Source organism: Senimuribacter intestinalis (assembly GCF_943192965.1).
GTDB lineage: Bacteria > Bacillota > Clostridia > Peptostreptococcales > Anaerovoracaceae > Senimuribacter > Senimuribacter intestinalis.
In genome coordinates, this window is sequence record NZ_CALPCF010000017.1 from 1 (window position 1) to 57,671 (window position 57,671).

Annotated in this window: 46 protein-coding genes (1 of these 46 running past the window's edge); 3 read left to right on the plus strand and 43 right to left on the minus strand. The window is 42.6% G+C overall.

Features of this window, described 5'->3' with window-relative positions:
- The coding region (locus tag NFR88_RS12790; protein WP_251616493.1) for a hypothetical protein at positions 1-186 on the plus strand (186 nt) is incomplete at its 5' end.
- A 106-nt stretch (positions 187-292) separates the two neighbouring features.
- Here the strand turns inward: NFR88_RS12790 and NFR88_RS12795 are convergent.
- The gene (locus NFR88_RS12795; protein WP_160202851.1) at positions 293-1,204 is read right to left on the minus strand and encodes a LysR family transcriptional regulator; all 912 of its coding nucleotides are present in this window, start codon (positions 1,202-1,204) and stop codon (positions 293-295) included.
- Between the two features lie 139 nt (positions 1,205-1,343).
- Between NFR88_RS12795 and NFR88_RS12800 the strand changes: the two genes are divergently transcribed.
- On the plus strand, positions 1,344-2,522 hold the full coding sequence (locus NFR88_RS12800) for a M20 metallopeptidase family protein (RefSeq protein ID WP_161907582.1): 1,179 nt from the start codon (positions 1,344-1,346) through the stop codon (positions 2,520-2,522).
- Positions 2,523-2,556: 34 nt separating this feature from the next.
- Positions 2,557-3,726, plus strand: a complete 1,170-nt coding sequence (locus NFR88_RS12805) for a hypothetical protein (RefSeq protein ID WP_160202853.1) — start codon at positions 2,557-2,559, stop codon at positions 3,724-3,726.
- 124 nt (positions 3,727-3,850) lie between these two features.
- Here the strand turns inward: NFR88_RS12805 and gap are convergent, their stop codons facing one another.
- The 42 genes from gap to frr form a co-directional block, all read right to left on the minus strand.
- Positions 3,851-4,867, minus strand: a complete 1,017-nt coding sequence (gap, locus tag NFR88_RS12810) for a type I glyceraldehyde-3-phosphate dehydrogenase (RefSeq protein ID WP_160202854.1) — start codon at positions 4,865-4,867, stop codon at positions 3,851-3,853.
- A gap of 123 nt (positions 4,868-4,990) precedes the next feature.
- On the minus strand, positions 4,991-6,415 hold the full coding sequence (locus NFR88_RS12815) for an amidohydrolase family protein (protein WP_160202855.1): 1,425 nt from the start codon (positions 6,413-6,415) through the stop codon (positions 4,991-4,993).
- 40 nt (positions 6,416-6,455) lie between these two features.
- Positions 6,456-8,078, minus strand: coding sequence for an ABC transporter substrate-binding protein (locus NFR88_RS12820; RefSeq protein WP_251616496.1), 1,623 nt, complete (start codon positions 8,076-8,078; stop codon positions 6,456-6,458).
- Between the two features lie 66 nt (positions 8,079-8,144).
- A complete protein-coding gene (locus NFR88_RS12825; protein WP_160202857.1) occupies positions 8,145-9,599 on the minus strand; it encodes an amidohydrolase family protein in 1,455 nt (484 codons plus the stop codon).
- A 16-nt stretch (positions 9,600-9,615) separates the two neighbouring features.
- Positions 9,616-11,046: an amidohydrolase family protein gene (locus tag NFR88_RS12830; protein ID WP_160202858.1), complete on the minus strand. Its 1,431-nt coding sequence runs from the start codon at positions 11,044-11,046 to the stop codon at positions 9,616-9,618.
- Between the two features lie 25 nt (positions 11,047-11,071).
- Positions 11,072-12,529 carry an amidohydrolase family protein gene (locus NFR88_RS12835; protein WP_160202859.1) on the minus strand — a complete coding sequence of 486 codons (1,458 nt, stop codon included), beginning with the start codon at positions 12,527-12,529 and terminating at the stop codon, positions 11,072-11,074.
- A 24-nt stretch (positions 12,530-12,553) separates the two neighbouring features.
- On the minus strand, positions 12,554-13,522 hold the full coding sequence (locus NFR88_RS12840) for an ABC transporter ATP-binding protein (protein WP_160202860.1): 969 nt from the start codon (positions 13,520-13,522) through the stop codon (positions 12,554-12,556).
- Positions 13,522-14,514, minus strand: a complete 993-nt coding sequence (locus tag NFR88_RS12845) for an ABC transporter ATP-binding protein (RefSeq protein WP_160202861.1) — start codon at positions 14,512-14,514, stop codon at positions 13,522-13,524. Before NFR88_RS12845 ends, NFR88_RS12840 begins: the two co-directional genes overlap by 1 nt.
- A gap of 19 nt (positions 14,515-14,533) precedes the next feature.
- Positions 14,534-15,373, minus strand: coding sequence for an ABC transporter permease (locus NFR88_RS12850; RefSeq protein ID WP_160202862.1), 840 nt, complete (start codon positions 15,371-15,373; stop codon positions 14,534-14,536).
- Positions 15,374-15,392: 19 nt separating this feature from the next.
- Positions 15,393-16,331, minus strand: coding sequence for an ABC transporter permease (locus NFR88_RS12855; protein ID WP_160202863.1), 939 nt, complete (start codon positions 16,329-16,331; stop codon positions 15,393-15,395).
- A gap of 279 nt (positions 16,332-16,610) precedes the next feature.
- Positions 16,611-17,993 (minus strand): sigma-54 interaction domain-containing protein, encoded by a 1,383-nt coding sequence (locus NFR88_RS12860; RefSeq protein WP_160202864.1) that lies wholly within the window; start codon positions 17,991-17,993, stop codon positions 16,611-16,613.
- 72 nt (positions 17,994-18,065) lie between these two features.
- Positions 18,066-19,469 carry a dihydropyrimidinase gene (gene hydA, locus NFR88_RS12865; protein ID WP_160202865.1) on the minus strand — a complete coding sequence of 468 codons (1,404 nt, stop codon included), beginning with the start codon at positions 19,467-19,469 and terminating at the stop codon, positions 18,066-18,068.
- Between the two features lie 23 nt (positions 19,470-19,492).
- Positions 19,493-20,227 carry an aspartate/glutamate racemase family protein gene (locus NFR88_RS12870; protein WP_243151100.1) on the minus strand — a complete coding sequence of 245 codons (735 nt, stop codon included), beginning with the start codon at positions 20,225-20,227 and terminating at the stop codon, positions 19,493-19,495.
- On the minus strand, positions 20,224-21,417 hold the full coding sequence (locus NFR88_RS12875) for a M20 family metallo-hydrolase (protein ID WP_160202866.1): 1,194 nt from the start codon (positions 21,415-21,417) through the stop codon (positions 20,224-20,226). The genes NFR88_RS12870 and NFR88_RS12875 overlap by 4 nt, the downstream gene beginning before the upstream one ends.
- Complete coding sequence (locus NFR88_RS12880; RefSeq protein WP_160202867.1) at positions 21,414-22,595, minus strand: pyridoxal phosphate-dependent aminotransferase; 1,182 nt, start codon at positions 22,593-22,595, stop codon at positions 21,414-21,416. The genes NFR88_RS12875 and NFR88_RS12880 overlap by 4 nt, the downstream gene beginning before the upstream one ends.
- A gap of 23 nt (positions 22,596-22,618) precedes the next feature.
- Positions 22,619-23,641, minus strand: coding sequence for a sugar kinase (locus NFR88_RS12885; RefSeq protein WP_160202868.1), 1,023 nt, complete (start codon positions 23,639-23,641; stop codon positions 22,619-22,621).
- A 31-nt stretch (positions 23,642-23,672) separates the two neighbouring features.
- A complete protein-coding gene (locus tag NFR88_RS12890; protein ID WP_243151101.1) occupies positions 23,673-24,305 on the minus strand; it encodes a bifunctional 4-hydroxy-2-oxoglutarate aldolase/2-dehydro-3-deoxy-phosphogluconate aldolase in 633 nt (210 codons plus the stop codon).
- A 206-nt stretch (positions 24,306-24,511) separates the two neighbouring features.
- The gene (locus NFR88_RS12895) at positions 24,512-25,294 is read right to left on the minus strand and encodes a helix-turn-helix domain-containing protein (protein WP_160202869.1); all 783 of its coding nucleotides are present in this window, start codon (positions 25,292-25,294) and stop codon (positions 24,512-24,514) included.
- Between the two features lie 193 nt (positions 25,295-25,487).
- Positions 25,488-26,261, minus strand: coding sequence for a class I SAM-dependent methyltransferase (locus tag NFR88_RS12900; RefSeq protein WP_160202870.1), 774 nt, complete (start codon positions 26,259-26,261; stop codon positions 25,488-25,490).
- Between the two features lie 150 nt (positions 26,262-26,411).
- Entirely contained in the window at positions 26,412-27,689 is a 1,278-nt protein-coding gene (locus tag NFR88_RS12905) for an amidohydrolase (protein ID WP_161907585.1), read from the minus strand.
- Complete coding sequence (locus NFR88_RS12910) at positions 27,686-29,167, minus strand: aminotransferase-like domain-containing protein (protein WP_251616499.1); 1,482 nt, start codon at positions 29,165-29,167, stop codon at positions 27,686-27,688. Before NFR88_RS12910 ends, NFR88_RS12905 begins: the two co-directional genes overlap by 4 nt.
- A 135-nt stretch (positions 29,168-29,302) precedes the next feature.
- A complete protein-coding gene (locus tag NFR88_RS12915; RefSeq protein ID WP_251616501.1) occupies positions 29,303-30,559 on the minus strand; it encodes an MFS transporter in 1,257 nt (418 codons plus the stop codon).
- 336 nt (positions 30,560-30,895) lie between these two features.
- Positions 30,896-32,059: a hypothetical protein gene (locus tag NFR88_RS12920; protein ID WP_251616512.1), complete on the minus strand. Its 1,164-nt coding sequence runs from the start codon at positions 32,057-32,059 to the stop codon at positions 30,896-30,898.
- Between the two features lie 200 nt (positions 32,060-32,259).
- Entirely contained in the window at positions 32,260-33,255 is a 996-nt protein-coding gene (locus NFR88_RS12925) for a DUF5050 domain-containing protein (protein ID WP_251616514.1), read from the minus strand.
- Between the two features lie 103 nt (positions 33,256-33,358).
- Positions 33,359-33,799, minus strand: coding sequence for a hypothetical protein (locus tag NFR88_RS12930; protein ID WP_251616516.1), 441 nt, complete (start codon positions 33,797-33,799; stop codon positions 33,359-33,361).
- Between the two features lie 503 nt (positions 33,800-34,302).
- Entirely contained in the window at positions 34,303-34,596 is a 294-nt protein-coding gene (locus NFR88_RS12935) for an RHS repeat-associated core domain-containing protein (protein WP_251616567.1), read from the minus strand.
- The gene (locus NFR88_RS12940; RefSeq protein ID WP_251616569.1) at positions 34,533-34,952 is read right to left on the minus strand and encodes a hypothetical protein; all 420 of its coding nucleotides are present in this window, start codon (positions 34,950-34,952) and stop codon (positions 34,533-34,535) included. Before NFR88_RS12940 ends, NFR88_RS12935 begins: the two co-directional genes overlap by 64 nt.
- Positions 34,953-35,115: 163 nt before the next feature.
- Positions 35,116-35,577 carry a hypothetical protein gene (locus tag NFR88_RS12945; RefSeq protein WP_251616519.1) on the minus strand — a complete coding sequence of 154 codons (462 nt, stop codon included), beginning with the start codon at positions 35,575-35,577 and terminating at the stop codon, positions 35,116-35,118.
- Positions 35,578-35,894: 317 nt separating this feature from the next.
- Positions 35,895-36,311 (minus strand): hypothetical protein, encoded by a 417-nt coding sequence (locus tag NFR88_RS12950; protein ID WP_251616522.1) that lies wholly within the window; start codon positions 36,309-36,311, stop codon positions 35,895-35,897.
- Between the two features lie 316 nt (positions 36,312-36,627).
- Positions 36,628-37,326 (minus strand): hypothetical protein, encoded by a 699-nt coding sequence (locus NFR88_RS12955; RefSeq protein WP_251616524.1) that lies wholly within the window; start codon positions 37,324-37,326, stop codon positions 36,628-36,630.
- Positions 37,327-37,402: 76 nt separating this feature from the next.
- A complete protein-coding gene (locus NFR88_RS12960; RefSeq protein ID WP_251616527.1) occupies positions 37,403-37,963 on the minus strand; it encodes a DUF2500 domain-containing protein in 561 nt (186 codons plus the stop codon).
- Between the two features lie 154 nt (positions 37,964-38,117).
- Positions 38,118-38,348, minus strand: coding sequence for a hypothetical protein (locus tag NFR88_RS12965; protein ID WP_251616530.1), 231 nt, complete (start codon positions 38,346-38,348; stop codon positions 38,118-38,120).
- 176 nt (positions 38,349-38,524) lie between these two features.
- Positions 38,525-39,010: a hypothetical protein gene (locus NFR88_RS12970; protein WP_251616533.1), complete on the minus strand. Its 486-nt coding sequence runs from the start codon at positions 39,008-39,010 to the stop codon at positions 38,525-38,527.
- 122 nt (positions 39,011-39,132) lie between these two features.
- Complete coding sequence (locus NFR88_RS12975) at positions 39,133-40,017, minus strand: hypothetical protein (protein ID WP_251616536.1); 885 nt, start codon at positions 40,015-40,017, stop codon at positions 39,133-39,135.
- A gap of 156 nt (positions 40,018-40,173) precedes the next feature.
- Positions 40,174-48,837, minus strand: a complete 8,664-nt coding sequence (locus NFR88_RS12980; RefSeq protein WP_251616539.1) for a DNRLRE domain-containing protein — start codon at positions 48,835-48,837, stop codon at positions 40,174-40,176.
- A gap of 147 nt (positions 48,838-48,984) precedes the next feature.
- Positions 48,985-52,818 carry a PolC-type DNA polymerase III gene (locus NFR88_RS12985; protein WP_251616543.1) on the minus strand — a complete coding sequence of 1,278 codons (3,834 nt, stop codon included), beginning with the start codon at positions 52,816-52,818 and terminating at the stop codon, positions 48,985-48,987.
- On the minus strand, positions 52,819-53,871 hold the full coding sequence (ispG, locus tag NFR88_RS12990; protein ID WP_161907591.1) for a flavodoxin-dependent (E)-4-hydroxy-3-methylbut-2-enyl-diphosphate synthase: 1,053 nt from the start codon (positions 53,869-53,871) through the stop codon (positions 52,819-52,821).
- Positions 53,868-54,866, minus strand: a complete 999-nt coding sequence (gene rseP / locus NFR88_RS12995; RefSeq protein WP_251616546.1) for an RIP metalloprotease RseP — start codon at positions 54,864-54,866, stop codon at positions 53,868-53,870. The genes ispG and rseP overlap by 4 nt, the downstream gene beginning before the upstream one ends.
- Positions 54,866-55,996, minus strand: a complete 1,131-nt coding sequence (locus NFR88_RS13000) for a 1-deoxy-D-xylulose-5-phosphate reductoisomerase (RefSeq protein ID WP_251616549.1) — start codon at positions 55,994-55,996, stop codon at positions 54,866-54,868. The genes rseP and NFR88_RS13000 overlap by 1 nt, the downstream gene beginning before the upstream one ends.
- A gap of 45 nt (positions 55,997-56,041) precedes the next feature.
- Positions 56,042-56,830, minus strand: coding sequence for a phosphatidate cytidylyltransferase (locus NFR88_RS13005; RefSeq protein ID WP_251616552.1), 789 nt, complete (start codon positions 56,828-56,830; stop codon positions 56,042-56,044).
- 6 nt (positions 56,831-56,836) lie between these two features.
- Positions 56,837-57,565 (minus strand): isoprenyl transferase, encoded by a 729-nt coding sequence (locus NFR88_RS13010; RefSeq protein ID WP_161907595.1) that lies wholly within the window; start codon positions 57,563-57,565, stop codon positions 56,837-56,839.
- Positions 57,566-57,637: 72 nt separating this feature from the next.
- On the minus strand, positions 57,638-57,671 hold the final stretch of the coding sequence (gene frr / locus NFR88_RS13015) for a ribosome recycling factor (protein ID WP_160200791.1). Its footprint extends 512 nt past the window's final position; 34 of the gene's 546 nt are visible here — the last part of the coding sequence; its start codon lies beyond the right edge, outside the window; it ends in the stop codon at positions 57,638-57,640.

The window sequence follows — 57,671 nt, forward strand, 5'->3', positions numbered from 1 at the left end:
CTACAACGATGGTCTGCCGCCAGCAAAAGTTATGTAAATGCCACATTGCTATTACAACTTTGCTTGACCAGAACACTTAAAGCTGAAAGCAGCGTGAAACAGCGCTGCCTGATGGTCAGAAACGGCTTTAAAGCCTTTCGCAGCGCAAGAATCTTTAAAAAACACCTTGAGTTTGGCGTTTTTTAAGGGGCGAACGCAGAAATTTGGAAAAAAATCGGTGATGTTGGCGCGTTGGAACACCAGCACCAGGTCAGCAGCGGAATGTTGGCGCGCTGGTGCTGTGCTCCGCAGCCTACATGCTGCCTGCCTTTTCCTTATTAAACCGCTCTATGACATAATTCTTAAAGGCTGTGTATGCCCCGGAAGGTCTCCAGCTTTTTTTCCATGCCAGAAAGGTCAGTATCTCCTGGGGCGGTTCGATAGGAAGTGCTGCAAGCATCTCATTTTCGTAGCTCTTTGCAACCGTATCGGTGATAAGCAAAATACCGGTTCCCGCCTGCACCATATCCAGCATGATGTCCGTTTCTGCTGTATTCATAAAGGCAACATTAAAGTCAACCCCATATCGCCGGTACATCTCCTTCATCTCATTGAAAAAATGAGAATCACTTTCTCCTGTCAAAAGCGGCACCCTGGAAAGATTTTCAACTTGCATATTCTCCTCCCTGGCCAGAGGATTTGCTCTGCTGATTAAAACATTGAGCCTTTCAGTACGTAGAACCTCATAGCGAATGCCCGGGCGATTTGCGTTTTCAATGCGGGCTTTGATAATCACAAAATCCAGCCGCCCTGCTTCCAGCATTTCGTACGCCTCATAGTTTTCCACCACCTTGATACTGCCGATGACATTTTGTCTCTCAATAAAAAAGTCATTGATAATCGGAACCAGTCCAGCCGCTTTATAAAACGGAAATACACCGATGCGAATGGTGGTTTTATTATCCGCGGTACTCTGCCCGAAAGCTGCCAGAAGCTTATTTACAGAGCCGATTACCTCCTTTGCATAGGCGCAAAATTTCTCCCCTTCCGCACTGAGCACTACGCTGTGTGTATCTCTTTTAAAAAGCTTTACCGAGAGTTCTTCCTCCAGCGCATGAATCTGCTGACTGATGGCCGGCTGGCTGACAAACAGCGCCTCCGCCGCCTTTGAAAAGCTGCGCTGCTTTGCCACTTCCAGCACATAATAAATCTGCCTTATCTCCATAACCTTTTCCTCTTTTCGACTTTTGCCGCACGGTTATAACTGTATCTTATAACCGTATTGTATCTAATTATTTCCCTTTTTGCAATAGCCACAGTAAAATAATTTCAGAAAATTTTTTCAAGGAAAAGAGGTAAACAACATGCATCCAATCTTAGAAGAAGCAATGTCTATGAAGGAGGAAACCATTGCAGTCAGAAGGCAGATTCACGAAAACGCCGAACTGGGCTTCGACCTGCCGAAAACGCGCAAACTGGTAACAGATACCCTTTCTGCCATAGGCTGCACGCCAAAACCTTTGGGCGAAGGAATCACCTGCACCATTGGAAGCGGCGCGCCGGTCATACTCCTGCGGGCAGACATGGATGCCCTGCCGCAGACGGAAGATACAAACCTTCCCTTTGCCAGTCAAAACGGGGCCTGCCATTCCTGCGGTCATGACGCCCATACTGCTATGCTGCTGACTGCCGCGAAGATTTTAAAAGCTCATGAAAGCCAGCTTGCTGGCACGGTCAAACTGATGTTTCAGGCAGGAGAAGAAACCCTGCTGGGTTCTCAGAAAATGATTGACGCAGGGATTTTGGAAAATCCAAAGGTTGACGCGGCTATGGGACTGCACATGAACTTCGGTCCCTGTGGAAACTATGACCTTCACCCGGGCACGCTTGCTTACAGCGCCCATCAGATGATGCCGTCAGCTGACGAATTCAGAATTACAGTCAAAGGCCGCTCTGCTCACGGCAGCAGCGCTTTTCAGGGCATTTCCGCAGTCAGCGCCGCATCCGCAATCATGACGGCTCTGCAGCAGCTCCTTGCACTGGAGCTTCCATCAGACGAACAGGCCATTCTTTCCATCGGCAGTCTGCATAGCGGAAACGCATCTAATGTAATCCCTGATGAAGCTGTGATTATGGGAAATTTCAGAGCCTACAATCCCCAGTACCGGGATTTGCTGAAAACCCGGGTTTCTGAAATCGCAGGCGGCATTGCAAAAGCCTGGCGCGCCGAAGCAGTGACAGAATACATCGCAGGTGTAGCGCCAAACATCAATGACCCGGAAATGGCAGAAGAAATGGCTGGCTATGCAGCCCAGGTCATGGATAAAGTGGAAGTCATCCCGCCGGTTAAAGGCTCGGAAGACTTTGCAAATCTCTGCAGTCACGTACCGACCTTCTTTGCCAATGTGTGCGGAGGAAGTCCGGAAGACGGGTACGCCTACTCCATGCACAATCCAAAAGCCACACTGGACGAAGACGCGCTGCCATACGGCGCAGCAGTCCACGTCATCTGCGCCATGAAATGGCTTGCAAATCACAAGTAAAATTTGTATCATTGAACTTAAGAAAGGAATTATCATGAACGGATTATACGCACTGACAATTGTCATGATTGTCTACGCTCTCGGCGATATGATCGCCACCAAAACAAAAGCAATTATCTCCATGCTGTTCGTCGCTTCCGTGGTCTTTGCCATCGGATTTTGGAACGGCCTTCCCGCAACGATTTTCGCAGACTCCGCCCTACAGGGTTTTGCAAGCGTGACCGTGGGTCTGCTGCTTGTACATATGGGTACTACCATCAAGCTGAAAGATTTGATCAAGGAGTGGAAAACCGTAATTATCGTACTCTGCTCCACTATCGCAATCTGCCTTGGCGTTTACTTGATCGGCGGTATCATCATCGATAAAGCCATGGCTCTAATTGGCGCTCCGATTCTGGGCGGAGGCGTTGTAGCCTTTGTTGTCATGAGTGAAGCACTGAAAAACGCAGGCGAAAACGTTATCGTCTTCGGTTCCCTCGTTCTGGTTGTCCAGGGTGTTGTAGGCTTCCCTCTTGCATCTTTCTTCTGCAAAAAAGAAGCGCTGCGTCTGAAAGGTCAGATTGCATCCGGCGAGCTGATGCTCAACAAACCGCTGGAAGACGGCGCCGCAAAGCCTGCTTTCCGCATTTTCCCGAAAACTCCGGACGATTACAACGGACCGAATTATCTGATTGCAAAGCTTGCCATCGTTGCATGCCTGGCACAGTGGCTGTCCGGCTTAACAGGCGGTAAAGTCAACATGCTGGTTATCTGCCTGGTTTTGGGTGTTATCTTTAAAGAAATCGGCTTCCTGGATGAGGCTTCTCTGACAAAAGCCAACGGCTTTACTTTCGTTATCGGTGCAGTTCTCGTCAACGTATTTGCAAGCCTTGCCAACACTACTCCGGCACTGGTTCTGTCCATGATTAAACCGCTGGCTGTAGTTGTTGTGGTCGGTCTTGCGTGCTGCGCAGTTGTTTCCATCCTCATCGGAAAAATTTTCCATCAGAGTTGGTACATGTCCTGCGCCCTGGGTGTAACTGCCCTCTTCGGCTTCCCGGGAACCCTGATTGTTCCGACTGAAGTCGCAAAAGCAGTAGCTGATAACGATGAAGAGAAAGAAGTGATCTTACAGAATATCCTGCCAAAGATGATCATCGCAGGTATGGTATCCGTATCCATCGTTTCCGTTGTCTTCGCAGGCGTTATGGCAAACTGGGTATAAAAACACCTTAAAATAATGCATAAAAAACTGCGCTTTTGGAAGTTCCTTTCGGATTTTCCGGGGCGCAGCTTTTATCTTTTCTTCATTATATAGAAAATTCACTCCTAAGTCAATCAGCTTACAATCAAAGGAAGCTTCTCAAGTGCTTTAATGTTCTCACCATTTGGGATACATAGCTGGATTCATTATCATACCATGCAGCTATACGAACTTCATAAATCTTAGTGCCGCATCTTCGAGCCAATGTCTGCGTTGCATCAAAGAGAGATCCGTATTTCATACCGATAATATCGCTGGATACCAGTTCTTCCTCAGTATAGCCGAAAAAATCGTTTGCTGCCGCTTTCATCGCCGCATTGATGCCTTCTGCAGAAACAGTTTCCGTATCATCCTTCAAAGTGGCATCCAGAATTGTGAGGGAACCTGAAGGTACCGGAACGCGCTGCGCAGAACCAATCAGTTTTCCGTCCAGTTCAGGAATAACCAAACCAATAGCCTTTGCTGCGCCGGTACTGTTTGGCACGATATTAATTGCGCCTGCTCTTGCACGGCGGAAATCTCCTTTTCTGTGAGGTCCGTCCAGAAGCATCTGATCTCCTGTATAAGCGTGAATCGTAGTCATAAATCCGGTTCGGATTTCACGATAGTCATTGAGCACCTTTGCCATAGGTGCAAGACAGTTAGTCGTACAAGAGGCAGCAGAAATGATATCATCCCCGGCAGTCAGAGTCTGATGATTAATGCCGTATACAATAGTTTTCAAATCATTTCCTGCAGGTGCAGAAATAAGAACCTTCTTTGCTCCTGCCCGCAAATGCGCTTCTGATTTAGCTTTGGAACAAAAAAAACCTGTGCATTCCAAAACAATATCGATACGCATATCCTTCCAGGGCAGATTCTCCGGGTTCTTCTCTGAAAGAATTACGATACGTTTTCCGTCTACCGTAATAGACCTCTCATCGCTGGTTATCATATGTCCACAGCATCCGCCCTGTACACTGTCATATTTCAGCAGATGCGCAAGCATTGCCGGCTCTGTCAAATCGTTAATTGCTGCAACTTCCATCGTTTCATCCTCAAGAATCTGCCTGAATGCCAATCTGCCGATTCTGCCAAATCCATTAATTGCAATTTTTGTCATTTTGGATACCCTCCTCATCTATACTATCTGTTTTCTGTAAATCACATTAATCGTATCTTGTCCGGAATATGGAAATGTCCCCCATTTATACAGGGAGACATTTCCGCATTGAGGTATTATCTATTACAACTTGTCTGTTTCCATAAACTGTGCATTGGTTCCGTGAATCTTAAAAAATTCTTCCGATGCCCTAATTCCTATTTCTTTTGGACACTGTTGTATTTTCTCCAAAGAGGCTTCTTCATCTATGGTTAAAATCCTTTGATCTCTCATAATGATTTTTCCATCGACCACAGATAATGCCACCTCCTGACCTCTTGCACTATACACAAGATTCGGTACAATATTGCGCATAGGATACGTGTACACCGGAAGCATAGACGGAAAGCTAAGATCAATCGCAATAAAATCTGCTCGTTTTCCTGTTTCTAAAGATCCAACAATATCGTCTACACCAATAGCTTTAGCTCCTTCAATTGTAGCCATGCGCAGAGCTTTCCATGCCGGCATTTTTTCCGGATCATGGTATTTCAGCTTATTGAACATGCATATATTTTTCATTTCATGAATAATATTATGACAATTATTTCCGGGTGCCTGGTCTGATCCTAATGCAACATTGCCGCCGGCTTCCTGAAAGACTGTGCTTGGGCATACCAAACCGTCTATAATGCCGATGGAAGCAGGATTAACTACCATAGAAGCGCCGCTTCGTGCTATAATACGAGTTTCCTCATCATTACACTCAGTCAGGTGTACGGCAATTAAAGAACTGTCCAGATATTCCATATCCTGTAAAAACTCCGTCGTTCTTTTTCCATAACGCTTTTCAATCTGATAGGTTTCCCTGTCGCCCTGCTGTACGTGCATATGTATTTTCGTGCCGCGTTCTTTTGCAATCTTTTGTATTTTCATCAGAAGCTCCGGACTGACAAAATCGACGCCCTGAGGGCCGAATAAAATCCTGATTCTGCCGTCGCCTTTACGATGCCATCTGTCAAACAGCTCCAGATTCCGTTTGAGTTCTGCTTCTCCCTGGGCATCATCCATTTCATACAGTTCTCCCGGCTGATATACTCTCCTTTTCGCTGCACGAATAGTCTGCGCAATATTACCTCTTGCACCTATCTTTTCAATGAAACGACATACATTATTCATTTCCGCATCATAATCGCCCAGTGTAGTTGTACCAGCCTTAATTGCCTCTATGATTGCCACTTCACTTCCGGCATCTCGCTCTGTATTGGTTACCGCATTGTCAAATGGCTGTAAGCCATACATCATCCAATTATTGGTATCCTGTGCAAGGCCGCGCATCACATTGCAGGCTGTATGCATGTGCCCGTCAATAAAACCCGGTAAAATGACATGATGGGGCAGATGCAGCACTTCCTCTGCCTGATATATTTCTTCGCAGTTGTTCAAATCCACGAAATCAATAATCTTTCCTCCATCTACAATCATTGCTTTTTCAGCCTGATATCCGACGCCGCCGCCTTTCATTGTGTAAAAGTGCGGCGCTTTTACAATCATATCTACTCTTTTCATGGTGTCCTCTTATCCGCAGCCTGTATCACAGGCATTATCATTATTTTGAAACGTCTAAGAACTTCGGTTCGCCTTCCATAATGGTCGGATGCGCTTTATAGCCTTTCACACGATTATTCAGAACAGACCAGCCGTTTTTGCTGTAAAGCGGTACCCAGATTGCTTCTTCTGCAGCAACTTTCTGTATTTCTTCATAGCATTCCATTCTTCTCGTTTCGTCCGTTGTGCTTCTTGCCTCAGCTAAAAGCTTGTCAACTTCAGGATCACTCCACTTGGAACGATTCGGTGCCGGCATATTTTTACTGTACATGTATTCCTGCAGCATATCCTCTGCGGAATTGATATAGGTACCCATAATCAGCACATCAAAATCATTGTCTCCATCGCCTCCGATTCTATCCCAGAAATCAGCAGTAGAAGTATTTACGATAACGTCAATGCCGATTTTTTTCATCTGTGCCTGGAACAGTTCCGCTGTTTTTGCATCTTCATCAGAAGCGCAATAGGAAATCTCCATGGAAAGCTTTTCGCCATCCTTATACCGATATCCATCGCTTTCCAGCTTATAACCGTTGTCCTCAAGAAGCTTTCCTGCTGCCTCTAAATCATACTTGTAATAGTCTTTTCCTTCTTTCCAATTCCATTTGTATCCCTCAGGAAGGCCTGTATACATTGCCTCACAATGTCCACCCATAACTGTATTGATGATTTCGTCTCTATCAATAGCCATGTTGCATGCCTGTCTTACTGCCTTGTCAGGCACTCTCTCCGTCTGGAACATGAGTAATACTGGATAAGGAGGATTATATTCTTCTAAAGTGTAATCGCCTTTTTCAAGCAGTCCATCAAGTTCATTGGCAAATACGCAGCCGTTGCCCAGTACATCTATATTGCCGGCTTCAAATTCCATCTGTCTGGTTCCCGGTTCCGGAACGAATCTTACTTTTATGCCGGAAATATGTGCAGGACCCTGGTTTTCAAAAATAGAAGAGCCCCAGGTATAATCGTCATTTCTTGTCATCTTCAGGTAATCACTTGCTACATATTCCTCCAGTTTAAACGGACCGGTACCGTCAACAACTTCTACGCCGTAAACCTTGTTGTCAGCCTCAGCCTGCTCTATCGCATCCTTATTCATAATAGAAGCAACAGGAACAGTCATGTTTATCAGGAAATTATTATCCGGCTTGCTCATATTTACTACAACAGTCTTTTCATCCGGTGTTTCAATCGTGTCAACGAAGTCCAGATAATAAGAATAGCACGTACCGGACTCTGTCCGCCAGCGCTCCCAGGTCCACCTTACATCTTCTGAAGTCAGTGCTTTACCGCTGTGGAATTTGATTCCGTCTTTCAGATGGAAAGTATAAGTCATACCATCATCGGAAACCTCCCAGCTTTCTGCCAGTGCATCCTTAATTGTCTCACCGTCAAAATCAGTAGTCACTATCGTATCATACATCTGGTTTACATACTGCCAGTCCCCGTAAGAAGAGGTCATCTGCGGATCCATTATGCAGTTGCTTCCCTCAGAGTAAGTACCGACAACCAGTTCTTCAGATTCTGAGCTGCCGCCGTCATCGCCGCCGCATGAAGCCAGGGCAAATACCATGACAAAGATCAGTAAAGTTGCACTAATTCTTTTCCATTTCTGCTTTAACATCTTTCTTTCCTCATTTCGTTATATTTTGAAAAGTGAGTGAATTACACCACCTTTTCAACAAATCAGCTAGTCCTCATATTTTGGAGATACCAGCGGAGACAACTCATCTACGCTGCGTTTAAAACGGTCGTGCTGCGCAGTTCTGCTCCACGAGCCTTCTGATACCTCCTGCAGTTCCAGGGCAAGTTCTCTTTCATCCACACCATCGATTCTGCCGTCGTTTACAACACATTTTCCGCCTACATAAACCCTGTTAACAGAATGTCTTGTAGCACTGTAAACAATATTTTTTACAACGTCACGAACCGGGCTCATTTCAATGTTATCCAACTTGAATACAACAAAATCCGCCTTCGTTCCTTTTTCCAGCCTGCCCAAATCACTGCGTCCCAGTGCTTTGGCGCCGTTGACTGTCGCTGCATTAAAAATATCCCCGGCACTAACCGCAAAAGTTGTTCTGTCAACAATTTTTCCCATCACGGCTGCCATGCGCATTTCCTGAATAAAATCTGACGGGAACGTATCTGTACCAATTGTCATATTGACACCGTATTTCTGATACTTAGCAAAAGACTGCAGCGTATTTCCGCTTCTTGAAATAGCGATTGGACAATGGGCTACTGTAGTTTTACTGTCACCAAGAAGCTTCAAATCACTGTCGCCTGCCATATTAATCGAACTGTGTCCCGTAATATACAAACAATGCGGCACAATCACATCTTCACCCAGCATGCCGGTATCAGCCATCAGCTTAACAGGAGTCTTGCCGTACATGCGGATACTGGTTTCAAATTCAAGCGGGCTTTCCGCTCCATGGATGGTAATCCGTTTATCCATTTTGTCCGCTCTCTTCCTGACTTCTTTCAGCATATCAGGCGTACAGTACATAGTCTGCGTCGGTGCCCAAATTCCGTGTATTCTGCCGTCATAAGTTCCATCGATATCGCGGATCAGCTGTTCTGCTTCTTCAATACGGTCAAATCCCTCTTTTTCATCAAAATCGCAAACTGCAGAATGGCCGTCAGGCGAATACCATATGCTCCTTTCTTCATATCGGTCTCCTGCCCTTACCGGTGCGCCAACATATGCGCGCATACCCATTTCTCCCGCCAGTTCTGCCTCCGTTCTGGAATATCCTCCTCCATAGATCAGCGAAGTCGTACAGCCGCTTTTCAAAATCTCAGCCAAATTGAGTTTCGCCTGTAAAAACGCTCCTCTTTCTCCCAGCGACATAACCAGTGCATAGTCATAGAGCGTACCTTCATAGAAATACGGATTACCTACATCTTCTCTGTAACTCTTTAAGCTGTATACCTCGCAGGGGTGCGTATGGAGGTTTACAAACCCCGGTGTAATTGCTGCATTTCCCAAATCTTCATACGGTGCTCCCTGAGGAATCTGTGTATAGAATCCCTCAACGGTATCACCGTCTACACCCAGATATCCGTTTTCCAATGTTTTATGACATCCCTTATCCCAAACGATAATATACTTGGCTTTATAGTATTTAATTTCACTCATTTTTTCACCTTTCTTATTACAGTTTCTCAAAACTCATTGGATAAAACTCGTCCATCAATTTACCGTCATGCGTCTTTAATTTTTTCCACGCTTCCTCGCCCAAAGCCTGCAGTTCCTCACAGAGGCTTTTCTCATTAATTCCACAGGCCATACCATCCTGAACCACACACTTTCCCTCAACATAAACACGGGATATGGAATGTCTGGTACCGCTGTAGACAATACTCTTAATAATATCTCTGGACGGCGTCATCTCGATTGTACTCAGATCTACAATAGAAAAATCTGCCATAGCACCCTCACAAAGTCTGCCTAAATCCGATCTTCCCAGCGCTTTTGCGCCGTTGATTGTCGCCGCATTAAAGATATCTCTGCCTCTGGTTCTGTAAGTAGTACGTTCCTGAGATTTCGCCATGAACGCAGCAAGACGCATCTCCTGCACCATGTCCGATGGGAATGTATCTGTTCCCATACCAACATTAACACCTGCATCCGAGTATTTCGCAAAAGACTCAAGATTCGTTCCTACTCTGATAAATGGAGTAGGGCTGTGTGCTACATTGCTCTTAGTCCGGCCCAATAAATTCAGATCTCTGTCATCCCGAATAAACACCTGACTGTGTCCGGATATAAATACACAATGTGCCAGTACTACATCCTCACCCAGCATGCCCGTATCATACAATAGCTCCACCGGTGTTTTCCCATAAAGTCTGATACATCCTTCCACTTCTGCAAGATCCTCAGCAACATGAATGGTGATGCCAACACCCAGCCTGTCAGCAGTATTACGAGTTTCCTTCAGCATTGCAGGTGTACAGGTCATGGACTGCGTCGGGCCCATCATAATATGAATTCTGTTATCATAGGCTCCGTCATAATCCTTCACAAGGACTTCTGCTTCCCGAATTCTCTCAAAGCCGCTTTTCTCATTAAAGTCGTAAGTGACTGAATGACCATCAGGTGAATGCCACACACTGTCTGCCTCCATTCGGTCACCTGCCCGAATTCCTGCTCCGACATAGGCACGAAGTCCCATTTGGCCTGCTGTTTCTGCTTCCAGTCCGGAATAAGGCCCTCCATAAATCAAAGACGTCGTGCAGCCGCTTTTGATGAGTTCGACAAGATTTAAAGTTGTCTGAATCTCCGCGCCTCGTTTTCCCAGAGCCGGAAACGGATAATCCATTAATGTCGATTCAAAGAAATTAGGGTTTCCGCAGTCTTCTATGTAACTCTTGATGCTGAATACTTCTGACGGATGCGTATGCAGATTTACAAAACCCGGTATGATTGCCGCATTCCCCAAATCTTCACACTGTGCACCTTCCGGAAGTTCTGACATATAACCGGAAATCCGTTTTCCGTCTACAGCCAGATAACCGTTTTCCAAAATGCGATGACTGTCGTTTTTCCATACAACAATGTACTTAGCTTTAAAAAATTTCATAGTATTTTCACGTTCCTCCTCATTTTTAATCAAGGTTAATCTTAGAAAATGAAAGCGGAGACAATACATCAATTCCGCGATGCCGAATATCCTTTTTTTCAGCTTTTTTCCATCCCGCTTCAGCAAATTCCTGTAATTGACCACACAAAGCTTTTTCGTCAATTCCTTTCACTTTCCCATTTTCTACAATGCGCTGTCCATCTACATACACATGCTGTACTGAATGCCTTGTAGCACTGTATATCAGATTTTTCACCACATCTCGAACGGGGCTCATCTCAATGGAATCTAAACTGATAACTGAAAAATCCGCTTTACAGCCCGGAGCCAGCTTTCCTAAATCCTTTCTCCCCAGTGCGTGTGCCCCGTTAACAGTAGCTGCATAAAAGATATCCTTTGCACTTGCTGCGAAGGTACTTCGTCCCGTTATCTTACCCATAATTGCTGCCATTCGCATTTCCTGAATAAAATCCGACGGAAAAGTATCTGTTCCGATTCCCATATTAACGCCTGCCTGCTGATAACGCTCGAAAGTTTCTAAAGTGTCTCCCTCCCTTGCAAGAACGATTGGACAATGCGCCACTGTTGCACCCGCCTGACCGAGCAGCTGTAAATCCCTTCCTCTCATGTAAATCTGGGAATGCCCTGTAATACAGCAGCAGTGTGCAATAACCAAATCCTCACCAAGCAGTCCTGTTTCGTGCATTACTTCTACCGGGGTTTTCCCTCTATGACGAATGGAAGTTTCAAACTCTATAAAATCTTCACTGCCGTGAATCGTTATGCCAATACCATGTTTGTCCGCTTCTTTGCGTACCTGACGGAGCATTTCCTCTGTACAGGTCATAGTCTGTGTCGGTGCAAGCAAACCTTTAATTCGGCCGCTGCCCGAACCTTCAAGGTTTTTAGCAAAATCCACTGCCTCCCGCAGACGCTGCATACCGCTCGCCTCATCAAAAGAAAATGTAAGGCTGTGACCGTCAGGAGAATCCCATATACTGATTTCCTCTTTTGCGTCTCCTGCCCTGACACCCCATCCTATATAGGCTCGAATTCCTGTCTGTTCTGCTGTTTCTGCCTCTAGTTCGGACTCCGGTCCCCCGAAAATCAGAGATGTGGTACACCCGCTCTTCAAAATCTCGGCTATATTTAATTTTGCCTGTATTTCCGCACACTCCTCACCAAAGGATACCAAACCGGCATAATCATACAAAGTCGAATCATAAAAGTTAGCGTTCCCCTGATCCTCTTTGTAACTTCTGCCCCCATATACCTCCGAAGGGTGACAGTGAAGATTAATAAAGCCCGGGATAATCGCTGAATTTCCCAAATCCTCATAAGGGGTACCTTCTGCAAGTTTTCTATGAAAATCTACAATCTCATTTCCCCTTATCTCCAGATAACCGTCTTCCAACTGACGATGCTGTTTTCCATCCCAAATAATGATATATTTGGCTTTTAAAAAAACACTTTCTTTGTTCAAGCACACCACCTCCTGCAATATGTTCTAAACGAAATGACATGCAGCCAGATGACCATCTTCAATTTCCTTCAGTACAGGTTCCTGCGTTTTGCAAATTTCCTTTGCATTGGCGCATCTGGTGCAAAATCTGCAGCCTACCGGCGGATCGACAGGACTCGGCGTATCTCCCTCCAAAAGAATTCTCTCCTTCTTCACCGTAGGATCCGGAATCGGTATTGCAGAAAGCAATGCCTGTGTATACGGATGTGCGGGATTCTTATACAAATCATCTCTTTTCGCGATTTCCATAACCTTCCCCAAATACATCACGATAATCCGGTCGCAAATATATTCCACCACTGATAAATCATGGGAAATAAATAACATTGTCAGCCCAAAATCTTCTTTCAATTGCAACAGAAGATTGAGAATCTGCGAACGAACCGAAACATCCAGTGCGGAAACCGGTTCATCGCAAATCATAAATTTCGGATCAGCTGCCAGAACGCGGGCAATTCCGATACGCTGTCTCTGACCGCCCGAAAACTCATGTGGATAGCGATCAGCAAATCCTTTTTCCAGCCCGACAATCTCCAGCAGTTCTTCTACTCTCTGTCTTCTTTCTTTTCGGGTTCCCCTTTTCTGTATTTCCATAGGTTCTGCTATAGTTTCAGCAATACGCATTCTTGGGCTTAAAGAGGAGTAGGGATCTTGAAATACAATCTGCAAATCACTGCGCATCTTACGAAGTTCCTTTTTTTTCATTCCCATCAGCTCTTTGCCTTCAAAAACAATACTGCCGGAGGTCGGCTGCGTCAGACCTAAGATTGACCGGCTGATAGTGGTCTTTCCGCATCCGCTTTCACCCACCAGTCCCAGCACTTCTCCTTTATAAACATCAAACGAAACGCCGTCAACAGCTTTTACAAAGGATGTTGGTTTGCCAATCAGCTTATCATCAATCGCAAACCACTTTTTTATATCCCTGATAGATAACAGTATTTCTTTTTCCATTATGCTTCACCTGCCTTTTTTTCTGCAATATGCAGCCAGCATCTGATCTTCCTGCCATTATCGATTTCGAAAAGCTCAGGTTCCTTTTCACTGCAAATATCCATAGCATATTCGCATCGCGGACAGAACCTGCATCCTGTTTTTATTTTATTGGCACCGCTTTTAAAAGGTATCATATACAATTTCTCATGATTTCCTATTTTTGGAATGGACTTCATCAAACCTTTCGTATAAGGATGCAGCGGTTTTTCAAACAGACTTTCCACGGTCGCCTCTTCGACAACTCGGCCCGCATACATTACCACTACATATTTTGCAACTTCCGCTATTACGCCCAAATCATGTGTAATCATCATAATAGACATTTCTCTTTCGGACTGCAGTTTGCGAATTAAATCTAAAATCTGTGCCTGTATTGTTACGTCCAGTGCAGTAGTCGGTTCATCTGCAATGAGAAGCTGCGGATTACACGACAGTGCCATAGCAATCATCGCCCGCTGCAGCATACCTCCTGACATCTGATGCGGATATTCCTTTACCCTCTTTTCCGGAAAAGAAATTCCCACTTCACGAAGCAGGTCAATTGCCATTTGTTCAGCTTCTTTCCTGGACTTTTTTTGATGCAGTACAATCGCTTCTTCAATCTGCGAACCGATCGTATACAGTGGATTAAATGAAGTCATCGGCTCCTGAAAAATTACAGAAATCTGATTGCCTCTGATTTTCATCATTTCTTCTTCAGTTTTATCCAAAAGGTTTTCGCCTTTAAAAATGATTTCTCCTCCCGTAATTTTTCCCGGAGGATATGGAATCAGCTGCATAATGGACATAGCAGACACACTTTTGCCGCTGCCCGATTCACCTACAATTCCAAGGACCTCACCTTTTTTTATTCTAAATGTAACATCCTGAACAGCATGATTTTCATCTTTACCGTTATAGAAAGTGACAGAAAGGTGATTCACTTCAATTAAGTTATCATTTTTACTCATCTCTGACTCCTTTTCTTTTCTACATACGAGGGTCCAGGACATCGCGCAGCCCATCACCCAGCAAGTTAAATCCGGTTACTGTGATAAAGATGAAGATAACCGGAAATCCCGATATATGCGGTGAAGAGCTGATATAGTCCTTGCCGGCACTAATCAATGCGCCCCATTCTGGAATTGGAGGCGTAGCCCCGATTCCCAGAAAGCTCAAAGTAGAAATAGACATTATAATCCACGCCATTTCCAGCATCGAATAGACCACAATTGTAGGAATGCAGTTCGGGAGAATATGCTTTGCCAGAATTCTCAAATCTGAACCGCCTGCAGAGATGGAGGCTTCAATATAAGGCATCTCTTTCAGAGACAGAACCAGTCCGCGTATCAGTCTGGCATAGGCCGGCATAGATCCCAGACCTACAGCAATCGTTACATTACCCAGACCCTGTCCTAATGTGGCAACGATAGCGATTGCAAGAAGCATTCCCGGAAATGCCATAAGGATGTCCATAAACCGCATCAATGGATTATCGAGATGCTTATAAAATCCGGAAATCAATCCAAGAGGAACACCTACCAGAACAGCTACTGCCAGAGACATCAAACTATATGGAATCGTTATTCTGGCTCCGTACAGCATCCGGCTCAACAGACATCTTCCCAGTTCGTCAGTCCCAAAAGGATACCCTTCCATCGGTCCCTTCAGAGCCATTGAACCATCCGTTAAGTATGGATCATTCGGTGCAAGCACCGGTGCCAAAACAGCAATTGAAATCATAATTAATAAAATAACGGCGCCTATGGTTACACTTTTATTGTGAAAACACTTTCGCAGCATCATCCATTTCGGACTGTTATTTAACATTTCCAAATTATTCACCACCTTAATATTTGATTCTCGGATCAACAGCACTGTAGGTCAAATCCACAATCAGATTTACGACCAGAAACATAATCGCAAAGAGCAGAATGCTTGCCTGAATGACCGGATAATCATTTCCAATAATTGCAGTAATAGAGTATCTGCCAAGTCCCGGCCATGCAAAAATACTTTCAATTACCACAGAGCCGCTGAGCATATAGCCTGTTTGCGTCCCGATGACTGTAATCAAAGGAAGAGATGCATTTTTAAGTGCGTGCTTGATTACAATAGATTTATAACGCAGTCCTTTCGCCTTAGCTGTTCTGATATAATCCTGCCGCATAACCTCCAGCATTTCCGAACGTGTCAATCTGGATATAGAAGCCATCTGCGGCAGCCCCAGCATCAGCGCCGGTAAAAAGGCGTGCATCATGCCATCCAGACTGAAAAAAGAATTACCCATTCCGGAGAACGGAAACAGTCCCATCTGCAGACAGAAGATTTTCATCAGCATAAGTCCAAGCCAGAATTGTGGAATGGATACACCCGCTAATGTCAGTCCCATACAGGCTTTATCGATCCATGTATTCTGTTTCAAAGCTGCGATAATACCGAGGGGAATTGCCGCTGCAACAGACCAGATTCTGGCAAATACAATTAAATATATTGTGTTTACCAGCGCAGACATAAGGTCCTTACTAATTTCGGTCTTTCTCAAGAAGGATCGTCCAAAATCACCGTGAAGCACATTTGTAAAGTAATCAACAAACTGCTCCCATAACGGTTTATTTAAACCGAGCTGCTCCCTGATCGCCTCTATATCTTCTACGCGCGCAGAACTTCCTGCAAGTTTCACAGCAGGATCTCCCGGAGTGAATTGTACAATTAAAAATGTAACAATTATTACGCCCAAAATAATAATCGGCAATTGAATCAGACGCTTGACTAAATATTTCTTCATCTTCTCTCCTTCTTTCTCATCTTTACTCGTCTTTTTCGTTTCATTCTTAAACTCTTTTCTCATATATTTTGCAATGACCGTGCCAAAATGATACTTCCGCTAATTTCAATATTCATGACGATTTATTCAAAAATTTTCTTATATATTTTTACATTTTGAGTAAAAATATTTTTATTCTTTACCGTATTTGTCTGATAATTCTCTTATTTGACAAATAAAAAACCGTAAGCTGCAATCAAAGTGCTGCAATCTTACGGTTTTCGAAACTTTAATTTTCCTCTATTTTTTCTTTTGCTTCAGTCCATATTTCAATAGTTTATAATTTAAAGCCTGTTTTGAAATTTTCAGCTTATTGGCCGCTAAAGAAATATTCTTAGTTGAGTCAATAGCCCGGACAATCAGACGTTTTTCATATTCCTCGACCCTTTCTGTTAAACTCAGGCTGTCCTCATAATTCATCATGATGGACTTTTCATCTTCATAATGCGTTGTCAAATAAAGCGGTAAGTTTTCCATTTTGATTTCACGGGAGCTAAGTACATTAAAAGCTCCCTCAACCACATTTTTCAGTTCCCGCACATTGCCCGGCCAAGGATACTGACAAAACAGTTCCATTACATCATCACTTACTCCAATCACCTCCTTATTCATCTTTCTGTTATTCTGATTGATAAAGTAATTGGTCATAATCGGAATATCAGCAAGACGGTTTCGAAGTGCGGGAATTTCTATCAGTACTGTACTGAGCCGATAAAACAAGTCCTGTCGTAAAAGCCCTGCTTTAATACAATCCATAGGATTTTTATTTACAGCACTGATAATTTTAACATCAAACGGAATCATCTTATCGTCTCCGATACGTCTTACGCGTTTCTCCTCAATCGCTTTTAAAATTTTGGCCTGCATACTGACTTCCATTGAGTTAACTTCGTCAAGAAACAATGTGCCGCCGTCCGCAAGTTCAAAAAGACCGGCTTTATCCTCCGCTCCGGTAAAACTGCCTTTTACCGTACCAAACAAAATACCCTCCAGCAAATTCGACGGGATTGCAGCACAATTCTGCGAAATAAAGCGATGCGCACACCTCACCCCGGAAGTATGAATACTCTGTGCAATCATCTCTTTTCCAGTACCGGTTTCTCCATAGATCATCACAGCGGAATCTGTATTGGCAATCATAGGAATCTGCTTCTTTATTTCATTTACCTTCTGCGAGGCAGTAACTATATCATCAAGATGATACAGAACATCCGATTGCTTTTCCATTTTTGGCAGGTTAATGTATCGACGCTGAATATTCTTGTCACGACCATCGTCAATACTCCTGGAAAAATCAATAGCGCCTACAATCTTGCCGCCCTGCATAATGGGCAGCGTACTGCAGATGTTTGTAACGCAATCTCCATGTCCTGTAGTCAGGTGCTCCACCCTGTCATAGATGGGCTGCCCTGTCTTCAGCACCTGCATAATTGTACTGTCCTCCTCGGCTAAGTCCGGATGAATTTCCAAAATCGTTTTTCCTACAATCTGCTCCATCTGCAGGCTGTACACGTCTGTTCTGAAATTAGTGTAATATTTGATAACGCCTTTTTCATCCGTAACCATAATTCCGTCGAAATAGTTGTAAATATTTAATATCTTTTCGATATTCAAGTCTGACATGCCGGACACCTCGTCTCAAAATGTTATTTTCATTCTATCATAAAAACAGATAATACGAAATCACATTTTAAACTAAATACCTGTATAGCATCCGGCATACATTTTTGCAGGAATAAAATGTCCCATTCCGTACTCTCCGACAAATTTTCCATTCTCCACTGCAATCCTGCCGCGAAGCAGCACAGTTTCTACCTTGCCGATCTGCTTTCTTCCTTCATAAAGATTGTAATCCACCCCATTAGGATTGTCTGCCAGATGTACCTCACCTGTCCATGCCGGGTCAAATATAACAATATCTGCATCAGATCCAACCTCCAAAGTCCCTTTTTGCGGAAAAATTCCGTTAATCTTTGCCGGTCCGGTGGCTATCAGTTCCACAAATTTTTGTCTCGATATTTTTCCGGTTTCTACACCATAAGTCCAAATCATAGAGAAACGATCTCCTGCTCCCGGTGAACCGTTTGGAATCTGTGTAAAGTCTTCTCTGCCGGCTTGTTTCAACTCTGCTACATCAATACCGCAGTGATCCGAAGAAATACCGGTGAGCAGACCACTGTTCAAAGCTTCCCATAGCGCATCGATATCTTCCTGATCGCGAAGCGCCGGTGAGCAGACATACTTTGCAGCCTCATTAAAATCAGGATTCTCAAGTGCCTCTTTTGTAGTAGTCAGATAGTGTGTACAGGTTTCACCGTTAATATTGATTCCTTTTCCCTTTGCTTCCACAATTTCATCCAGCGCTTCACGACAGGTTACATGTGCGATATATAAAGGGGTTCCCACTTTTCCTGCTAAATAAGCCGCCCTGCGTACACCCTCCGCTTCAGTAAACGGCGGTCTTGAAACGTAGTGATACTTCGGTGTCAACTGTCCTTTTTTTACACATTCATTTCTCAAAAAGTCCAGAATTTCACCATTTTCAGCATGAACAAAGACAGTTGCACCTACCTTCTTTGCCTTTTCCAAAATACGATAATAAGATCCATCATCAACATGAAGAGGTGAACCATTGTAAGCCATAAAGATTTTGATATTGGAAATTCCTCTCTCCGGGAATTCATCAATTTCATCAAAAATGCTGTCCATAAGATAAGTCACCATTGCATGAAGGGAAAAATCCACGCAGGCCTTATTTTTTGCGCGGACATTAATCCGATAGTCGATAGAATCAAGCAGCCCTGTGTCCGGATCCTGTGGAGCAAAATCTATAATCGTGGTTGTACCTCCCACGATAGCCGAATCCGTTGTCTCATAACCTGCTGTGTCTCTGTCGCCTACATTGCAAAGCGCAGAAAAATGCGTGTGCTGGTCTACTCCTCCGGGCATTACCAGCTTATCTTTTGCATCAATAATCTTATCTGCGCTCGTATTAAGATTTTGACCTATGGCGATTATTTTTTCATCTTCAATCAAAACCTCACCGATGAATTCATTTCTGTCTGTAACAATTGTACCGTTTTTAATCAAAGTTCTCATATGCTCATGTCCTTTCAATGTTCTTATAAATCCACAATCCCATTAAATCCTTTAATTTCTTTTACCTCCGGCGCTTTCCATGTATTTGCTTTACTGGTCTTTACGTTCATTTTGACCAGTGCCTCCGCCAGTTTTACTGCAGGCATCACTCCATCCAGCACAGGCACACCCAATTCCTCGCGCAGCCTGTCGACAAAATCCACAAAGCCGGCGCATCCTAAAAGAATACACTCTGCGCCATCTTCCTCAACTGCTCTTCTGCCTTGCTCTGCTAAAGCCTTAAGGCCTTTCTCAGGATTTTTTCCGAATTCCAATACAGAAAGCCCTGTGGTTCTGATAGACCTGCAAAAGCTTTCAGCGCCATAAGCCTTAACAACATCCTCTGTTACCTTCCGTGAACGATCCAGTACAGACACCACACTAAAATACGGAGCAATAAACTTCGCTGTAGTAATTGCAGACTCACATATCCCCAGGACAGGTTTTTCTGTCACTTCTCTGGCTGCAGCAAGACCCGGATCACCAAAGCAGGCAATAATAAATGCATCTGCATTTTCTTCTTTATCTCCTTTTATTACTTCCTGAATTACTCCGGGAACCGCCAGATACTCATCAACATAACACTCGATGCTGTCAGGCCCTGTTAATGGGCTTACTGCCGTGATTTCCGTGTCTGCATCCGCATATCTTACTGCCATATTGTAAATACTGTCCGTCATTGACTGTGTTGTATTGGGATTAATTAATTTAATCTTCATTCAAATGCCCCCCTATCTATTTTCTGTAATGTTCTCAAAAGAACCTCAGCACCATCTCTGATATGATCCGGATCTGAGTATTCGTCAAATCGGTGACTGATTCCGTTTCTGCTCGGAATAAAAATCAGTGCAGAAGGTACCAGAAAACTCATATTAATCAGATCATGACCTGCGCCGCTATACATTCTCATAGACGAATAATCGAGCTCCTCTGCAGCTTTCTCAACAATTTCGCAGAGCTGCGGACTGCAAACGGTTTCCGGTTGTTTAATAAACTCTTCTACTGATAGTCCTTTATCCTTCCACCTTGCCAGAAGCTGCTTGATGACATCATACATCCGGTTCATCGACTTGTCGCGGAGCTCGATGATAAACTGTGTCTCACCCGGAATCACATTGACAGCGCCGGGAGTTACACTCATAGTACCTACTGTACACACCATGGTATTTCCGGTTTCCCGCACGCTGTCCATTAAGTCGGTAATAATCCGGCAGGTCTTTTCCATAGCATCATTTCTAAGTCTCATAGGTGTGCTCCCGGCATGATTCGCATCACCCCTTACTGTGGCCTTATAACGCAGAATACCAAAAATACCTTCGGCAATTCCAATGGTTTTTCCCTCAGACTCCAGGATTCCACCCTGCTCAATATGATATTCCAAATAAACCAAATAATCATTCTTATTACGTTTGCAGCTGGCAAAATCCTCCCTGGAAATATGCCGCTCCGCCATCGGCTTTATCATGGATTCCTCTAAAGGTGCTCCGGCAAATGCTTTGCTGCCAAAAGTTCCGCCAACCACATTTCCCTCTTCTTCATTAAATGCTATTATTTCTATCGGATGATCGTTCTTCCATCCTTCTTCCCTTAGAACCCGTACCGCCTCAACAGCGCCCAGAACACCTAAAGCTCCATCGTAAATACCTCCATTTGGCACAGTATCAATATGTGAGCCCATGGCAATCTTCTGTTTGCACCTGCCTGTTGAGGAAGGAAGAACTCCGGTCAGATTTCCCACAGCATCAATACAGGTCATCAGTCCTGCCTCTTCCATTTTTTTTCTGACAAAATCCCTTCCCTCATAGAAATTTTTACTGTAGGCCATGCGATTTGCACCTTTTCCCGGTACAAATCCAATACTTCCCAGTTTTTTCAAATCTTCCATTAAACGTTCTATCCTGACGCTCATTGGTTTTCACCCGCCTCTGCAAGTTCATTGAGAAATATTTCCAATGCATCCATTCCTTTTGTAATCTGTTCCATAGATGTAGCAAACGAAATACGAATATATCCTTCTCCATAATTTCCAAAAGCATCACCCGGAACAACAACAACCTGCTTATCTTCCAGCAGTTTTTCTGCGAATTCACTGCTGGAAAGGCCCGTATCTTTAATTGACACAAACGCATAAAATGTTCCTTTGGATGGTTCATAATGAACCATCGGCATAGTCGAAAGACGTCCGGCTAAATAGTCTCTGCGCTCTTTATAGCACTTTACCATATAGTTCAGATGCTCGCGGCTTCCTGTAAGGGCTTCCACAGCAGCGTACTGGCTCGGCATCGCAACACAGGCACTGATGTTCTCCTGCAGCTTGGTGATATTCGCAATAATCTCTGCAGGACCTGCCGCATATCCCACACGAAATCCCGTCATCGCAAAAGTCTTTGAAAAACTATCAATCACAAGGGTGCGGTTTTGCATTCCGGGAAGAGCGGCAATACTGGTAAACTTTACGTCATCAAAAACAATGTGCTTATACACCTCGTCACTGATGACCAGAAGATCGTGCGTTACGGCTAAAGCAGCCAGTTCTTCCAAAACGGATTTTTCAAGTACTGTACCCGTTGGATTGCAAGGTGAATTAATAATAACTGCTTTTGTTTTTTCGCTAATCGCTGCTTTGACCGCCTCTATATCAAGGGAAAATCCATTTTCCATATCTGCACAGACACTGACAGGAACGCCGCCGCACATGAGAATCTGCTGTAAATAGTTAGTCCAGCAGGGTTCTATTACAATGACTTCGTCTCCCGGATTCAGGATAACCTTCAGCCCCTGATATAATGCCGCCATAGCGCCGGGTGTCATGGTAATTTCACTGACCGGATTGTAATCCAAACCCAGCTCTGCTTTTAAATATGCGCTGACTGCTTTACGGAGCGGCAGAATTCCTGCATTCTCTGAATACTTGCTTTTTCCTTCCTGCATAGCCCTGCAGCCGGCAGCAACAATGTTTTCCGATGCCGTAAAGTCCGGCTCGCCGATAGTAAAACTAATGGGATTTTCATACTCCAATGCTTTATTAAACATTTTTCTGATTTTGGAATATTGGATTGACTTAGTATTATCTGATATCATGTTCATAAGCTATATCTCCTTTTTATCTGTTATCTTTGCACTCTTCCCGATCCATCACCTGCTGCCAATGCCAGAACTTCTTCTACAGATACCAGATTAAAATCTCCCTCTACAGTATGTTTCAGACATGAGGCAGCTACTGCAAATTCCAGTGCCTCCCTATCAGACATACCGGTATACAGTCCATAGATTAAACCTCCGCCAAAACTGTCGCCGCCTCCTACCCGATCAACAATATGAACCGGGTATTCTCTGGAAAACATTGCAGATTCACCATTATACAGCATTGCTGCCCATCTGTTATCGCTGGCAGAAATACTGGTTCGCAAGGTGATTGCTACATATTTGCATCCGAAACGATCTGCCAGCTGCTTCGCAACGTCTCTGTAACCGTCATGATTCAGTCTGCCGCCTGCAATATCAGAAGATGCTGCCGCAATACCGAAGACCTTTTCGGCGTCTTCTTCATTGGCAATACATACGTCAACATACTTCATAAGCTGACCCATGACCTCTCCTGCTCTTTCACTGGTCCACAAATTCTTACGAAAATTCAAGTCACAGCTGACGGTAATATTTCTTTCCTTTGCAGCCTTTACTGCATCCAGACAGATTGCAGCTGTATTAGATGAAAGCGCCGGAGTAATTCCGGTAAAATGAAACCATTCAGTGTCCCTGAATATTTCATTCCAGTCAAAATCTTCCCTTTCTGCTTCTGCAATCGCAGAGTGTGCTCTATCATAAACTACTTTTGACGGTCTTTGTGACGCGCCCTTTTCCAAGTAATAGATACCAACCCGGTTCCCACCTTTTTTTATACAGCTTACATCTACACAATGCCTGCGAAGTTCCTTTACAGCTGCTCGTCCAATTGGATTATCAGGTAGTTTAGTCACAAATGCTGCATTTAATCCATAGTTTGCCAGAGAAACAGCCACATTAGCTTCTCCCCCTCCAAAAGTTGCCTGAAACTCAGGTTCCTGCATAAATCTAAGATAGCCTTTAGGCGCCAGTCTCAGCATGATTTCACCAAATGTTACAATTTTCTTCATGTTTTACCTCCAATCATTGTCATCCGATTATCTATCTTTGTCTTACGCGATTCACAATTTCCATTGCATTCTTACTTAGCTCTGTTACTGCATCCCAATTACTTTCTTTTAGAAGCTGTTCTTTTACCATAAACGAACCTCCGCATGCAATAATACTTTTCTCCTGTAAATACTCTTCAAGATTATTCAAGGACACACCTCCTGTAGGCACAAACCGGATAGAGCTAAAAGGTCCTGCCAAAGCAGAGATTGTTTTAATTCCGCCAAACTGAACTGCCGGAAAAAACTTTACAACAGAAAGGCCCTGCCTCAGCGCCATCTGGATTTCAGTCGGCGTCACACAGCCGGGCAGCGGAAATATTCCTCTCTCCAGTGCAAAATCAACAATTTTCTCATCAAAACCGGGACTGACAATAAATTTAGCACCGGCAGCAGCAGCTCTTTCCGCTTCTTGCACAGTCAGCACCGTACCTGCTCCAACAAGCATATCCGGATATGCCGACAGCATTGCTTCAATAGCATTCTCTGCACCCTGCGCTCTGAAAGTAACTTCTGCACAATTAATGCCTCCCTCTCGCAATGCCTGCGCCAGACGTGCTGCTTTTTCAGTTTCTTCCAGCTTGATAACCGGTATGATACCGGCTTTTTGTAAGTGTTCTCTCATATCCAAACTCATCCTTTCCACAGATTTCTACCTTTACTATACCAATTCCGATACACAGGTAAAATCGCGCACTCGTTTGATTTTTTTGGATAGTTTTTTGATTTTAATAGTACTTTTAGATAAAAAAAGTATCCAAAGTAATAATTTTTTGCATTAAAAAATGGTTATTCTGTTTTTCATTTCAGAATAACCACTCATATAAGCGCTTATAATTCATCAAAATTAATTTTGTCTGTAGATAGCGGCAGACTTTGGAGTAACTGTACTCGATTTTTTACGTGCATTTTTTCATAGAGGCTGTGCAAATGCTTTTTGACGGTATTTACACTGATATGCATCAAATCCGCAATGCGTTCATTGCTGTATCCTTTTACTGCGTAATCAAGCAGTTCGGACTCTCTGCCTGTAAGGCCAAATTCTTTACTGATACGCTCATGATAGCCTTTGGCAAAGAAATAACGGGTATCTCCTTTCTTTGCCTCATAATACAGCCGGTAAGCCAGATGTTTTTGAAGCTGGTCCATAATAAAGAGTTCTCGTTTGGTAAAATCTCCACTTTCTCTTTTTCTATAAAAAGTAATCATACCTACCACTTCTTCGCGAAAAACAATGTTCATACCCATGGCATATCGAAATTGCTGCGGCAAATAAAATTTTTGATAAAAATCAGACTTTTCCATAGCCTCATCGGACAGAAGCTCGCTTTGCACCCAGGCTGCACTGCGTCCGCTGATCTGCAGCCACTGAAGAGGATTACCTTCTCCTGCAGTCTTTTCAAAAATCTCTGTTTCTTTTTCATCCAGCCCATATGAAATACTGTTCTTTATCTGTTCTTCCTCTACCAAAGCGAATACGCCGCCGTCAAATCCCACCAGCATATGAAGCCATTTTAGCGCTGTTCTTCGCATTTCATCAAAAGAATAAATAAAAGACACATTATATGCAATTTCATTTAAAAACATCCATTCACTTTCCTGTAAAAAAGCCATGAAGAGTCCTCCTCTTTGTATGCATGTTTTCCGCAGTTTTGTTTTTGCAGAAAAGCACATTCGTTTTCTATATAGTTAATCTCCTGATTCTCCCATAGTCAGATTCAAGCTTTATCATCATACCATTTACCGCATATAAATTTCAAGAGTTTTTAGTAAAAACAATCAGTCTGCACAACTCCGCATGCCCAGCTTACCGCGTCAGGACGATACAGTCATACCTGACGGATTTTCCCTTAATTGAGTAGCTCGGCTTTACGCCTGCCAGATACGGGCCTTTCAGCGGCCTTTTAATCACGATTCTGCGTGGGCCGCAGGAAATCGCTGCCTGAAGCAGTGCATCCTCTTCAGCGCAGGGCTGCTCCAGCTGCTGCAGCAGCTGAAACTTCTTCTTAATGAGGCCGCTTTTCTGTCTCTTTGGAAACATAGGGTCAAGAACCACGACATCCGGATGTACTGTCTGTTCTTCCAACGCTTTAATACTGTCCTCGCTGTGCAGCTGCATCCGGCTTATAACCTGCTCCAGCGCAGGCTCTGCAAGGCCTCGGCGCAGCACATCATAAAGAAGCGCCGCAATCACCGGATTTCGTTCATAGAGATTCACTTGAAATCCTGCTCCTGCAAGCAGAAATGCATCCTCTCCCAAGCCTGCGGTTGCATCCACTGCGCTCAGCATTTCTCCGTCCTTTGCGCCTTTAAACCTGGCTGCTTTTACTAAAAGCTCTCCGTTCAAATTGTTTGGTTTGAGCCGTGGCTGCAGCTTTCTGAAATCACCGCGCAGCCCATGACCGTTTTCGATCAGTGACAGACCGTCCCGGTCTATTTGCAGGTACGCAGGTGCAATATCCAAAGGTTCCCCTTCCTGCTCCCGCACTGCTTCAACGCCCAGCCGCTCCTCTATATCACGGATAACCGCAGCATCCGCATCAGTTTTTGCATATAAGAAAATGTTTTCACTGTCTTTCATTTAATCAGAATTTCCGTTTCTTTATTATATTATGACCTCTTTAGTATACCAAATCAAAACTGTAAACGGAATAGATAACGGAAAGAATTTTAAAAAGGCTGCGCCGGGTTTTCCCAAAGCGCAGCCTTTACATCTTCTACATCTGTATCATTACATATTCAGTTCTTCCACTGCATGCACCAGCATTTCGATGGCTGCAGGAATGGAATCTTCGTCAAGGTCAAACTCCGGACTGTGAAGCGTCTGGGTAGTGTCACAGCCGATTCCTACGTAGGTAGCGATACCGCCGTTATCCTGTACCTTGTTAATCATGACAGAAGCATCGTCAGTTCCGCCAACGTTTCCCTCAAAGTGGATTTTTTCAAACCAAGGCACTTTCTTCGCAGCTCTTTCGATGACTTCCATCATGGCGTCACTGCTCTGGGCTGCCGGAATTTCACCGAAGTCCTCATAGGTGTATTCCATATCGTACGCCTTTGCAGCACCATCCAGAATGTCAAACACTCTTTTGCGGGCATAAGCAGCGATAGTTCTGGTCTGTCCTCTGTACTCAATGCTCATAAACGCGTTAGGCGCGATGGTATTTACTACAACACCTGCGTTGAGGATGCCTACATTGACTCTGCAAAGTCCCTCTTCGTGGGGCGCGATTGCGTGGAGATTCAGTGCCGCTGTGCAGGCTGCCAGAAGAGCGTTCTTTCCGTTCTGAGAAGCGCCGCACGGGTGTGCCGCTGTACCGTGGAAAGTAACATCAATCTGATCGTCACTTAAGAAGTCCTTGCAGCCGCAGGCGATGGTATTGGATGGCAGCGGCCATCCCTCTGCAGTCAGCGCCATGTGTACAGAAATAAAGTTCATCGCATCGTCCAGATGGCCTTTGTCGACGATGGACTGTGCACCGTTGTAGCGTTCTTCTGCCGGCTGGAAAATGATACGCATTTTCCCTTTCAGCTGGTCTTTTCTCTTCATCAGTTCCCATGCAAGACCGATACCGATAGCTGTGTGTGCATCGTGACCGCAAGCGTGGACGCAGTCTTTGTTGCAGGAAATATACCCCTCATCAAATGGTCTGAAGCCTTCTTTCTGCGGTTCTTCATAAGGCAAACAGTCTATATCGAAACGAAATGCGGTCACAGGACCTTCTTTTCCGGTGTCCAGTTCTGCGATGACACCTGGATAGCCTTCCGTTCTTTCTACGTATTCCGGTTTTGCACCCTGCGCAACGGCTCTTTCCATTTCCGCCTTTTTCTCTTCATCAGAAAGCATTTCAAAGCCAACAGTATCGACATTGATTACATCGGTTCCCATCAGGCATTTGTAGCCTTCCTTCTCCAGAATTTCAGCAATTCTGGCACTGGTTCTGATTTCTCTCCAGCCGATTTCCGGATAATGATGGAATTCTCTTCTGTACTCAACAAATTGATTCATTCTTCTCTTCTCCTATCTTTTACTCTTTTGCATTCATCCAAGGCCTGCCCCAGCAGTGCAACGCCTCGCCTGATCTGCTCATCTGTCACATTAGAAAAACACAACCTAATATGCCCTTTCCTACTGTGACTGTTATCATAAAACACCCAGCCGGGTGTTATTAGAACACCTTTTTCTTCAGCAATTCTAAAAAGTTCTCTTTCATTTATACCGTTCTCCAAAGTGCACCACAAAAGCAGCCCGCCTTTAGGCTTCTTATAAGTAATACCTTTGGCACTAATCTTATCAAGCTCCTCACAAAGAAGATTAAGCCTGGCACTGTAAACCTGCTGTACACACCTGATATGCTTTTCAAACTCACCCGATTCGATATACTCGTTGAGAAAATATTGACCGATTCCTCCGATAGTAGTCTCGTCCACGCTAAGAGCATACCCCATCATATACATCAAGTCCGGCGGTCCCACTGCATAGCCGATTTTCATCATATACGGAAAGGTCAGCGTAAAAGTATCTACATAGATGACCATTTTATTTGCATCTAAGGCATAAAGACTTGGAATTTGATGATCGCTATAAACAAAATCTTTCTGATAATCTTCTTCAATAACCGGCACATTATAGGTATTTGCAAGGCGAAGCAATGTCTGGCGCTTGGCAAGAGACATGGTAATTCCTGTCGGATTGTGATAGTTTGGCTGCGTATAGATGAACTTCGGCTTCCGCTCTCTGAGAGCCTCCTCCAAAAGATCCATCTTCATGCCGTCCTCGTCCATAGGAATCGTGATAACTTCAATACCTCGATTATAAAAAATGCTGTAATTGTCCGGCACCATAGGCGCCTCTGCCACAATACAGTCGCCTTCTCGCAGATACATAATCATCAGATAAGTGATTGTTTGATTGCTCTCTGCTAAGATTTGGATATTTTTTGTAGTCACATAGATGTTCTGATTGGTCAAAAGCTTTCTGACGTTTTCTCGAAGTCTCTCTGTCTCCTGCAGAAACTCCTTCGTGCTGGCAACCTTACTGCTGTCAAAAATTCTGGAAACCACATGCTCCATCCCCTGCACAGGATTTAACCTTCTGTCCATAATCAAACCGCCAAAAGGGATCTGCTCATCGGGCTCAGACTTCCAGTAAATGTCGTTAAACCGCTTCTCAGCTTTGCGAAACTCGTAGCGAAAAGCTTTTTCTAAAGGAAAAAAACGCTTTCCAAACTCCTGGCTTTCCTGCGGAACCTTGACAAAGTAGCCCTTAGGTTTTTCCCTGGACACCACACACAGTTCCTTAGCAATAAGCACATCATATGCCTTGATGATAGTATTTCGATGGACGCCGATTTCTTCTGCCAAACGCCGCTCCGCAGGAAGTTTATAGCCTGATGGAAGTTCTTCCCATAAAATCTTCTTCTCGATTTCTCGTGCGATTTGCTTATAAATCGGTATGCTGCTGCCCTTATCGATCTTTAGCTTCACCCTATCACATCCTATTCTGCTAAAGCAATCCCTTTTTTTGTGTAAAAAGGCTTTTCACACGGGTTTCTGCGCAAAAAGCCTTCTCCATTCGTCGTTTATATTATTTTAAACTTCTGCGCCGAATTATGCAAGAGGTTATGCGTTTTGGGCTCTCAGTTTTTTTACATATCTGTCCCAAACAGTTAGCATCAGGATACCAACAATCATAATAGCTACGATTGCAATGAACAGATAACGATAACCGCTTTCTCCGAAAGTATCCAGAATCTTACCGGAGCAGAACGGAACGATAACTTCCGGCAAATAGCCCAGTGTACATACTAAACCGATTGCAGTACCTGCAACTCTGATAGGCACACCACCTTCATCCATCATGGAGAATACCATGATGTAACCACCGTACATACCTGCATAAATCATGATACAAAGCACGATGAATAAAGTAGAACTCATATTGCCCATAACCACCATCAAAAGTGTACCCAGAGCCATCATAGAGAACGTAACATACATAACCTTGGATCTTCCCAGTTTGTCAGCAATAGCGCCACCGCCAAATGCAGCGATAGGTCTTACATACTGTGCAGCGATTGTAACAAATGCACCTGCTGTTGCCGCCATTCCAAATCTGGAAGTTGCATACGGTGTAAAATAGTAGAATGCAATGTTCATTACATAAGTACAGCAGAGGATTGCAGACAGAATCCATACAGCTGGCATCTTGATAACTTCTTTTACCTGTGCAAGGCTGATTTTTTCTTTCTGTTCACCAACTTTTTCTGTTGTATCCGGTTTATTTTCTTTCATGATGAAGAACAGCAGTATGCCAAGTGCGATTGCAATTGCAGAATAATATACAATTACACCATTAAGTCCTGCGGCGTCGCCTGCTTTTTTGCTGAAATATCCAAAGATAGAAACAATCGCAATACCGTCAACTGCATATACCAGACCTCTTCCACCGTCCATAAATCCGTATGCTTTACTCTGTTCGTTTTCGTTGGAAATCTCACGAAGACTCTTCAGAAGGGATGGCCAGAATGCGAACAAGGAAGTGAATCCCCATAATGCGTAAATACCCAGCAGCATTACGTAGTTAGGATTCAGCAGGTGCAAAATTCCACCAAGTCCAGTCAAAATCAAAGATACTGACATCAGCTTCCTGGTGGAAACCATGTCGGCAACAACACCGCCGAATAAATAGGAAATCATTCCAAAAATACCAAACATGGAACCGAAAGTACCCATCTGCGTGTTGTTTAAATGATATGTTTCCAGATAGGCGTCATAGAAATATGATCTGAAATATGGCATACCATAAATCATAGCGCCTGCGATGGTGATAATCACCAGGTGAAACATATGCTTTTTAAGCTTACTTTCTCCGCTCATTTTTCTTTCTCCTTTTTAGAAAATTTTTAAAATAGTTATGATATCTTTTTTTATTATACGAAAAAAAGACTCAATATAAAGTACCAAAAAATTAAAAAAAGCATTTTGGACTAGTCCAAAATGCAAAAACACACCAAAAGGCTCCACCTTTTAGGTAGAGCCTTTTGGCTGCGATATTAATTAAGAAAGAACGTTCAAAAGAAATAATCTGTAACCCTATCTCCTTTTGACACTCTCAGTATACCAATAGAATGTGACGATTCTGTGAAAAAAAGTTATCGCTATTGTGTTGAAAAAATTAAGATTTACTAAGAGTTGTTCTATCTTTTTCTTTCTTCAACGGTAATTCTTCAATGCATCAAAAAACTCTTCTGCCTGTCCATTGGGATTTGCGTTTCTGGTTGCTTCCAATTCTATGTCCTCATATTCATATCCGTGGATAATAACCGCAATATCTTTTCCAAATGTTTCCTTTAAAAAGTTTTCCTTTTGCAGCTGTTTTATTGACACAGCGCATAAATCCAAAAGCTTTTTCCACTTTACATTTCGATGTTCAAGTAAATAATCAAGTGTAATTCCATCCTGCTCCCAGAAGGCGTAGTTCCAGCGTTCTTCTCCAATTTGTCCTTCCTCGTGATTAAAGCTTATCTCAAAGTCTGTAATAGTACTGTCATCATGATTGATAAACAGGGATATCGCATAGATGTTTTCTCCTTTCCAACTACTAATAATCTTTCGAAGTTCTTTTAGAAGTTCTCCCCTGGAAAGAGGGCTTTTACTCGGCAATTCAGGTATTTCTTCTCCAGTAATGAGTGACTTTACAATAGGAGGAATACGGCAAGGATATGCATCTTTTCCATCGATAGATAGCATACAGTCATTCAACATATTCCTCTCATCATAATTAAATTTCAAACTATATTTAGTCTCAAATAACTTATTATTAAATACTGAAATGTCATTCATTTCAGCGCAAACTAATTTCCCTATCTGGTCATACTCGTAAAACTCTAAGATCAAATCAAAACTATCTGCACTGAAGTAAGAATTTAGAAAGCTATTTCTAATTACTTTGCCCTCTTTATATTTGGATACAACCATGCCTGAAAATTCATCAGGGTCTGTTAAAATAGAATATTCAACATCCCCTTCTCGATCTATCCATTCAAATCTTTGAAATTCCACTTCGTCGCAACAGTGCTTCTGTACTAGCTTTATTTCTCCTTGATGAAAATAGTAACAATAATCAGGTCTGCTTCTTTTTGTAACTTTTTTTAGTAAGTTTCCTCTTGAAATATTCATTGTCACTATTTCCTCAATTAAACTTGGATTGTAATAACCACGTATCATGCAAAGACCGCCACGGGAATATTTTTTATCAAAATTATCCCTATTTATTAAATCTATTTTCATTCTTTTTAAATTGGTTTTTGTATAGTATACCAGTATATTTTTATCTATGTAATCTTTGTACTTGTTTATTTCTTCATATACTCCCATCTTTTTCAATACCTCTATTTAAAAATATCTCCTGTTTGTTATTAAATTCTAATAAGTTTTTACCAAAAGCACCTATTGCTACAACCACTGTTAATATACTTAACACAATCCATTACTTCTTAAATTTAAAAATCTTCTTTTATTCTTATATATCTATTAAGGTTTCTGGCGCTTCGAAGAGTTGCTCAAAAATATGTTAATTAGTTAAATAAATACTTTGTTCTAATTTTCTTTCCACTATAATCAAACACTATCATCTTCTTGATATAGTCATACATAGTCTGTACAACAATATAGTCTGTGCAGTAATCAATCTGATAAAAATCAGTTCTCTTTCCAAGCTCCTCAATAGAGATTAGAACTTCTGTCACACCTGTTTCTATATCGATTTTTACAATGTTATCGGAAAGATCTTTGCAGTAAACATAGCCATCTTTGTATAAGCTGTTATCCCAGAATGTGTCATACTTTCCATCCTCTAGGGTTGCTACAGTCCTCCCTGTTCCTGTTTTATAATTATATACTGCAACTCTATATTTTTCATTATCATCTTCGCCCAAAATAATTATAGTGTCATCAGATTTTCGCAGGATTTGATACGGATAAATATCATAGAAAAATTTGTGAGTTGTCTCCTTGCCGCTGGATAAATCTTTTATTACCAGACACTGTTTCTCGTTATCTACTACAAATAAATGGTTATCATATAGCTGGAAGTGTTCAAAAGCATATGCCTCTCTTTGAAGAAGAACTTTTTTCTCTCCTGAAAATTGATTTACTTCCACTACATTTTCATGCCATTCTTCATATTGGTCAAAAACTGATTGTGCCAGATATAATTTATTCTCAGATAAAAGTTCTACAAATGCCCTGTCAAATGCTAGTTCTTCACAATTACCATTTAAAGTAATCAATAGTAAATCAGCAGGAGGATCACCCCATGCAAGACCGCCAAAAGCAAAGATTTTATCTCCGGCAATGCACATTTTCCATCCCCATTCATGAAATGGTAGTTTCAGGTTTTTTATCAAATATGACTTGTTATTCTCAACGTCATACAAATACAACCTTTCTCCGAAAATAAAAGGAGCTGTAAGAATGTTATTTCGATTCGTGTATAGAATAAAATTTCCCTGTGCATGATCGCCAAGTTGTCCTATTTCTTTCACTTCATTGAATGCAATATCTTTATTCATATATTCCGCAATGAGAAAATATCCTCCCTGCAGCACAATTAATGCCAGCAAAATTCTAAATATCATTTTACGAATCTTCTTCATGCTACACTCCTATCAACGACTATTCAATAATATCGACTCGCAGAGTTTCCTTTTCTCCTTCACCTAAGTCAATATAGTATACGCGGACTTTACTTCCGTTTTCAATCGGCTGTCCTTTGGGATAGTAGAAATAATTATCATTGACACGGAAGCCATTCCCCTTAAATGAGGTAAAGTCTTCACATATACCCTCTAATATTTCATATTTGCCTGCATAGTAAGCTTTCGAATAAGGATCTAATCCATTTTCTGCAATATCATAAAGTCCCCAAATTCCAATAGGAGCAAGAAGTATGGCACCTAAAACACCAAACAAATCCCATCCGTCTAATTTTCTCTCTTTAAACTTTAGTATTGCTTTATACACTAATCCAATTGAACCCAAAACAAACACTATGCATAGAATCAGATTATCAGGAAAAGTATGTTCTGGTATTTCATACACTGTTTGCATGTGCATATTATCTTACGCCTCTGATATCATATTTTCGTCCTCTATATTTAGAGTATCGACCCTGAGCTTTTTCACGAATTAGATTCATAGTTGTTTTTGAGACATTTCTATATTTTTTAGTCCATGCTGAATTGAATGATGATACTGCCATGTTAAAGGAATATGCCATTTTAGAAGTACTAATTCCAGCACCTACTGATATAGATCCGTTACTCAAGCCTAAGGATAATGTTACATGATTAATGGTTATAGACACGCTTTGACTTATCCCCGCTATCTTTTTATAACTGTTTTTTTTTTGTATCTGCGAATATCAAAAAAACACTGCAGTTAAAGAAATATTCTTAGTTATCACCGATTTTAAACTAGTTTCACTTAACATTTTTCGAGGATCTCTTAATAGTTTTTCTAACACATTTTCAGAATTCGCCATATCCGTGCCAAGTCCTCTTTTATTAAGTATAAATATGTACCGGTTTATTCTTAAATCTCTTCACGTTTGAGTTAAGCTATATCCAATCAAATCCATAATCCAGGAACATCAATCTAGAACCTATCCCTAAATCTACCTGTACACCATATCTGACATTTAACATCTGATGCCCACTCGGATCAACGTAATTCACCGGATTATTCGCACAGTACGCATACAAATGCAAGGTATTCGGGTCATTCTCACTACCCCTGTACGTATCCTCCGTCAAGAACCTCTTATCCGCCGGGTCATAATACCTGGCATTCAGGTAACAAAGCCCAGTGCTCGCATCATAAATCCCTCCGGTATAGCAGATCTCGTTATACAGATTCCCGTGGACAGTCGTCTCACCAAAATCACCGTATTCATAAGAGTTTGCACAGTTTCCGCTGCTGTCCAAAATACTAGTCGTGCTGGCACGGATATCCTTGTTGTAGAAGTAATAATCCTTACCAGTTTCAGCATCCCGTTCAGCAGCAATGATATTTCCGGCATCACCAAAAGGTTCAGAGTATTTCTGTTTGTATAGCCACTTGTGTGCACTATGCTTCCCATCTGATAATCATAGGCGGTGTATAAGGATACTCCTACTGCCTCCACAAACTTACTGGTGCGCTGTCCTAACCCGTTATACCCGTTGTCCTGGCGGAAAGTATAAGCGCCATTTTCCATGCAGGTTATCATGCACAGTCTGTTATCTGCATCATAGGTGAATTTCTTTTCTGTACTGCCGTTTTTAAGACGGTATTTTTATTTTTGACAACATGACTTTCAGATTAAACTTTGTTAAAAGTAGAGACAAACCATTTGGGTCGTCTGTCTCTACTTTCTCCTTACATTAACCGCACTATTCTTTTGCTACCTCCAGTTTTACGACTTCTTCTACATCATCCACACATACGTAAGTAATTCTTACATATCCTTTCTCCGGTACAGGATTATTTATGAAACGTACAACCGAGAATTCTTTACCGTTAACAGTAAATCTAACATTTCCTCCTTTGGGTTCAACTCGTTCAGTAATTTCCCCTTCTACAACTTCATAACCTCCACTGTAATATGCATTAGCATATCGTTGCGGCATTCCACCTCCTTTTCCTTCTACAATCAGTGTAATAACCAAAAAAACGCATATCAGGAAATCTCCTAACAATTTTACCGAGTCTTTTGAGGTTACAACATCCTTCTCTCTAAATTCTTTGAATCGATTAATCGAATAAATCACCATCGCAATAAGGAATCCTAAAACCACCACTATAAACGTTGGAAATGGATGTTTTGATATTTCATATACCGTTTCGAATGTCATAGCAGTTATCTCCTTCCTTAAAATCTGCGTTTTGTTGACGCATGCATTCGCCTGTTTTCTACAGGCACCTTTTTGTTTTTCATGCCACGCGACTGAATTATATAATGCACAAGCTTAATAATAGCCACCATATTCTAGAAAGCTTCATCCCATCCTGCAAACTCGAAATAAGCTTATCTACAAGCGCAAGCGCCACTAAATATATAAAGTAGATTTCTTTTTCGTTTATAAAATAATTAGAGCCAAAAATCATCTATGTTGTCAAATTTGCTCACAACATTTCCTCTGCCAGTCTTCTAAATCATCTTTTATTATCTTTAATTTTCATCTTCTTTAAATTTAATGCTCTCTATTTTTTCGCATTCTCGCATAAGGTCATAATCTGTCATTTCTTCAGGTGTGGACCAATCAAACAGTATCACAAAACCATCTACACAAGTACTTGTCTCATTCTTCCAAAAATTATACGAACTTGAGTTTGGATCAAATTCAAAAATAGTTACTTTTCCATACTCTGAGTTAAAAGTTTTTCCTGCCTTTGCTCCTGCTCCTTCACCATCTTCGTCCCACGGAATTTCTATTTCTTTACCGTCTGTATAGCCAAGATATTCTGCAATTCCATCAATGCTTTTTTCTATCAACGGCTCTTCAGGCTCTATTCCGCACATGAAAAAAGAAACACATGAGACTATAAGCAGGAATGCCAAAATAACCTTTTTGATTACATTTTTCACAGCTGATCTCCTCTATGCAATTAAACATTAACACCTACTGGGATGATATTTAATCAAATCGTCCCAGTAGGCATGATTCTTACACTATAGCTTCCAATTAATTCCTTTTTCGTACTAATCACTTCCACCATTCTTAGTTTCATTTTTGCCTCTGTTATGAAAAACTAGTAGCTCCAACTTTTTGGAAAGAAATCTTCTCGTCATCTTTTATCATTTTACAGCAAATAATGAATTAGATTACTTAAATAATAACTGTAAGCACTTATCACGATTACATATTTCTATTGCATCTGCTTCCCATTTATCAAACTAATAACTACTCTACTAATGACCGAACTTCGTGCTCACACTTTATCTCTTTTATATAAGAAAGTGCCTGTTCTTCTGTTTTGCTGAAAATAACACACCGTAAAGCATCAATACAAACAAAAATATCTTCTTCTGTAAAATATAAAAATGTTGCACCCATTTCTCGACACCCGACTAATACCATTTTATGGAGCAATCCAAAATAACCTATATATAAACATTTCCAACTAAGCAAGTTTAAAATAAATCTTGTTTCAAATCCCCATGTTTTTTTTGCATATGTGTCAGTAACCAAGTTTCCATGTGCACCTATACAGCCCACAATATCATCGTTTTTATTGTTTTCATAAAGCTTATGAACAATATTTATAATTTCTTTTTCTCCATGAAGATAGGTTCTCATAGGAATATTTCCGTCTAGTGCCCTCTGAAAAAAGTTTTCTTCTCCACCTTCTAATACCCCACAGCAGATAATCGAATACGGATATTCATTCAATAACTCAAAATATTTATCCGCATCACAGGATTTGATTGTATCTACAAACATTTTATTCATTTCTCTTTTTCCTTTTAAAACGTGTGGTTTATATAAATAACATTCATATTTCCTTTTTATGCAGTTTTCCATTTTTTCTATATTTTCATCTGTGAGGACTTGGCGAATCAGTTGATTCGCCAAATCTATATATTCTTTTTTCTTGTTCATATTCAATCATTTAAAGTACCCTTGGTTAGAATTCAGATAACCAGCATAATACCATCTGGTCGTCTGTGTCTTAATGCTAATTCAAGAAACTGTCTATTTCTTGTTGTACATTTTTTGAATATTTAATTCCAAAAGCACCCGTGTAAATTGTTAGTTGAACTGATGTCCCCTCTGACAATTTTTTGTACATTTTTTTAGGAATACTAAGTTCTATTTTAGTTTCGTCATCTGCTTTAATAGTAATATAATACACTGTTGAAAATGGTCTCGAACTTTCTACAATCATCTTCTCAGTTACAACATATTCCTGCTTTAATTTGGATTGATAAAAAGAACTGTTTATTTGAGTTAGTTGTCCAAACATTCCTATCACACAGATGATGATTATTACCAAATCTACAACCCAGTAAGAATTTCTTTTGTTACTATGTATATATAATAACCACATTAAAATTCCAAGACTAATCGCAATTACTGGAAATATCACTTTCAGCCATTTAGTTGTCTCCTCATCTGCATAAAACACATATTCTGTTGGAATCAGTACTGTTGATGCCGGAATAAGCAATGCCCATAATTTGAGTTTCTTTTTAATTGCAAGAAATCCAAATATCACTATCTCATAGCCTATTAACATAATAATCGGCAAACAGTTCATATCCTTTGTTATCCAAAAAATGAAACCAATGCACAAATTCACTAACCATAAGATAACATTCCTTTTGTCCAGATTTTTTTATCTAAACGTTTGAATGATTGATCCATATTCACTTTTACCGATAATCTATCTATCATACATCTATTGTTATTCTCTCATCAATTTTGGCATCACTCAAATAATCCAAGGCTAGTGAGATAGCTCCTCCTAAGCTACAGAGACTTGTAATTACATATGTTATTTTTTGATATCTTCCCTTTTTAATATAACCACTTAAATAATTCAATGCATTACTAATACCTGCGGAAGAACCGATTCTAATCGTATATCCAGTAAACCTCCATATTGCTTTTCGGATTTTCATATAAAAACTATTGACTTTTAATAGTTAGTTTCCTTAGAATATAACTCTATAACTCTCGGGAATAAATTCCCCCAAGAGTTACAGATATTTTGCTATTATTATTTTTTAGCGTCTAAGAATATTCCAGGCAGCCATTATGTGATTTCTGAGATTCACGCCAATTCAAGCTTTTCTTCCTAAGAACCGCAAAATATAATATGCTTTACTTGCTGCGCCTCCTGCTCTTTTAAAATGATTCCGTTTACTTTGTCTCTCATTACGAAGCAACAGCTATTTTCCCTGGTAAGATACAGAGTTTCTTTCTGTTTTTTATAGATTACACGTAAAGCAACACCTGCACAGCTCATCCTTCCACCCTTTTCTTTATTAACTTTGTGTGGAAACTTTCTGAAAATACGACTCACTATCTTTTTTTCTTCCTCTGAAAGTTCTCGAAGAAAATTCAAACGTTTTCCAGTCTCATCGGTTTCCCACAACTCAATTTGCATTACATTTTTGTGAATCATTTTCTCCTTTGTCCATGGGAGAATCATGCATCCTAGACCCGCCGCCATTGATATTAAAAGCCTTGTACTAGGATACCACTTGCAATATAGCAACAAGTTTACCCCCAAAATAACCACTCCTGCAAAACTTATATAAATTTTTTCTTTAATATCCATTTCACGCCTCATTGATATTTCAGGAATTATCTAGCTTACCCATCGTTGTGGAATCATTCCAAGCGTTTTCATTTTTTCAAAAATGCATCTGCATAAATTAAACCAAATCATATGCCACTGCTCTATGCAGGAAAAATAGGTTTTGCATATCCCAAAACACCTTCCCAACATTCTTTGATTAAAAACAATAAATCACGGCTAACTATCAATTTCCGTTCGAAAGACCAATACTCCCACGTCATGTTCACGGGTTCCAAAGCTGCCAAACCATCTTCGCTTATTCGATACAACTTAGTTGAAATACTTAATTTCTCGGCCAACTCCTTTGTGATTGATAATCGACCACAAGAATCGCACCTATGCGTATCGTATTTAATGCCATCTTGATAGATTGCTTTCGGGGGCAAAATATTTGTATTTCCGCTTAAGCAATACCCTACTATCATCTTTTTTATATTGCATACTGGAGAAAAATTACTCTCATGTATTCCCTTATTAATCAAAAAATCATATAATGGAACAGATAGAATCTGTGCTCCGCTGTCAGAAGCATATCCACAAAAGGTAAATTTAAACATCTTGGCACATGATGGTTCAAGTTTAAGAATTAGGGGACTCTTCAGTTTTGATGCATTACAAATTTCGCACAATTCTATTTTTGATTCAAGTTCTTCTCTATCACGAAAATTTTCATATTCCTCAAATTTGATTGGAAATTCAATCATTGCAGCAGAAGCTTTCCTATAGTCTTCCTCAGAAAATCCCAATTCCTCGTAATAGTCGATATGGTAGAATGGACTTAATCCATCTAGTTGTTCTTTCAAATCGTTATAATCTATTTCTCTGTCATTCATAAAAAAAGCTCTGCCATCACCATATATCATAGTGGGCACTTCAAACGTTCCATAATCATGATTAAATTTTCTTTCACGCAAAATTCGTTCTTTGTTAAAACACCCTATTACTTCATCTTTGATTCTTAATTCTAAGAAAATCTCTTTATGCATCCTTCTTCTCCACTGGTTACAAGACCTTTAATCTGAACCCATATACATGTCTACTACAATTAAATACTGCCTTCAGTTCTATCTTTTTTATAATCAGGTCATTAGGATAAGCCTAATGACCTGACTTTTATGATAAAACAATTAACTTAAGTTGGACTATTTCCAATGTTTTTCAATTTGATTCATTGCAAGTTGTCTTAACTCTGGCATATCACTATACACATACCGTATTATTTGTTTCATTTTTTTCTGCGTCATATTTGAATTAGGACCGCCTACATTTGCAATGACCTTTTTATAGCGTTTTGATATCTTTTTATGTAATTCTTTATCTAACACTACACAAGCAAAGTCTTTTTCATGAATATCAAAGTATCGTCGATATCTTTTTTCAATTATATGATGGATTTCAATTCTTCCTTTCTTTTGTCCTTTAAGCATCTTATTTAAGGATCTATATGTTCCTGTAATCAAATGCTTACCTTTTTTTAACTCCTTGATAGTAGTTGGTACTACTATTTTTAATTTCTTTAATTTCCCTGTAGCCTGAATGCCTTTTTTTACATAAGAGCCTGGAACAAAAGGAATAAATGTAGCTCCAATATCCCATAATAGATATCCTGCAGCTTTCCATGAAGGTGCCTCCAAAAAACTTGCAGCACTCCACCCGATGCTTGCTACATCAATTACTGTTTCCCAGAAATGCCCACTCGGATCGACATAATTCACCGGGTTATTCGCACAGTACGCATACAGATGCAAGGTATTCGGGTCATTCTCACTACCCCTGTACGTATCCTCCGTCAAAAACCTTTTATCCGCCGGGTCATAATACCTGGCATTCAGGTAATAAAGCCCCGTGTTCGCATCATAAATTCCTCCGGTATAGCAGATTTCGTTATACAAATCCCCGTGGACAGTCGTCTCGCCAAAATCACTGTATTCATAAGAGTTTGCACAGTTTCCGCTGCTGTCCAAAACGCTCGTGGTGCTGCTTCGGATATCCTTGTTGTAGAAGTAATAATCCTTACCAGTTTCAGCATCCCGCTCAGCAGCAATGATATTTCCAGCATCACCTAGAAGATTCAAAGACTTCTTCCCTGCACTGCCATCGGTAAAGACCACACTGCCGCATCCATAAGCATAGTGCGTCTCTTCGGAAGCCTTGCCCTGTACCTGCTCATACTTGGCAATACGCTGCCCCTGCCCGTTATACAGATTCTCCTGCCGGAAAACTTCCGCGCCATTTTCTGTATAGGTCACCGTATCTAGCCTGTTATCTGCATCATAGATAAAATCTCGAACAGTATCCCCGCTGACCTGCCGAATCTGATTACCGTTGGCGTCATAAAGGTAAGCAGTGCCGTCACTTGCAACCAGCTGATTCAAGCTGTTGTACGTATTCGTCGTCTCCACCTTGCCAGTTCTGAAATCCTTCACCGTCAAGCAGTTTCCAATTTCATCATAGGTGTATTGCTTGCCGGCGCCCAATATTATTCTGCCTAAATTATCATACTGATAATACCGGGACTCGCTTACCTGATTTTCCGTTTCCTGAGGATAGAAATTTTTCCTTACCTCTTCTATAATCTGGTCATCATAATTATAGGTATAAGTATATTTTTCAGCCTCTCCATCCCGTTCACTGTCTGTTACTGTGATAGATGTATTTCGATCCAGCTTATCATACCCATAAGTCTTCAATGCATAGCCGGTGCCACCGAGAGCCTCTCTGTTGTCCTTAATCGTTTCAATCTGCCCACGGACGTTGTATGTGTACTCACGAAGCACTGCGCGGCCTGTGCTCGTAACCGCCGTAATCTCAGAGAGTCTGCCGTAATCATCATAGGCATATTCCAGTGCCTCTACCTGACTGTCAAATCCGGACGGATAGCTTACCCGTACAAGGCGGTCATCATTGTCATAAGCATAAGTAATCCTCCTTGCTTCAAGCTGTCCTTCACTTGGCTGTGCACCCTCACAAGAAACCTCCGCCTCGCTGATCAGGTTTCCACTTTCATCATACCTTGTTTCCGTCCATCTGTAAAGGGTTTTGCTTCCGCTCTCAAAAGCATAATCCTTCATCTCTGATACGTTACCGCCAGTATCATAAGAAAACTCTGTCCGCAGTGTCTGCGCACCTGCTGCATCAAAATAATTGATTGCAATTTCCCTGTCCAGACTGTCATACTCGTAAGTCCTGTAGTTTCCTGCAGCATCCGTCTCTTTGGAAAGGGTTCCATCCTCAGCATATCCATAGGTCTTCGTAATTTCTCCATCAGCGGCATTTCCGATGGTGGATTCGCTGATAACCTGCCCGGAAAGATTTGTAACAGTTCTGCTCTTCGTACCGTTTGCCATGGTAATCGTAACCGAAGAGGCTTCATTTCCCTCTGTTGGGTCTGCATAGCTAACTGAGGTTTTCACGGCAGATACGTTCGCATCCTGTACAAACTCCGTCAGTCTGCCCTCTATGTCATAAGCCATCGTGTCTGAATTAAAAAAGGAACTATGGTCGACTCTTACTGCCTGATTCTGATCGTTATAAAACGTCTTACTTTGAATTGAGAATTCTCCAGGTCTGCATCCCTTCGCTTCTCTGTCGTAGTCTGCATCACGAATGGTTCGTATCTGATTGCCCCTGGCATCATAGAGATACGCAGTGATGGCAGTATCCGCCATGGTCTGCCCTTCCCCTAAAGTGACCTGACTCAGGCAATTTCCTGACTTATCGTAGGTGTAGTAGGTGGAAATACCTTGGCTATCCTGACGAAGGACATTACCACTTCCGTCTGTAAAAGTTTTGCTCACCTGACTTCCAGAAACTGTAGTCGTAATCTTAGCATAAACTTTCTCTGTATCCCCAAGGGCTGCGTTTTTATCAATGGAGCCATAATGGATAGACGTAGACTCACTTCTCTGCTTGCCTCCAGTGGTTGTCACAGTGTTTGCAACGCGATTCATATTGTCATAGGTATAGCTTACGCTCTCTGTCTGTGACTTTCCATTCTCTGTTGTAGTAGTCGTCTGGCTGCTTACCGCATCGTTTGCTGTATAGCTGGTTACAACCGTGGTGATACGGCTGCCTTCCTGCTCTGTAGCCCTTGTCACTCTGCCAAAACTGTCATAGGTATAAAAGCCCATAGACTTCAATACGCCGCAAACAGTAACGGTGCTTTCCAGCTCTCTGCCCATCAGGTCATATTTCGTAACGGTCACTGTAACGGTATCGCCTACAGTTTCCGTAGTAGTCTCCGTCTTATTACCCGCACTGTCATAGGTGTATGAATAAGTCACAGTACTGGTCACAACACCGTTGATGCTTTCTGTCTCAGATTCGATTTCTCCATAAAGGAAATCATCAATATCTCCGTCTTCTTCTGTATAGTAGTCATAGTCTGTACGGACTCCTGTAATATTGTCAAACTGTGAAGTCAGATTTCCAAAGATGTCATAGAGATAGGTGAAATCGCCTGTGACAGTACTGCCTCGCCTTGTGATTTCACGGCTTGGAAAATCTTCGTCAAATTCTCCAGTATTGTCGTATTCATACTCAACCAGTTCCTCCCACTGACTGATTTCTGTGGCTTCTTCTGTCACATTTAAGGTATCATCGTATTCTGTAGTCGTCACATAAGTGTCAATCTGCTCTGTTACAAGACCTGTTTCTTCACCAATTACCTCATAAGTAACCTGCTCTGTGGTCTTTGCCAGCATTTCATCGCGATAGGAATATGCAGTGACGAGACCATTTCCGTCGACTACCTCCAGACAGTTTCCCGATGCCACGTCAAAGGCAGCAGTTTCTTCGCTCAATGTAAAGCCATCTTTTTTCACGGCAGTTACAGTCTGTTCCATGCCTTCTGCGCCTTTACTGCGAGTAAACAAAAGACTTTCTCCGTCTGGATAGACTGCTTCCTTTACGCTGCCATCTCTGTCTGCCTCTATCTGATAGACATTTCCTGCAGCGTCTGTCATGATTTTTAAGTTTCCATTTCCGTCATACCCATAGGTAAAGCTTGCGCCGGTTTCTCCGCCTGTTCCCAGCCTTGTCGCCTTTGCAAGACGTCCATCCGCATAAGTGTATGACATGCCGCTTCCGTCAGGCATGATGACTTTCTTGACTGTTGCAGGGTCAGTGCCAGCCTTATCGTTATATACAAAAGTCATTTCCAGATTATTGCTTGTCATGACGCTTTTGACAAGCCCTGTATAAAGATCATAGGTAAAGAGAAGGAAATTTCCATTCGGCTCTTCCATATATACAAGCTGCCCGGATGCACTAAAATAGTAGCTGAGATTCTCCTTAGTTTCTACAAGGTAAGCTGCTTCTATCGTCTTTTCTACTTTGCCATCCTGTGACCCAGTACTCTTATCCGGAAGCTTTATGGTAATCTTTCCTTCCTCGCCGGAAAGCTTGCGAAGTGTCAGGTATTTTCCCATGGATGAAATATACTCGCCGCTTGCGTTAGGCTCCTTTGTAAAGAAGAATAACGTGCCGGAACTATCCTTCATCACAAGCCTTTGCCCTGTTTCCAGTTTATCGCTGTAATCTGTCGAAAGAAGCTCAATATCATAATTATGGTTCCAGCCGATACCAAAAGCTGATTTTGAAGATGCCATACTGTTGTAGGTGCGCGTAAGTTCCACAGGAAGCTGTTCATTCGGCAAGGTCAAGTCGGTCTGCTCATAGAAGAAGTTCCCCTGACTCTTTTCGATAGCGCCGCTGCCGGAAGGCAGCTGAAAATCTGCATAGTTCCAATATTCTTTATATCCAAGGCGTTTGATGAACTCATTCTCATCAACCACAGTACTTTCTGCTTCGTCAGAAAAAGCACTATAGCTGATGACCGCTCCCTTATTATCTCTTTTAACAGCACGAACCCGGTAGTAAAATCTGGTCTCGTAGTCTGCGTTAGGCTCAACAAAGCAGCCTGCATTTACTTCCGCCAAAGGCTCCTGCAGCAAAGGATCAAAGCCCTTTTCTGTACTGCGATAAATTTCGTAGCTGATATCCTCCGGCAAACTTTCCGGAATCTTCCACTTCAAATAAGTCTTATAATTGATCTTATCCTTGGCAGAAAGACCTTTTGGACGGTAGTTTTCCATTCCGTCTATGACAAAGGTTTCCGTCTCCACCCTGTCAAGGGTAAGCATAACTTCTGATGGCATGCCGTTTTCTTTGACCGCCTTGATGGTCAGACTTTCGCTTGTAAGAGAGCCGTCTGACAGAGATAGAATCTCCACAGTTTCCCCTGCTTTAATCTCTACAAAATCTCCCGTCGTCTTTGCATAGTAAGTACAGTCTTCCTCAGATTCCCTTAAGGTAAAGCTGACCATATTTTCCATGGTAACAAGCCCTTCGCCCTTTTCATTAAAGGAAATTTTCTCTGCTCGTGCATTTTCTATGAGCGTGCTACTATAAGCTGCGCCGCCGAAAAGTCCATGGGTTACAGCAGCGACACAGTATGGTCTTCCTTCCTCATATTTTCCCTTACCGTCTTCTGTTTTTAGACTACTGGTCTGGCTGTTTTCTTCTGCTTTCTGATTCTCAATGTACCAGTCGGCGCTAGAAAGGGTAAAGCTTCTGAAAAAGCCTGCAGTCAGCTGCATATATGCTGCATCTGTGCCAAATATAATCTGCGGACTGTCATAGCTTTGATCGTCCGGTCTTTCGATACGAAAAGCCGGATCTACAATTGTTGGCGCTGGACAATTCTCGTCCTTATATATATCACAGGTTACAGTTTTCACGTTACCTGCAATGTCCATTACTTCCAGTTTGATGGTATACCAGCCGGCTGCATAGTTTTCGTTATACAGACCTATGTCGCCGAAAAGCGCATCTTCCTTTTCTGTATCACCAGAAAGCACCTCTCTGTAGCTTTCATCTGCCGCTGATTTTTCTTTGATATATATTTTCCAGCCGGAAAATTCTTCATCTGCAGCGCTGCCTCTGATGATACCCTGATCTGCCTCTGCAATCTCTGCTGTAGGAAGAGTCTTGTCCACTCTGATATTGATGGTTCTCTCTTCGCCCGGCAGACCGTCCTGATCAATTGCCCGCACGCTGAGTATATATGTACCTTCTTTATCCGGAAGCACTGCGGTAAAAGTGCCGGAAAGTGTCGTAATGCCGGTAATATCGGTCCAGTCCGCATCTTTTTCTTCTACTTTGTACTGCAGACCGGTAATCGCTTTGACAGAAGATGGCATGTTAAACTGCACTATCGTTTCTCCGCCCTTTGAGGTGGCAGCAGTAAGCTGCGGCTTTGCAATGCGGTTAGCTATCGTAATTTCTTTGGTGATGGTCTTTCTGTTTCCTGCCGCATCGGTTAGGTTCATCTTCAGCACATAGGTACCGTTTGCTATTTTTCTTGTATCAAAGGCTTTAGAATTTGCACCGGAGGTAGAGCCTGAAGCGTTGTCATAGATATCGCAGACTTTTTCACCAGCTGCGCCATTCTCTCCCTTTTGATGCAGGCTCATGATATTGCTGACAACCGGGCTTCCGGTATCCAGGTCTGGAGTTCCGGTAATGTACGAAATACCGGAAAGCTCATTTGTCTCTGTAATTTCACCTTGATTTTTTGCTGAAATGCGTCCTGTCGGCGGCTCATTGTCAAACCAGTAAGGAATCTCGCTGATGCATGCATTACCTGCCTCGTCGGTAACCTTTACATAAATAGCATATCTTCCCTGTATCACAAGGCTTTCTTCGATATAGAAAGTTGCCATGTATGCGCCTCCCGACTTGGAAAGATACAGACTTTCAGGCGTCTTGTATCGCTCTGGTACAGGATTGGTGCCCGGCCAGTCAAGGACATAGGTGATGTTTTCTTCTTTAAATTCTGTGGTAATATCGTCTTTGATTCCTGTCAGCTGCACCATCGGCTGCGGGTTGGTCCTCCATCCGGAAATGCTTGGTGATACACTTTCTACAATATACGCGGATTCGACCGTTGGAGCCTCTTCATCCTGTATGCCGTTAATCTGTACAGGCCCTCGTGTATGGATTGTGCTCGATCCATTGTAGTAGTCCATTCTAAACTCAAGACGGTATGTACCGCTTTCAATGTCATCAGGAATCGGTATATCCATCGTAAATTTTCTGCCGGACTGGCTTGTTTCAATGGTTTCAAAGGCACCTGCCGGATTGACCGCCTGTCCTGTTTCTGTATTGACAAGACGATACTGGATACTTGTAATAGCGCCCGATAGAGGAGTTTGGTATATGATATTTATTTTCTCTCCTGCTTCATAGGAATCATTTAATAAGTTCCAAGTATCCATAACGCCGTCACCATCTCCAAAATACGTAACGGAAAGTTTTGGACGATAGGTGGTACTTGTGTATCTGCTGCCGTAAAATTCCGCATATGCAGTGCTGCTTTCCTGCGCATTTCGTAACATAATGCCGTAATTGCTCGAACCAGTAGAAATATTTCTCGCAAAGAGGGTCAGATTAAAACGTCCCGCTCTTTTATCTACACCAGATGTTGTCATACTGGAGGTTCTGGTTGCGCCCACGGTCGGCTGTTTATTCCATGTGATGGTCTTTTTGTCCCAACTGCTGGTAACCTTATATGCTTCAATCGTTCTGCCGCTGTAACTGTCTGCATTTTCATATACGGAAAGTTCTGCGCTGTCTACAAGGGTGCCATTGATGACACTTTTCAGGCTTAAGAAGTTGATATAGGTTCTGTAAGTACCGCCGGAGCCTTTGCCTACAGGCATACTCTGTCTTGCTGTGGTATAGTAATTAGTGGAGGCACTGCCGCTGTAAACATAAGCATCCCACAAACTTTCCCCGCTGCTGGTATTCGCCCAGGTGTTAGTCGGGTCGATGGTAACCGGATACTCACGTTCTTTTGCTTTCAAATATTTCTTGTCGATGGTTAGAGTCAGGATATATGTATCCGTTTCGTCCTCTTTTTCCTCGATGGTATATGCTAAATCCTCGCTGTAGGCTTCGCCTGTCGCATCGTTCATGTTTGGAGGCAGTATCTGGTTAACCAGTTCCTTGCTCTTCTTATCATAAAAACCAATGCTTCCATCAGCTTCTGATACTTCTGCCACAAGTCCCGGCGCGCTGATTTCAAACTGCAGTTCGTTTTTTGCTGGTCTTTTGGTCAGCACGATATTTTCTTTAATGCCGGTGTTTAGGGAGATATATTCTACGTAGGCAAGGGCTGTCTCGTCTTTGTAGGTGGCCTTGACGTTCTTTTTCTTCACATTACCATAGGCATCTTCAGTCTTTTCTTTTTCTTTCTTTACTTTTACCTTTTTTCCGAAAAAATCTTTATATGTTTTTTCGGTCGGTGCGATGGTAATCTGGTAGTCGTCTTTTTCCAGCAGAACCGGCGTCTCTTCCGACAACGCTTCAGGTATGTACTGATAGGAATCTCCTGCAGTATTTCTATATAGGTAGCCGCTTCTGTCCTGCTTCTCTTCGCTCTGCGCTAGGAAAGCACTGTCAAGCTCTATATATGCAGGGTCATAGTCTGTCAACTCTCCATTTTCATCTTTGAATCGCACATTTTCTGTGAAGAAGATACTGTACCGCTTCTTTCCTCCCAGGTCAAAGGTGGTGTAGTCTTCTCCGCTTTCTGAAAGGATTGCTTCGTCTTCTGTCACGTCTTCTGGATTCAGATAGGTGATTGCTTCGCTGCCTGTGTTTGCGCTTGTGCCAGCTCTTTCCTTCTGCTGATCGCTGTCATCTGCGAAGGTTGCTGCCGGAATAGCGCTTACAACGAGGCAAACACTTAGTAGGATGGCAATGGTTTTCTGAATTGGGTTACATGTTTTTCTTTGATTCATTGCTTTCTCTTCCTTTCTTTTTCGATATCTATATAAGCAAAAAGCCACATTGTCTAGGTGTGGCTTTCTGGTTATATTTGTATTATATATATTTATGGTTTTGTTTGCAAGTGTTTTTTTGCTTTTCTGAAAATTCTTTAGTAATTCTTAAAACAGTGACAACTGATCTGTTTCCGGCAGTCCTTCAAACACGCCATGAGTACGCAGCGCTTCCACCGCCGTTTTGTTCAGTTTAGAACGATTCACCGCTTCCTCAATGGTGTCAAACGGCTTTTCGGCATAGGCATCAGCAAAAGCTTTCGCCGCAGTATCCCCCACGCCTTCCAGCGCCACAAAGGGCAGCAGCACCTTTCCTTCGTCGGACCAGAACTTCAATGCATGGGATTTTCCAAGGCGTGCAGGCGCAAACTCGTAGCCTCTGGAATACATCTCATAGGCAACTTCCAGCACCAGAACATCCGCCTGCTCTTTGGCAGTAGCGTTGTTTCCCATGGCTTCAATCATCTCAATTCTGTCTAAAATAGCCTGTGGCCCTTTCATGATAGTATCTGCGTCAAAGTTTGCCACCGTACTGGTAAAGTGGGTCGCATAGAATTCCACCGGATAGTAAACCTTGTACCACGCCATACGGAAGGACATCATAACATAGGCTACCGCATGGGCACGCGGAAACATGTACTGGATTTTAATACAGGAATCGATATACCAGTCCGGCACACCATGCTCCTTCATCACCGCCAGCTGTTCTTCTTTCAGAGGTCTGTTTTTACGAACGTCCTCCATAATCTGGAAGGAGGTCTTATTCTCTATACCTTTCAGAATCAGATAGTTCATGATGTCGTCACGAGTAGAGATAACTTCTCTCATGGTTGCCGTGCCGCTTCTGATATAATCCTGTGCGTTGTTGAGCCATACATCCGTACCGTGAGAGAATCCAGAAATACGCACCAGATCCGCAAACTTATCCGGCTTAGTGTCATCCAGCATCTGCCGTACAAAGGCAGTACCAAATTCCGGAATCGCATAGGATCCATGGGTGTATTTGTAGTCCGGATTCTTGATGTTAAGCGCCTCGATGCCGTTAAAAATGGATAAAACCTTTCTATCTGTAAGGTCTGCTTTCATCGGGTCAATTCCGGTCATATCCTGCAGCTGACGAATCATGGATGGAATATTATGCCCCAGAATATCCAGCTTCAGCAGGTTCTCGTCAATCTTATGATAATCAAAATGCGTAGTAATGATGTCACTCTTCACATCGTTTGCCGGATGCTGCACCGGACAGAACTCGTAAATTTCGTGGTCGTCCGGCACGATAATAATACCGCCCGGATGCTGACCAGTGGTTCGCTTTACACCAGTACAGCCCTGAGTCAGCCTGTCCGCCTCGAATTTATTAATCTGCCGATGAAATTGATCGGCAAATTTCATCACATAGCCGTAGGCAGTTTTTTCTGCAACAGTACCTACAGTGCCTGCCTTAAACACGTTCTTCTCACCAAAGATTTCACCTACGTATTTATGTGCTGTCGCCTGATATTCCCCTGCAAAATTAAGGTCGATATCCGGCTCTTTGTCGCCGTTAAATCCAAGGAAAGTTGCAAATGGAATTGTATAGCCGTCCCTGTTCATCGGTGTGCCGCATTCCGGGCAGTCCATTTCCGGCATATCGATACCGCAATCATAAAGCTGCATATCGCCCCAAATCAATTTCTTACAGTTCGGGCAGATATAGTGAGGATCCAGAGGATTTACCTCAGTAATTCCCGCCATAGTCGCCGCAAAGGAAGACCCTACGGAACCTCGAGATCCGACCAGATAACCATCCTCCATGGACTTGTGCACCAGCATCTGCGCCGATACATACATGACCGCATAGCCGTTATCAATAATAGATGAAAGTTCTTTTTCCAAACGTTCAGCAATGATTGTATCCATATTCTCGCCGTAAATGCTGTGTGCCTTCTGCATGCAGGTTTCCCGCAAAGTTTCTTCCGCACCGGCAATCTTCGGAGGGAATTTTCCCTTTGGTACTGGCAGAATGCTGCCGTCAATCATGTCTGCGATGAGATTGGTATTTTCGATGACGACTTTGTATGCCGTCTCTTCACCAAGATAACGGAATTCTTCCATCATCTCATCGGTGGTTCTCATGTAAAGACCCTGCCCGTTTTCAGCATCCTTAAAGCCCATGCCGGCAAGGAGTATATTTCTGTAGATGGCGGACTCCGGTTCATCGTAGTGGGCGTCGGTGGTTGCAACTACCGGCTTTCCCATCTTTTCTCCCAAAGCCACAATCTGCCTGTTATGTTCACGCAGCTCTTCCTGACCGGAAACCATTCCCTGTTCAATCATAAACTGATTGTTAATCAGCGGCTGAATTTCCAGATAATCGTAAAAGCTTGCAATTTCTTCAATTTCTTCCTGGCTCTTACCGCCTGCTATAGCACGATACACCTCCCCGGCTTCGCAGGCAGAACCGATGATAAGTCCTTCTCTGTGCTCTGCGATAACTGATTTAGGAAGTCTGGGTCTTTTATAAAAATATTCCAGATGAGAATAAGAGACCAACTTGTAAATATTTTTCAGGCCCTCCTGGGTTTTCGCAAGCAGAATGATATGGTTAGTCGGATTCTTTTTATAATCAATAGAACCGTCCTCGTTATGGCAGTCTCTGTCGTCAAAGACGTAACCCTCCATACCGTAGATAATCTTGATGTCGACAGGGTTTTCTTTATCGCCTGCCAGCTTCTTTGCAGTCTTTGCGGCATCTGGAAAGCTCTGCACTACACCGTGGTCTGTAATGGCCACAGCCGGCTGTCCCCACGCAGCAGCAGTTTTAACAAGATTTGCTACTTCGTTTAATCCGTCCATAGCGCTCATCTTAGTATGCGCATGAAGTTCCACTCGCTTTCCGCCTTCGTAAGTATCCTTTCGTTTTTTCACCTTACCCTTATTGATATCCTTAATCATTACAGTCAGGCAGTTATCGTAGCGATCCCATTCAGTCTCACCGCGGACTTTAATAAAGTCTCCGCTTTTCAAAAGGCTGTCAATCTCTTCCCACTTATTATTAGAGCAGAAAGTCTTCAGACAAACAGAAGTCTTCTTATCAGTGATTAACAGTGTTACCAGTTTCTTCTCATTTCTGATTGGTCTAGCGTCTTTTTTGAAAAGGATTCCTTCTAAAATAACTGTACCTGTATCTGCCTCTAGTCCGGACATAGGAATTGCTTCACCAAAAATATCTTTTCCCATAATCCGGTTTCCTTCTGCCGGTGTTTCCTTCTCGCGGCGTTTAAACCCGCCGTTCTGACCGCCAAAGCCACTATTGCCTCCGCCATTTCCATTATTACCGCCAAAGCCACCACCTGCCGCAGGCTTTGCGCTCTCACTTTTATGCATCTGCGCTGCTTTTTTTGCTTCTTCAAGGGACGCTTTAATGTCAGATTCCTCCGATTCGATCCAACTTTCTGCAGCCTTCATGTAACTGTCTTCATCGTTGACAAAGGTCACATCTTTGTGAATTCCAAAGTGTTCAGCAAGAAGCTGCTTAAACTGGTAAGCAACCTTTTCATTGAGCTGCTCAGTTGCCAGTCTGCCCAGCGCATAGATCTGCAGTTTTTCTCCTTCACAGATAAACTTGCTGCTTTCGATAGATTTGGTAATCGCCGCATATTTCCCGTTGATAATTTCTATCATATGAGGAATGAACAGCGGAATAATTTCCTCCTCAGAAAGAATCACATTCTCGTAATTATACTTGAATTTAACATCTTTCAGCGCTTCAATCTCATGCAGAATCACGCCTTTAAGCTTCGCCATGGAAAGGCAGGGCATAATAAAATTGAGCCGGAGGCTAATGGTTAAAACTCCGGTCTCACTTTCGATGACTGCTTCTGTAATTTCGTATGTATACTGGCTTTTGTCATGTCCCGAAAGGACATCCCAATCTATGTTCTGTTCAATTAATGCTCTCATTTATACACTCGCTTTTTTCTTTATCATGTCAATTAATGCATCTACAATGTCGCATTCATTTACGGTTTTAATAACCTGTCCTTTTGCAAAAATGACACCTTTTCCATCGCCGCCGCACGCCCCGAAATCCGCCTCTCTGGCTTCACCCGGACCGTTGACGACGCAGCCCATGACAGCAACCTTCAGTGGACGCGAAACAGCAATTTCACTAAGGCGTTCTTCTACCTGTGCCGCAAGGCTCTGCAGGTCGACTCTGGTTCTGCCGCAGGTCGGACAGGAAATCAGATCAATCTGCGGCGTTCTGATGCCAATGCTTTCCAATATTTCCCGGGCATAAACTACCTCTTCTACAGGATCTGCTGTCAAAGAAACCCGCATCGTATCACCGATACCAGCAAGCAGCAGCGCACCGATCCCCACTGCCGATTTTACCTTGCCGCGCTTCAGTGTGCCTGCCTCGGTAATGCCAATATGAATGGGATGCTCGGTTTTCTCAAAGACTAGTTTATGCGCTTCGTAGTTCATCCGAACATCAGATGATTTTAAGGAAAGCACTAAATTGTCATATCCCATATCTTCAATGAGCGCAGCATTTCTGAGGACGCTTTCGCACAGACCTTCTGCCGTAACGCCGCCGTTTTTCTCCAAAATATCTTTTTCAAGGGAACCGGAATTAACACCGATTCTGATTGGCACGTTCCGCTCTTTTGCTGCTGTTACGACCGCCCGAACTCTTTCGGTACTTCCGATATTTCCGGGATTAATTCTGATCTTGTCAGCGCCTTGCTCGATTGCCGCAATGGCAAGACGATAGTCGAAATGAATGTCTGCAACCAGAGGCACGGACACCTGTTTTTTCACCCGTCCAAAGACCTCTGCCGCTTCCATATCGGGCACAGCGATTCTGACGATTTCACAGCCTGCAGCTGTCAATCTGTCAATCTGCGCAAGCAATCCCCTTTCGTCTCTAGAATCCACATTGGTCATGGATTGAATGGAAATCGGTGCTCCGCCGCCAATTTTTATATTTCCGCAATAAACGCTTTTTCTCATGATGTAAATAACCTCGTAATGTCATTCCACGTAACGAATATCATAAAACCGAAGAGCAGGATCATCCCTGCGCCGTGAATTTTTCCTTCTAAATTGTCGCTAATCATCTTTCCAGTAATCTTTCGAATGATGACGAAGATAATTCTTCCGCCGTCCAGCGCTGGAAGCGGCAGCATATTCATCAGTGCTAAGTTCAGGCTGATCAAAGCTACCAAATACCCGAAATAAATCATGCCGTAATTCTTTGTCTCACTGACAAGGGAAACAATACCCACTGGACCTGACAGTTCGTCTGTAGAAACTTCACCGGAAACCAGCTGTGCCAGCGCCGAGAACATCCCCTTTGTCATACTCCAGGTTCCCTTTGCACCGTTTGATACCGCAGTCAACGCATTATGACTCACCTTGGAAGTAACGCCAATGATATACCTGCCATCTTCCGTTTTCTCCGGTGTCATCTCAAAAGTCTCTTCTTCTCCATTCCGCTCCACCGTGATGGAAAGCCTGTCTTCACCGCTGCCGATTGCTGCAGCAATGTCATTCCATTTTTCAATAGGCGTACCGTTTACCGATAAAACCTTGTCTTCGGAAAGAAGACCTGCTTCATAGGCAGGCGTACCTGTTTGAACTTCATCGATAGTAGTAGTTGCTGTTCCAATATATCCCATCACAAGAGTCATTGCCAGAATTGCAATAAGCACATTCATAGCAGAGCCTGCAAGGAGTACCGAAATCTTTGCCCAGACCGGCTTGTTGTTAAACGCTCTGCTGCTTTCAGATTCCTCATTCTCACCTTCCATCGCGCAGTATCCGCCGATAGGAATCAGTCTGATAGAATAAAGCGTCTCACCCTTTTGCCGCTGAAAAATCGCAGGTCCCATACCAAATGCAAACTCGTTGACTCTTACACCTACTGCTTTCGCCACAGTAAAATGCCCCAGCTCGTGTGGGAAAATCAACATAACAAACAATATCACTGCATAAATCACTGTCATCACAAAACCTCTTTACGAATTTCTTTATCAATATTTATAATCTCATTTAACCCTAAATTATATGTAGGCGTGTGATCATCTAGTATTTTTTGTATGTTTTTTTCGATGTCCAAAAAGGCAATCTGTCCTTTCAGGAACCTGTCCACCATAACCTCGTTGGCAGCATTGAGTACTACTGGATAGCTGCCGCCTGCTTTTGATGTTTCATAAGCCAGATTAATACAGCCAAACACTTCTGTATCTGGCTCTTCAAAGGAAAGGCTTGCGCCTTCTTCGAAAAAGTTAATGCGTTTACCCGCATCAGGAATCCTCTGCGGATATCCCAGCGCCACGCTGATAGGAATCCTCATATCGGCAGAGCCCATCTGGGCAATGACAGAACCATCTTCAAACTCTACCGCCGAATGCATAATGCTCTGGGGATGAACCAGAATCTGAATATCAGAAAGCGGCACATCAAAGAGCCATTTTGCCTCGATGACCTCAAGCCCTTTGTTCATCATGGTTGCAGAATCTATGGTAATCTTTTTCCCCATACTCCACTTGGGATGATGAAGCGCCTGCGCTAGTGTAACATCTGCCAATTGCTGACGGCTAAAGCCGCGAAAAGGTCCGCCTGAGGCAGTCAGCAGAATCTTTCTGATTTTCTTTCCCTGGTTGCCCTGTAAACACTGAAAAATTGCGCTGTGTTCGCTGTCTACAGGAAGCATTCTAGCGCCTTTTTCCTGTACTGCTTTCATTATCAGTTCACCGCCTGCAACCAGAGTTTCTTTATTGGCAAGGGCGATTTCCTTGCCTGATTGAATGGCGTGATAAGTAGGTACCAGACCGCGAATCCCCACCAGAGAATTTAGGAGAATCTGGCTGTCGTCCTCCGCTGCAGCCAGCAATCCCTTTTCTCCCCAAAGAAAGTCCACCTTTGGATAGGCTTTCGCCAAGCGACATGCATCTTCTTCTAACTCAGTGACCGCCTGTTTGGGCGAAAACTTTTGAATCTGCTGTTCAAGAAGCTCTGTATTCTGACCGCAGGCTAATGTTTCTATTTGAAATTGTTCCCGGTTCCTTTCGATGACATCCAGCGCCTGCGTGCCGATAGAACCGGTACTTCCCAAAATTGTAACTTTTTTCATCTATACTATAACTCCCCTAAAAAGGTTAAAAACCCTGCATTTCATTTAGCCTAAAAGGATAAATTGAATGTAGTAGTAAACCACCGGTGCGGTGAATAGCACGCTGTCGAAGCGATCCATAATACCACCGTGTCCCGGAATTAGATTCCCATAATCCTTGATCCCCATTTTTCTCTTATATGCTGAGGCTGTTAAATCGCCGCACTGTGACAGTACTGCTCCGATCAAGCCGATTACAAGACAGTGAAGCCAGATTCTCGGTATGACAAAATAACCGAATAGACCGCAGCAGATTACACTGCCCAAGGTTCCTCCGATTGCACCCTCGATGGTTTTTTTCGGACTCAGCACCGGACAGAGTTTATGCTTACCGAAGAGATATCCGCTGAAATAGGCGAAGATATCCGTACAAAAAGCTGATAAAAGTACCAGCCAAATCAAGATGGAATATTCGCCGCTACTATCTACCAGTACCACATGATAAGAGAAAAATACTACGTAGATAATCCCCAGCATAGTTGCCATTCCATCTTCAATTTTCCGCTGATCGATCTTAAAGATATAAATGGAACTTGCCATAATGCACGCTGCCAGCCAGCCGGTCAAATACATTTGCGGCTCGGGTGTCAGTCCATGAATCAGATACAGCACCACCATCGCACAGTAAGCAATTTTTTCTGAGGGATGAATATCCATGGCTTTAAAACCGTTAAAAAACTCTCTGACACCAATCAAGCCCACCAGAATACATGCGGCAGCAAGCCAATAGCCCCCCAAATATACTACAGCTAAAAGTGGCACCATACAGAGCCCTGAAATCACTCTTGTCTTCATAAATACTTACTTCCTTCCTCCGAATCTCCTATCGCGATTCTGGTATGCTTCGATAAGCCTCTCGTATTCTGCTGGCGAAAAATCCGGCCAGAATACATCGGTAAAGGCAAATTCGCTGTAGGCGCTTTGCCACAGCATGAAATTGGAAAGCCTCTCTTCTCCGCTAGTCCTTATAATCAAATCCGGATCAGGGATATTGCCGTTTTCGTCACCGGTATAAAGATATCTGCTGATTAGTTCCTCTGTAATTTCTGTTTCTTCGTCTAAAGCGCCTTTGCGTATGTCCTCATAAATACGTCTTACCGCTCTGACAATTTCTGCCCTGCTTCCATAGTTGAGGGCTATATTAAACTGAAGACCTGTATTGTTTGCCGTCGTCTCCAGTGATTTTTCAAGTCTTTCTACTGCAATTTTCGGAATAACACTGTAGTCTCCCAAAACCTTGACTTTCACATTATTTTCGTGAAGTTCGGAAAGTTCACTGTCCACGTATTTAACTAGAAGTTTGAAAATACCACCCACTTCTTCTTTAGAGCGCTTCCAGTTTTCTGTGGAAAAAGCATAAACCGTCAAATATTTTACTCCCAGTACAGAAGATGCTTTGACAATTTCTTTCATTGCCAGCATGCCTGCGTTGTGTCCTGCCAAACGAGGCAGCCCTTTCTTCTTTGCCCATCTGCCGTTTCCATCCATAATGATAGCAACGTGAGCCGGAATTCTGTTCTGATCTATCATGTTTCCCTCATAACTTGGGGGCTATCTCAATGTATGAAACAGCCCCGCATTTTATAAAATCTCTTTCATATTTTAGATCTCTAAAATTTCTTTGTCCTTTGCTGCC

Excerpts from the sequence above, each read along its gene's own strand:
- NFR88_RS12795 (WP_160202851.1), bottom strand. The coding sequence starts at position 1,204 with ATGGAGATAAGGCAGATTTATTATGTGCTGGAAGTGGCAAAGCAGCGC.
- NFR88_RS12800 (WP_161907582.1), top strand. The coding sequence starts at position 1,344 with ATGCATCCAATCTTAGAAGAAGCAATGTCTATGAAGGAGGAAACCATT.
- NFR88_RS12805 (WP_160202853.1), top strand. The coding sequence starts at position 2,557 with ATGAACGGATTATACGCACTGACAATTGTCATGATTGTCTACGCTCTC.
- gap (WP_160202854.1), bottom strand. The coding sequence starts at position 4,867 with ATGACAAAAATTGCAATTAATGGATTTGGCAGAATCGGCAGATTGGCA.
- NFR88_RS12815 (WP_160202855.1), bottom strand. The coding sequence starts at position 6,415 with ATGAAAAGAGTAGATATGATTGTAAAAGCGCCGCACTTTTACACAATG.
- NFR88_RS12820 (WP_251616496.1), bottom strand. The coding sequence starts at position 8,078 with ATGTTAAAGCAGAAATGGAAAAGAATTAGTGCAACTTTACTGATCTTT.
- NFR88_RS12825 (WP_160202857.1), bottom strand. The coding sequence starts at position 9,599 with ATGAGTGAAATTAAATACTATAAAGCCAAGTATATTATCGTTTGGGAT.
- NFR88_RS12830 (WP_160202858.1), bottom strand. The coding sequence starts at position 11,046 with ATGAAATTTTTTAAAGCTAAGTACATTGTTGTATGGAAAAACGACAGT.
- NFR88_RS12840 (WP_160202860.1), bottom strand. The coding sequence starts at position 13,522 with ATGGAAAAAGAAATACTGTTATCTATCAGGGATATAAAAAAGTGGTTT.
- NFR88_RS12845 (WP_160202861.1), bottom strand. The coding sequence starts at position 14,514 with ATGAGTAAAAATGATAACTTAATTGAAGTGAATCACCTTTCTGTCACT.
- NFR88_RS12850 (WP_160202862.1), bottom strand. The coding sequence starts at position 15,373 with ATGTTAAATAACAGTCCGAAATGGATGATGCTGCGAAAGTGTTTTCAC.
- NFR88_RS12855 (WP_160202863.1), bottom strand. The coding sequence starts at position 16,331 with ATGAAGAAATATTTAGTCAAGCGTCTGATTCAATTGCCGATTATTATT.
- NFR88_RS12860 (WP_160202864.1), bottom strand. The coding sequence starts at position 17,993 with ATGTCAGACTTGAATATCGAAAAGATATTAAATATTTACAACTATTTC.
- hydA (WP_160202865.1), bottom strand. The coding sequence starts at position 19,469 with ATGAGAACTTTGATTAAAAACGGTACAATTGTTACAGACAGAAATGAA.
- NFR88_RS12870 (WP_243151100.1), bottom strand. The coding sequence starts at position 20,227 with ATGAAGATTAAATTAATTAATCCCAATACAACACAGTCAATGACGGAC.
- NFR88_RS12875 (WP_160202866.1), bottom strand. The coding sequence starts at position 21,417 with ATGAGCGTCAGGATAGAACGTTTAATGGAAGATTTGAAAAAACTGGGA.
- NFR88_RS12880 (WP_160202867.1), bottom strand. The coding sequence starts at position 22,595 with ATGAACATGATATCAGATAATACTAAGTCAATCCAATATTCCAAAATC.
- NFR88_RS12885 (WP_160202868.1), bottom strand. The coding sequence starts at position 23,641 with ATGAAGAAAATTGTAACATTTGGTGAAATCATGCTGAGACTGGCGCCT.
- NFR88_RS12890 (WP_243151101.1), bottom strand. The coding sequence starts at position 24,305 with ATGAGAGAACACTTACAAAAAGCCGGTATCATACCGGTTATCAAGCTG.
- NFR88_RS12895 (WP_160202869.1), bottom strand. The coding sequence starts at position 25,294 with ATGGCTTTTTTACAGGAAAGTGAATGGATGTTTTTAAATGAAATTGCA.
- NFR88_RS12900 (WP_160202870.1), bottom strand. The coding sequence starts at position 26,261 with ATGAAAGACAGTGAAAACATTTTCTTATATGCAAAAACTGATGCGGAT.
- NFR88_RS12905 (WP_161907585.1), bottom strand. The coding sequence starts at position 27,689 with ATGAATCAATTTGTTGAGTACAGAAGAGAATTCCATCATTATCCGGAA.
- NFR88_RS12915 (WP_251616501.1), bottom strand. The coding sequence starts at position 30,559 with ATGAGCGGAGAAAGTAAGCTTAAAAAGCATATGTTTCACCTGGTGATT.
- NFR88_RS12920 (WP_251616512.1), bottom strand. The coding sequence starts at position 32,059 with ATGGGAGTATATGAAGAAATAAACAAGTACAAAGATTACATAGATAAA.
- NFR88_RS12925 (WP_251616514.1), bottom strand. The coding sequence starts at position 33,255 with ATGAATAAAGATATTGCATTCAATGAAGTGAAAGAAATAGGACAACTT.
- NFR88_RS12930 (WP_251616516.1), bottom strand. The coding sequence starts at position 33,799 with ATGCACATGCAAACAGTGTATGAAATACCAGAACATACTTTTCCTGAT.
- NFR88_RS12940 (WP_251616569.1), bottom strand. The coding sequence starts at position 34,952 with ATGATAACCTGCATGGAAAATGGCGCTTATACTTTCCGCCAGGACAAC.
- NFR88_RS12945 (WP_251616519.1), bottom strand. The coding sequence starts at position 35,577 with ATGACATTCGAAACGGTATATGAAATATCAAAACATCCATTTCCAACG.
- NFR88_RS12955 (WP_251616524.1), bottom strand. The coding sequence starts at position 37,326 with ATGAACAAGAAAAAAGAATATATAGATTTGGCGAATCAACTGATTCGC.
- NFR88_RS12960 (WP_251616527.1), bottom strand. The coding sequence starts at position 37,963 with ATGTTAATAGGCTATGAGATAGTGATATTTGGATTTCTTGCAATTAAA.
- NFR88_RS12965 (WP_251616530.1), bottom strand. The coding sequence starts at position 38,348 with ATGAAAATCCGAAAAGCAATATGGAGGTTTACTGGATATACGATTAGA.
- NFR88_RS12970 (WP_251616533.1), bottom strand. The coding sequence starts at position 39,010 with ATGGATATTAAAGAAAAAATTTATATAAGTTTTGCAGGAGTGGTTATT.
- NFR88_RS12975 (WP_251616536.1), bottom strand. The coding sequence starts at position 40,017 with ATGCATAAAGAGATTTTCTTAGAATTAAGAATCAAAGATGAAGTAATA.
- NFR88_RS12980 (WP_251616539.1), bottom strand. The coding sequence starts at position 48,837 with ATGAATCAAAGAAAAACATGTAACCCAATTCAGAAAACCATTGCCATC.
- NFR88_RS12985 (WP_251616543.1), bottom strand. The coding sequence starts at position 52,818 with ATGAGAGCATTAATTGAACAGAACATAGATTGGGATGTCCTTTCGGGA.
- ispG (WP_161907591.1), bottom strand. The coding sequence starts at position 53,871 with ATGAGAAAAAGCGTTTATTGCGGAAATATAAAAATTGGCGGCGGAGCA.
- rseP (WP_251616546.1), bottom strand. The coding sequence starts at position 54,866 with ATGACAGTGATTTATGCAGTGATATTGTTTGTTATGTTGATTTTCCCA.
- NFR88_RS13000 (WP_251616549.1), bottom strand. The coding sequence starts at position 55,996 with ATGAAAAAAGTTACAATTTTGGGAAGTACCGGTTCTATCGGCACGCAG.
- NFR88_RS13005 (WP_251616552.1), bottom strand. The coding sequence starts at position 56,830 with ATGAAGACAAGAGTGATTTCAGGGCTCTGTATGGTGCCACTTTTAGCT.
- NFR88_RS13010 (WP_161907595.1), bottom strand. The coding sequence starts at position 57,565 with ATGATAGATCAGAACAGAATTCCGGCTCACGTTGCTATCATTATGGAT.